Source organism: Polynucleobacter sp. P1-05-14 (assembly GCF_018881675.1).
In the GTDB taxonomy this organism is placed as follows: Bacteria; Pseudomonadota; Gammaproteobacteria; order Burkholderiales; family Burkholderiaceae; genus Polynucleobacter.
The window spans coordinates 168,004-225,049 of the sequence record NZ_JACVPV010000001.1; the positions used below are offsets into that span (position 1 = coordinate 168,004).

Sequence of the window (57,046 nt, forward strand, 5' to 3'; positions counted from 1 at the left end):
TGCGATGAGCTACACCATTCGATTTCCAGTGCACAAGTTGGAACTCGCCCATAGCCACGGGGCGATCCAATAGATCATCATAATTTTGTGCCAGATAAAAACCAAACCCACGCTCATCTGTCTTCGCTGCCCTTAAGGTAGTTTGAACCGTCCAGTGGTCAGCAAAGGCAAGTTCCGGCGGGGTGATGGCGAGTGAGCAAGGTAAATGCGCTTGCCCTTTGACGGCTAGACATAGGCTGGTGGCGTTAAAGAAGGCGCGTTCGGTATCGAGATACGCTGCACGTACTGAAGTATCAAAAGCATAAACAGTGCTGAGCACCTCTATCGGGCCATTACATGGCGGTAAGCGCCAATGGTCATTATCAATCCGTTCGAGCGCTATTTTTCTCTTGGCACCCTCTACTGAAAACGCTTCAATTGATTCGACATGTTTACTGAAATCACGAATTAAATAACTACCTGGAATCCAGGCTGCCATTTGTAGCACCTGGCCTTCGGGGTCGGGATTAGCAATATGCAGCTTGACGCGAAAATGATGGCCGTGGAGGTCTGCCGGCCAGACCGTATATTGAATCGCAGGTAAGTCGGCATGGTTCATGATATTTATTTCAGAGAGCTAAATTTCTTTTCGATATCGTTAATTTGCACTGCGCCAGGGAAACGGCTGCCATCAGTAAAGAATAAAGTCGGCGTGCCCGTGATTCCATAGGTCTTTGCGAAAGCCATATTCTTATCTAGTGGTGTGCTGCACTCTCCCTTACCGCTAGGCGCGATGCCATTCACCATCCAATCTATATATGTTTTATAGGGATCAGAAGAGCACCAAATTTGCTTTGCTTTTTGGGTGGAGTCTGGCGACAGAATAGGTATTAAGTAGGTATAGATCGTGATGTTATCTAGTTGTTGCAATGACTTCTCTAGGCGTTTGCAATAGCCACAGTTTGGGTCGGAGAAGACTGCCAGCTGGCGACTGCCATTGCCGCGAACATTTTTAATCGCATTGGCAGGTGTTAAATCACTCCATTTAATACGGTTTAGGTCTGTCTGCCTTTGCTCGGTAATATTTTTACCTGATGCGAGCTCAATGATCTCACCTTGAATTAGGTACTTCCCAGAGGTGTCGGTATAAAAAATATCGTTACCGACCAATACTTCATAAAGTCCAGAAACTGGGGCTGGCGAAACACTTTTTACTTTGGCATTGGCGCCCAACTTCTTTTGGATCTCAGCCCTTAATTGCTGTTCTTGTTGTGCGTGAAGTGGGCTAGTGCAGAGCAGAGCGGCGCCAATAAATGCAATCGCAGATAACAATTTATTCAAAATCAATTTCTCCTAAAGCGCGTTCAATTAAGCGCTGTTTTATAAAGTGGCTTTTGTTCACGAGACCTAAACCCCAGTTGCGGAGCTGGCGTTCAGTGCTACTGCTTGCAGAAAATAATTTCTTAAGTTTATCGGTCACCCATAAGAGTGCGCTAGTGTCGCCTTGGCGTTGTCGTTCATAGCGCCGAAGCAATACTAAGTCACTAGGCGAACGGAAGGATTCACGCTTGCCCAAAATATTCAGCAATACCGCAACATCTCGCAGCCCTAGATTCAGGCCTTGCCCAGCCAGCGGATGCATGACATGGGCAGCATCACCAATGAGTATGACCTTAGGAGAGGAATCTGGCCCAATAAATCGTTTGGCTCGAATCTTTCTTAAGGGGAAGGCTGCAGGTACTGAGTTCAGGGTCAATTCACCCAATTGTTTAGCAATTGCACCATTAGCAATGGAAGAGAATTGATCCAGCCATTGCACTTGGTCTAGCTTTAATAAATCCGCTGCATGTTCTGGGGAGGTGGACCAAACCATTGAAACTTGTTTTCCTGGCAAGGGCAGCATGGCCACGATATCGCCGCCTGGTAAAAACCACTGAAAGGCAGTTTCTAAATGGGGATAGTCACACAGCCAATTGGCAACTACTGCACTTTGTGAATAACTTTCTTCACTCGCGCTAATACCCAATTGATTGCGTATTGGTGAGTTGGCGCCATCAGCTGCAATCACGAGTTGCGCACGAATGCGCCCACCGTTTTTTAAATGCAGAATACTTCCATCAGCATCTACCTGAATTCTTTCCACAACATCATTGATGCGCTCTAACTTATTCTGAAAGCGCGAAGCTTGATCGATGGTGTGCTCAATTAAATTGGCCTCTCCAATCCAAGCAAGTTGTGGAGTGCCCGCTTCAAATGCAGAAAGATGGAGATGGTCACTCTTTTCGCCTCGATCACCGTAGATGCGCATATCTCGGACTGCTTGCAGGCGGCTGTGATCAATTGCATCCCAAATGTGCAAATGAGCCAGTAATTTTTGGGTGCTAGGCGAAAAAGCGTAGATTCTTTGGCCCCATTGAGTGCCTTGCGGGCTTGCAACGTTTTGTCCTAAATCGGGGGCAATTTCAATGGTTTGTAACCCAAGCTGGGCTAGACCTAGGGCGCAAGCCTTACCAGTAATGCCTCCGCCAACCACGACAATGTCTACTGTGCGGATTTGGGCGTGGGATTTAGATGCGTTATTTGGGTGAACTTCTGACATAACTCGATGATATCGAAACCAGCCCCTTTACAATAACGGTATGTCTTTGAAATGTGGCATCGTCGGCCTGCCTAACGTCGGCAAATCTACCCTCTTTAATGCGCTTACCAAGGCTGGGATCGCAGCGGAAAACTATCCTTTCTGCACGATTGAGCCTAATGTGGGCGTTGTTGAGGTTCCTGACCCCCGCCTAGCCGCCTTGGCTGAGATCGTAAAGCCTGAGCGCATTCTGCCTGCAGCAGTCGAATTTGTCGATATTGCTGGTTTGGTAGCTGGCGCCTCAAAAGGCGAAGGTCTTGGCAATCAGTTTTTAGCGAATATTCGTGAAACTGATGCTATTACCCATGTCGTCCGGTGTTTCGAGGATCCCAACGTTATCCACGTCGCCGGGAAAATTGATCCCATTGCTGATATTGGTGTGATTGACACCGAATTGGCTTTATCGGACCTGGCAACAGTTGAGAAAACCCTGAATCGCTCAAGCAAGGCCGCTAAGTCTGGCAACGATAAAGAGGCTGCTGCTTTGGTTGCCGTTCTGACTAAAGTTCAGACTCATCTAGATTCTGCTCTGCCAGTGCGCAGTTTGAATCTCAATGATGATGAAAAATTATTGATTAAACCGTTGTGTTTGATTACCGCTAAGCCCGCGATGTATGTTGCGAACGTCAAAGAAGATGGCTTCTCAAATAATCCACATCTCGAGGCCGTGAAGCAACATGCCGCAAAAGAAAACGCTCCAGTCGTTGCGGTATGCGCTGCGATTGAAGCAGAGATCGCCGATTTAGAAGAGGCCGACAAGATTGAATTTTTGGCTGACTTAGGAATGGAAGAGCCAGGCTTAGATCGAGTGATTCGTGCGGGTTATTCATTGCTTGGTTTACAAACCTATTTCACGGCTGGAGTTAAAGAGGTTCGCGCTTGGACTATCCATGTTGGTGATACAGCACCTCAAGCGGCCGGCGTGATTCATACAGACTTTGAGCGTGGCTTTATTCGTGCTCAGACAATCTCCTACGAAGATTTTGTGCAGTTCAAAGGAGAGTCTGGTGCCAAGGAGGCCGGTAAGATGCGCGCGGAAGGTAAAGAGTATGTTGTTAAAGATGGAGATGTATTGAACTTCTTGTTTAACGTCTAAGGCATTCTTATTTGTCCAATAAAAAAGCCCTTTTCAGGGCTTTTTTATTGTGTAGTGGGGCTAAGTGATTAAGAGGCTTTTGCTGCCTTCTCTAAACATTTAGAAATTTCTTCATAGCGCTTTAGAGCAATCTTGGTGGGCAATACTTCTTTTTTACGACCATCAGCATTAGCAGCCATTTTGATATAGCCCAAGGCGCTGAGATTTTTGAGGCGACCATGCAAGGTAGCTTGTGAGCCTAGGTCTGAGATGGAGATCAAATCACCAACCAAAATTGCTTGCTTGGCATGGGCGCAAGAAACAATCTTATCGAGCAAACTCTCTTCGATGCAATCCAGCTTCTTGCCTGGGTTGATTCGATCAAGAGCATCAATCAAGTTGAGGAACTTGATGTAGGGTGACGGTTTAGTAGATGACATATTTTATATTTATTTATATTAGCTTTTGGGCTAATACTAGTGTATTCCCTTGGTCTGATTTTAGCAATTGATGCGCATCAATAAAAATTAATCCATACTAATAACAATGTCTAAATTATTCGCAATTTCTTCAGAGTGGTTTATTGGATGCGCCATTAGTGCGTTGGCGTACACATTTCTTTTTTATTTCAACAACTGGTTAACAAGTGATATCACTTTTAGCTTAGGGGTAAGTTGGATTTATCTGCCTGCTGGCCTCCGCCTATTTCTGACTTTGATTTTTGGTTTACCTGGCGCCATCGGAATTACTGTAGCCTCATTTTTAATTAGCTATTACGGCGATTTCCCGCATGATTTAACGCTGTGTATTGGTGTTGGATTAATTTCGGGGTTTGCGCCTTATTTGGCTAGATTTTTTGTTTTTAGCAATCTTCGCCTCGAGTCAGACCTAAGTAATCTCAATTTCCCCAAACTCATTGCTTGTATTTTGACTTATGCCTTGCTTTCCGCAGGCTTACATCAGTGGTGGTTCGCTACGATGACCCTGGAAGATACGGGTAGCGTGAATCACTTTGTAGTGATGTTTATAGGCGATGTGCTGGGTTCACTGCTGCTGATCTCTTTGATCAAATACTGCCTAGATCTACTGCGTAAGACTAGGAAAACAGCTCACTAAGGGCTGCCCCTGGATCTGTGGCGCGCATAAATGCCTCCCCAACCAAGAATGCATTGATTTGATTGTTGCGCATGAGCTCTACATCAGCGCGACTCAAGATGCCAGACTCTGTTACTAAGGTTTTGTTATCCGGAACCATGGACATTAGAGAGAGGGTGGTTTGCAGTGTTACCTCAAAGGTCTTGAGGTTTCGATTGTTAATGCCAAGTAAAGGTGTTCTGAGTTCTAGTCCTTGCTCTAATTCTAGGGCATTGTGAACTTCGACCAAAACATCTAGGCCTAATTCATGGGCGCAAGCCTCGAGCTCTTTCATTTGATTTAATTCTAGACAAGCCACGATTAGCAGGATTGCGTCGGCGCCAATCCCACGAGCTTCATAGACTTGATACGGATCAATGGTGAAATCTTTACGCAAAACAGGAATATTGCAGGCGGCACGAGCTTGCTGCAGATAGGCATTGCAACCTTGGAAATAATCCACATCAGTGAGTACTGATAAACAGGCTGCACCATGCTTTTCATAGGACTGGGCAATGTCCGCTGGTATGAAGTTTTCACGCAAGATACCTTTACTTGGACTGGCTTTTTTAATTTCAGTAATAACGCCTGCCTTGCCGGCAGAAAGCTTGTTCTTAATAGCTGAAATAAAGCCTCTTGGCTTTAAAAGGGCATCATCATTATTGGCTTCAGCTTGCTCACGTTGATTGGCAAGCGACATTTTCTGCAGACAGTTAGCCACTTCAATCTTTTTGGTGGCAACAATTTTATCGAGGATATCACTCATGAATAATCAATTATTGAGATTGGGTTGCTACAACAAAAGCATCTAACTTTTGACGTGCAGCTCCAGTTGTAATAGCTACTTCAGCTAGGGCAATACCGCTAGCAATGTCTTTTGCTACTCCGGCTACATATAGTGTGGCGCCGGCATTAAGGCAGACGATATCGCTTGCAGGCCCGGGTTTGCCATCAAGTACATCTAAGACTGTCTGCTTGGACTCTTCAGCATTAGCCACTTTAAAGCTGTTGGTGGGTGCGGTATTTAAACCAAAATCTTTTGGATGAATTTCATATTCACGCACTACGCCATCTTTAAGTTCGCCAACTAAAGTTGGACCCTCTAAGGAAATTTCATCTAGGCCGTCTCGCCCATACACAACGAGAGCGTGCTCCATTCCCAGGGCTTGTAATACGCGTGCCTGAATACCAACTAGGTCAGCATGAAATACACCCATCAAAATTCGCTTGGCATCAGCGGGGTTGGTGAGTGGGCCAAGGATGTTGAAGATAGTCCGGACGCCGAGCTTCTTGCGAATAGGCACAACATTTTTCATTGCTGGATGATGGTTAGGGGCAAACATAAAGCCTGCGCCTACCGTTGAGATGCACGTGGCGACTTGCTCGGCGGAAAGAGCTAGATTTACGCCGAGCGCTTCTAATACATCTGCGCTACCTGATTTGCTGCTCACGCTACGATTACCATGCTTAGCGATCTTTGCTCCTGCACCGGCAGCCACAAACATCGCTGCAGTTGAGATATTGAAGGTGTGAGCGCCATCACCGCCTGTGCCCACCACATCCACCAAGTGCTTGCGGTCATCCACCTTTACTGAGGTAGCAAACTCTCGCATCACTTGTGCGGCAGCAGCGATCTCACCAACGGTTTCTTTTTTAGTGCGTAAGGCAACCAATAATCCTGCCACTAACTCTGGCGCCATTTCACCGCTCATAATGAGTCGCATCATGGCTGTCATTTCATCATGAAAGAGTTCGCGATGTTCAATGCAGCGTTGGAGGGCTTCTTGCGGGGTAATTGACATGGCGCTGTTGACAGACTGTTTATTTGTTTTGTAAAAAATTCTTGAGTAAGGCGTGGCCGTGCTCAGAGAGAATAGACTCTGGGTGAAATTGCACACCCTCAACCGCGAGCTCTTTATGGCGTACACCCATGATCTCACCATCAGATGAAGTGGCAGTCACTTCTAGCATTGCAGGTAGAGAGCTTTTCTCAATAGCCAGTGAGTGATAGCGAGTGACCTTAAATGGATCTGGCAAATTCTTAAATACACCCACACCTGTGTGATGAATGCTGTCGGTCTTGCCATGCATGACTTTTTGGGCGCGAATGACTTTGCCGCCGAATGCTTCGCCGATAGCTTGGTGCCCCAAGCAAACCCCTAGGATCGGAATTTGACCTGCGTAACGCTTGATGGTTGCGACTGAAATACCTGCCTCAGAGGGGCTGCATGGCCCAGGTGAGATACAAATACGCGCGGGATTCAGTCTAGCAATCTCTTCCACCGCAATTTCATCATTGCGGAATACTTTCACCTCTTCACCAAGTTCTGCAAAGTATTGAACGAGGTTGTAAGTAAAAGAATCGTAGTTATCAATCATTAGGAGCATCAAGTCCTCCTTGTACTAAATCTGCTGCCGTCAATACCGCGCGAGCCTTAGCTTCCGTTTCTTTCCATTCAGCAGTCGGATCAGAATCAGCCACTACCCCAGCACCGGCCTGGGAGTGGAGTATGCCGTCACGGATCACGCCGGTACGAATCGCAATGGCCACGTCCATATCACCTGAGAAAGACAGGTAACCTACTGCACCACCATAAACACCACGCTTCACAATTTCCATCTCATCGATGATTTCCATCGCTCGAATTTTTGGCGCGCCTGATAGGGTGCCAGCCGGGAAGGTCGCTCGCAATACATCCATATTGCTCATATTGTCCAAAAGATGGCCCTCCACTGAACTCACGATGTGCTGAACGTGGGAGTACTTCTCAATAGACATGGAGTCAGTAACTTTGACTGAGCCGGTTTTGGCAATGCGGCCCACGTCATTACGGGCTAAATCAATCAACATCACATGCTCAGCAATTTCCTTGGGATCAGCCAAGAGTTCTTTGGCTAAACGCTCGTCTTCTTCTGGATTGGCTCCGCGAGGACGGGTGCCGGCTAGTGGCCTGATAGTCACAATCTTTTCGGCAGCCCGTTTTTCTTGGCGTACCAAAATCTCAGGAGATGAGCCAACAATTTGCATATCGCCAAAGTCATAGAAGTACATGTATGGCGATGGGTTGAGCGAACGCAAAGCTCTGTAGAGAGCTAATGGTGAGTCCGTAAATGGCTTGCTAATACGCTGACCGATGACTACCTGCATACAATCGCCAGCCAAAATATATTCTTTAGTTTTGAGCACTGCCTTTTCAAAATCTGCTGCTTTGAATTTACGAATGAGTTCAGTTTTAGTGCTTGGTAAAGATGCCGACATATTTGCTGGCTTACTAAGACAGGCGAGTAATTCTTTTAAGCGATCTTGTGCTTTTTCAAAAGCATTAGCAATGCTCGGATCTGCATAAACAATCAAATAAATTTTGCCAGCAACGTTATCAATCACTGCCAACTCTTCAGTCAACATGAGCTGAATATCAGGTACACCTAATTCATCTGCTAGTTGATGTTTGGCTAAACGTGACTCGATATAGCGAACGGTGTCATAACCAAAGTAGCCGGCAAGACCACCGCAAAAGCGGGGCATGTCAGCTTGTAAAGCCACCTTAAAACGCTTGAAATAAGCATCCACAAAATCGAGTGGATTATCAGTATTTGTCTCAACTACTTTTCCATCAGTCACTACTTCGTTGACTGGTATTGAAGGGGTGCCAACAGTTCTGACAATGGTCCTGGCAGGCAGGCCAATAAAGGAGAAGCGGCCGAAACGCTCGCCACCTAAAACAGACTCCAATAAGTAGGTATTGGTATTGCCAAACGCTTGAGTCAGCTTGACGTAGAGTGATAGCGGAGTCTCTAGATCTGCCAGAACTTCTTTGACCAGGGGAATACGATTGAAACCCTGCTTTGCTAGGGCGTTAAATTCTTCAAGCTGCATTACGCTTTTCCTGACTTTCCTAATTCAGTGCGCATTGCTTGAATTACTTTTGCATAATTTTCTTGTGCGTAAATTGCAGAACCTGCAACAAAAGTATCTGCGCCTGCTCGCGCTACTTCTGCAATGTTATCGACTTTGATTCCACCATCTACCTCAAGACGAATATGTCTACCAGTTTCAGCCTGGTAGCGATCGAGGCGTGTGCGTACTTGAGCAATTTTATTAAGGGTGCTCGGAATAAATGACTGGCCACCAAAGCCTGGGTTGACTGACATCAGCAAAACCAGATCGAGTAATTCCAGAGTGTGATCGAGATGATCCAGTGGTGTAGCTGGATTCAAAACGAGACCCGTTTGGCATCCTTGATCGCGAATCAAGTTCAATGTGCGGTTGACATGAGGACTTGCTTCGGGATGAAAGCTAATTAAATTGGCACCTGCTTTGGCAAAGTCAGGGACGATACGATCTACCGGCTCGATCATTAAATGCACATCGATCACCGCAGGTTTGCCATCGTTATTTGCATAAGGACGAATCGCCTCACAAACCAACGGGCCAATGGTGAGGTTGGGCACATAGTGGTTATCCATCACATCAAAGTGAATCCAGTCAGCGCCTGCCACTAAAACATCCTGAACTTCCTTGCCAAGGCAGGCAAAGTCAGCCGACAAAATGGATGGGGCAATAACAAATTGACTATTTGAGGATGATTTTTGGCTTTCCATCCCTAGATTCTAGCTTGCAGTTGGCCTTAGGATGGAGCAGAATTCGTCCATGAATCCCCACGAAATGAGCATTACCGTCAAAGCCCAGTACCTTCCTGAGCAATCTGACCCCGATAACCGCCAATTTGCCTTTGCTTATACGGTAACTATCCGCAATGCGGGGACTGCCAGTATTCAGGTAATTGCCCGACATTGGTTCATTACGGATGGGGATAACGATGTCCAGGAGGTCCGAGGCCTCGGCGTTGTTGGGCAGCAACCGCTATTACGCTCTGGAGAGCATTTTGAGTACACCAGCTGGGCAACTTTGCCCACTCCGGCCGGAACGATGCGCGGGGAGTATTTCTGCGTGACTGAGGATGCCCAGTTCTTTCAGGCCCCTATCCCAGAGTTTGCCCTGGTAATGCCACGTACCCTGCATTAACGTAGGGTAGCGGGAATACTATTTTTTGCCCTTGCCCGTCCAAAGGACAATAAATAACAAAAGTCCTAAGGCCACGGCGCCTTCGAAAGCAAACAGTAGCATTGGGTATTCATCGAGTAAATTGGCAATCATGATTTCTAAATTTAAATTAGTTCCGTTAAGTGTATTCGCTATTCTCATGACTAGCTTGATTGCTGGATGCTCTACGCCTCCCACTCGGGGTACGGGATATCGTTCAAGTGGTTCCGGCGCTTCGCCATCAAGCTATAAATCTTCGATTGCAAGCTTTAGTGCTGTCTCTTGGCAGGCTTTACCTGGATGGCAAGATGACGATTTATCTCAAGCCTGGCCTGCATGGTTAAAAAGTTGTGAAGCCTTGCACAAAAAAAGTGGTGATGTGAACTGGCGTTCAGTGTGTACCCAGGCTGGTAATGTATCTAGCCGTGATACACAGGTTATTCGTACATATTTTGAAAATAATTTTCAAGCTTATGAAATTCGCAATAGCTCCGGTAGTGACACGGGCTTAATCACGGGCTATTACGAGCCGTTAATGAATGGCTCACAAACTCGTACGAGTACTTATAACGTGCCGCTCTACGGCTACCCTAATGCTTGGCGCAAATCAAAACCTACCCCAGGCCCAAGCCGTGCCGAGCTAATGAGTTCTGGTGTCTTGCAGGGTTCTGAAATTGCCTGGGTGCAAGATCCAGTAGCGGCAGCATTTATGCAAATTCAAGGCTCTGGAAAAATTCGTCTTGAGGATGGACGCATCCTGCGTCTGAGTTTTGCGGGCACTAATGATCAGCCTTTTAAATCCTTTGCTCAGTGGTTGCTTGATCGTAAAGAAATCACACGCAGTGAGGCAACGATGCAAGGCATTTCACAATGGGCCAAAAGAAATCCCGGCCAAGTAAATGAAATGCTGAACGCCAATCCCCGTTTTGTTTTCTTTAAAGAGTTACCTAGCAATGTCTCTGCTGATTTAGGCCCTAATGGTGCTCTCGGTGTTCCGCTCACAGCTGAGCGCAGTATTGCAGTAGATTTACAAGCCTTGCCACTGGGCGCGCCTGTCTTTTTAGCGGCCACCAAACCATTAAGTAGTCAGCCTTTGCAAAAGCTGGTGATGGCGCAGGATACGGGCAAAGCAATTGTGGGTGGCGTCAGAGCGGACTACTATTGGGGATCTGGAGATACTGCTGGAGAGATGGCAGGTCGTATGAAACAAAATGGCAGGATGTGGTTGTTGTTGCCACGTTAATTAATACTTTTCACCGAAAGAAATTCATGAGCTACAAAACTATTTTGACTGAAGTGGATGGTAAGGTTGCCACTATTACTTTGAATCGCCCAGAAGTGTTAAATGCTTTGAACGACCTGCTCATGGAGGAGCTTGGCGCTGCATTATTAGCATTTGACGCGGACGACAATATTGGTTGCATGATCGTTACTGGCAGTGAAAAGGCATTTGCTGCTGGGGCGGACATTGCTTCAATGGCTAAGTATGGTTTGAAGGATGTTTATCGCGGTGATTTCATTACCCGCAATTGGGAAGAGATCAAAAAAGTACGTAAGCCTGTAATTGCTGCTGTCTCTGGCTATGCGCTTGGCGGCGGCTGTGAGTTGGCCATGATGTGCGACACGATCATGGCAGCGGATAACGCGAAGTTTGCACAGCCTGAGGTGAAGTTAGGCATCATTCCTGGGGCTGGAGGCACACAACGTTTGCCTCGCGCGGTATCCAAAGCAAAAGCGATGGATCTAGCTTTGACGGGGCGCATGATGGATGCCGCTGAAGCTGAGCGCTCTGGTTTGGTTGCAAGGATCTTCCCACAAGCAGATTTGCTGAAAGAAGTTAAAGCAATTGCCAAAGGAATTGCAGATATGCCTTTGTTAACCACAATGATGGTGAAAGAAAGTATCAATACTGCTTATGAAACCACTTTGTCTGAAGGTATTCATTTTGAGCGCCGCCTCTTTCATGCTTGCTTTGGAACGAATGATCAGAAAGAAGGTATGGCTGCATTCATGGAAAAACGCCCAGCCAAATTTACCAACTCTTAATTCAATAGCCGAAGAGAAAGTTTGAAAGAACTCAGTTTTTTTCTAGGAAGCGTTGAGCTAGTTTGACCCAATAGCTCACGCCGACTGGAATCAAAGAGTCATTGAAGTCGTAAGAGGGATTGTGTAAGTGGCATGGGCCCATGCCATGACCTACCGAGCGATGATCGCCGTCTCCATTGCCTAAAAATACGTAACAGCCCGGCTTTTCTAGCAACATAAACGCGAAGTCTTCCGCGCCCATCGTAGGATCGATTGAGGCATTCACATTCTGCTTGCCAACCAGTTCACTCATGACTTCGGTTGCAAATGCCACTTCGTTGGCGTGATTGATGAGGGGCGGGTAATTTCTAGAAAACGCAATTTCTGCTTGGCAATCAAACGCGCCTGCAACGCTATGAGCAATTTCTCGTAAACGTTGCTCGATTAAATCTAAGACCTCTAAAGTGAATGTACGTACCGTACCACCAATGAAGGCGCTATCCGGAATGACATTACTTGTTTCGCCAGCATGAAATTGCGTAATCGATAAAACAGCAGCATCTACAGGACGCTTATTGCGTGTAATGATGCTCTGTAATGCAAGCACTACTTGGGCGCCTGTCAATACTGGATCTGCGCTATTGTGGGGTAGGGCGGCGTGACCACCTTTGCCGGTGATGGTAATTTCAAAAGTATTGCTTGAAGCCATCATTGGGCCGGAGGTCACTCCAAAGTGACCTTCTGCCAAGCCGGGCCAATTATGTAATCCAAATACTGCGTCGCATAGAAACTCTTTGAAAAGTCCATCCTTAATCATTTCATTCGCACCAGCGCCACCTTCTTCTGCTGGCTGGAAAATAAAAATCACCGTGCCTTTGAAGTCGCGGTGATTTGATAAATACTGTGCAGCACCAAGCAACATTGCGGTATGACCATCATGTCCACAAGCATGCATTTTTCCGGGGTTTGTTGAAGCATGAGCAAAGTTGTTGTGCTCTTGCAATGGAAGCGCATCCATATCAGCGCGCAAACCAATCATTTTTCCGGGACCTAAGTCACCATCTAAACGACCTACGACACCCGTTTTCCCCATGCCGCGATAGACTGTAATTCCCCAGCTAGAAAGCGCTTCTGCAACTAGATCAGCAGTGCGATTTTCTTCGAAACGCAATTCAGGATGCGCATGAATATTGCGTCGAATTTCTTGAATAGCTTCCGCGGAGTCAATAATTTCTGGGGATAAATGCATCCCTTCATCTTATCCGAAAGTCTTTGGATATGCCTTTTGGGCTAAATTACCGCAAATTAATTGCTGGGTAGTTGAATGTGCTTTGCAGCAAAACCCAAGGCTTCAATTGAATATGGGCTGTTATCGGCCTTTTTGAGTTCTTCTGGAAGTACTGGAATAAGGCCTAAAAATGGGGTGTCTATTCTGGCTTGCAGAGTCTGAATATTTTCTTCAAGCAAAGGCATTTCTGTGGATAGGGCATTAGCTACCCATCCTGCAATATTTAAGTTGCGCGCTTTGATTACCTCATAGGTCAGGAGGGCGTGATTGATGCAACCTAATTTCATACCGACCACCAAGATGATGGGTAATTTAATTTCATGGGCAAAAGTCGCCAAATCTTCCCGGTCATTTAGGGGGATAAGTAAACCACCGGCACCTTCAACCACAACGCAATCTGCTTGATTTTGAACATTCCGAAAACTCTGCAAGATCAGACTCATTTCAAGTTTCAGACCTTGTTGCGCGGCTACCAAATGGGGAGCCGCTGGCTGCTCTAATACATAAGGACACAAACTCAATTCAGTGGAGTTAAGGTTTGAGGCGATGCGCAGTGTTTCTAAATCTTCATTCAGAGTGTGGCCTTGTGCATCTTGATAAGTTCCAGCAACGACTGGTTTAAAGCCAAGCACATTCATTTCCTGTTCGCGCAATTTCAGAATGAGAGCGCCACTCACCAAGGTTTTTCCAACTTCGGTGTCTGTACCGGCGACAAAGAAGCCTGTGGCCTTACTCATGAGAACCCTCTTGAATGACTATTTGCTCAATGACCTTTAAGGTATCAATTAGTTGACGCACATCTGCTTCGCTATGGTTAGCAGAGAACGTAATGCGTAATCTTGCACTGCCATTGGGTACGGTAGGAGGACGAATAGCAGGAATCCAATAACCTGCCTCATCTAGTAACTTAGCGGCGAGCAGGGCATTGGCATTACTGCCCAAAATGACGGGCTGAATGGCAGTACAAGAAGACACCTTTTCCCATTGAGTAAATTGCATTTCATCTTGCCAGATGCGAATGAGTTTATTGAGTTGAGTGCGGCGATTGCTGCCCTCGTCCCCTTTAATGATATTCAAGCTTTTTGAGAGTGTATGTGCTATCGCAGGTGGCGTTGCAGTGCTGTAAATGAAAGGGCGACCCTTCTGAATGAGCCACTCAATAAAAGTGGCTTGTGCACAAACAAAGGCGCCGCTGACGCCTGCAGCTTTTCCAAGGGTGCCAATATAAATAATGCGCTCAGAGCAAATATTCTCTTGCTCCAAAATCCCATGACCGTGTTTGCCCAATACTCCGAAACCATGAGCATCATCCACAAGTAACAGCGCATCGTATTGCTCAGCAAGTTTTAATAATTCTTTTACTGGAGCGAGGTCACCATCCATGCTAAAGACGCCATCGGTAACAATGATCTTTAGTGGATGTTGATCTGTTTTCAGTAATTCATTTAATGAGTCAAGTTGCGTATGATCAAATAGCGCGACATTTGCTTGAGTCTGAGCAGCTGCTAAACGAATGCCATCAATTAAAGAAGCATGGTTTAGCTTGGCTGAATAAATGCTAGTAGATTTTTGCGGCGCAAGTCTCGCTAGACCTGTGATGGCGGTAAGGTTGGCGAGATAGCCGGTACTAAAAAATAGGGCGCGCGCATTCGGAATGTGTTGCTTTTGAAAAGAGGCTAATTGGTTTTCAAGTAGCTCATGAGCCCTGCTGTGGCCGCTAATGAGGTGGGAGGCGCCACTGCCTACCCCATACTTCTGAGCGCCTTCAGCAAGTGCATGAATTAATTCAGGATGGTTTGCTAGTCCTAGATAGTCATTACTACAAAACGCTTTCAGCTCGCGTCCATCAACCCAAGCTTTGGTATCGCATGGAGATTCTGTTGCTCTGAGTTTGCGTTTGAGTAATTGCGACTCAAGTTTTGCAATTTGCTCTTGCGCTAACTCTAAGGCCTGATATGTTTTCGTCATACCAAGGTTTTCTCAAGAGCAGCTTGCACAGCATTACCTAGTTGCGTAGTTTCTAGTGGAGACAAAATATACGGTGGCATGACGTACACAGTATTACTGATTGGCCTAATCAATACACCCTCGCTTAAACAGTTTGAGAACATGGTTCGCGCAAACATCTTAGGAATTTTAAGAAATTCATGCCTAATATCAAATGCCAAGATCATTCCTTGTTGGCGCCAATGCTCAATACGTGAATCCGTTTTTGCCCACGCAAACGCATTTGCTAGATCTTTTGAGCGCTCAATATTTTTTTCTAATACTTTGTCAGTTTCGAAAATCTCTAGACAAGCTAGTGCAGCAGCACAGGCTAGTGGGTTGCCGGTATAAGAATGAGAATGCAAAAATCCTTGCTGGATTTGATCACCATAAAAAGCTTGGTAAATCATGTCAGTGGTAAGGCAAAGGGATAGCGGAAGATAGCCACCGCTAATACCCTTGGAGAGAGTTAGGAAGTCTGGCCAGATACCAGCATGCTCGCAGGCAAAGAACTTGCCACTCCGCCCGCAGCCCACTGCAATCTCATCTGCAATCAAATGCACTTCATAGCGATCACATAAATCCCTGACTAAACGAAGATATTTAGGAGAATGCATGGCCATTTGCCCTGCGCACTGTACTAATGGTTCGACAATGATGGCGGCAATATTGCCATGTTCTTTTACAAATAATTCTTCGAGTTGTTTTGCTGCATGTCTTGCTACATCTTCTGTGCTCTCACCAGCTTTTGCTTTGCGTGCATCAGGTGATGCAATCGTGAATACATCTTGCAAGAGCGATCCATAGGCTTCCCGAAAAATAGCAACATCCGTCACTGCTAATGCACCAAGTGTTTCTCCGTGATAGCCATTCTCTAAGCAAACAAATTTTTTCTTCTGTGGTTTGCCATTGAGTTGCCAGTAGTGGTGACTCATCTTGAGCGCTATTTCTACTGCAGACGCACCATCGGAAGCATAGAAGACGTGGCCTAAATGGTGATTGGTGAGTGCGGACAGTTTTTCAGATAACTCTACTACGGGCGCATGCGTAAATCCGGCGAGCATCACATGCTCAATTTTTTCGAGTTGCGCGGTAATGGCTTGATTGATGCGTGGGTTGGAGTGACCAAATAAATTGGTCCACCAAGAACTAACGGAGTCGAGTAAGGCTTTTCCGTTTTCGTCATAGAGCCAAGCACCCTTACCTTTTGTAATGGCAACCAGCGGAAAGGACTCATGCTGTTTCATCTGAGTGCATGGGTGCCAAACGGCTGCAAGGCTGCGATCAACGAGAGGGGCTTGATTTAAATCAGAAATAACCTTCATGTTTGATATTTGACCACTAGTTTTTCCAAATTCAGACCTGTATCTGTTATGTTTATGTCTTGAATCCCCTCATTTTCTGGAATTTACCCATGCAGGACACTCAAACCGTTGAAAAACCCTTAACCCAATTCAAATCTAAAGCGGATTTGCATCAGGGCGTAAATGCAGGGGGCGAGGCATCTGGCGAGTGGTCAGTGGCTCAAATTGAAGCCTTATTTGCACTCCCTTTAAATGAGCTGATGCTGAGGGCTCAAGAGACTCATAAAGCCTATTTCCCAGAAGGTGATGTTGAATTAGCTACTTTGCTGTCAATTAAGACGGGCGGCTGTCCTGAGGATTGTGGTTATTGCCCGCAAGCTGCTCGTTATGACACCGATGTTAAGGCTGAGAAGTTAATGGGCTTAGAGGAGGTCTTAGAGGCTGCCAAAGCTGCTAAAGCCGCTGGGTCTAACCGTTTCTGTATGGGTGCCGCTTGGCGCGAACCCAAAGACCGCGATATTGAAAAAGTGACTGCCATGATTAAGGGCATAAAAGCCTTGGGTCTGGAGACCTGTGCCACCTTAGGCATGTTGGAGGCAGATCAAGCCCAGGCACTGCAAGAGGCTGGCCTAGACTTTTATAACCATAACTTAGATACCAGCGAAGATTTTTATCGTTCAGTGATCTCAACCAGAGGCTACCAAGACCGTTTGGATACGATATCCAATGTCCGTGCCGCCGGCATGTCGGTTTGTTGTGGTGGTATTGTCGGTATGGGCGAGTCTAGACAGCAGCGCGCCGCATTTTTGGCCCGTTTGGCAAATTTGAGCCCCTACCCAGAATCCGTTCCTATCAATCATCTAGTGCCGGTAGCCGGTACACCCTTAGCTGAGCAAAAGCCTTTAGACCCACTGGAGTTTGTGAGAACGATTGCGGTTGCTAGGATCACGATGCCTAAAGCCCGCGTACGTTTATCTGCTGGTCGTCAGGAGCTTGGTAGGGCGGTTCAGGCTATGTGCTTTATGGCTGGAGCTAACTCTATTTTCTATGGTGAGCAACTACTCACTACCGGTAATCCCGAGGCAGAACAAGACCGTGAGCTCTTGGCAGAGTTGGGTTTAAAGACCAAACAAAGCTGCAAAGCAGAGGTTTTGGTTTAGTTTTCCACGCGCATGTCCCCGATAGATCGCCTCATACTGGAGTTTGATACCGCCCTTCGGTCGGTGGTCGGTGGTGCTCATGCCCATAGACCCACGCCAGGATCTGATTTTGGGGGTAATTCCGGTTTGGATGCTAACGAGCGCAAACATGCAGCAGGACTCATGCGAGTCAATCATGTGGGTGAAGTTTGTGCGCAAGCGCTGTATCAATCGCAAAAATTAGTTGCTCGAAATTCAGAAATTCAGGAGATGTTGGATCACTCCGGACAAGAGGAGATGGATCACCTCGCTTGGTGTGAAACTCGTCTTCAAGAGCTCGGATCACACACCAGTTATCTCAATCCACTTTGGTATGCGGGATCCTTTGCAATTGGCTTGGCAGCAGGCTTAGCGGGCGATAAGTGGAGTTTAGGTTTTGTTGCTGAAACAGAAAAACAAGTCGAGAATCACTTGGAAAGTCATCTCGAAAAATTACCAAAAGAAGATCAGCGATCTCGTGCAATTGTGGATCAAATGCGCGTTGATGAAATTGCTCACGGACAAGCCGCAAAAAATGCTGGCGGTGCAAATTTGCCAGAACCCATTCAAAAAATAATGCAGGCGATGTCCAAGATAATGACCACTACTGCTTATAAAATTTGAGACAGAAATCTGATTTAATTTTCAAAATCAATTTCTGATTAATTGTTGGTGGATTTCTTAAGCATTACTGTTTTTAAATACAGTATATTTAGCCATTATCTAGCTCAATAGCTAAGATCTATTCTTAAGTATATTTTCCAAGCCGTTGTTTCAAGTAGCTATTTTATTATCACCATTTTCTCAACACATGACGCTAAGTGTTTGTAAACACTAGAGAAATTCCTAAAAAAACTCCTAAAAACACTTGACCCTCTTGGTGTGATCCTCTAAAGTGGGAGGAAGTGTGAAAAAGTGGGGTAAATGGTGTTTCAAGGTGCGTCAGCTCTCAATTTAGATGCAAAAGGCCGCATGTCTGTGCCGGCTAAGCATCGTGATGCCTTGTTGGTACAGGGTGAGGGCCGAATCACGCTTACAAAACACCCCGACGGCTGCCTACTTCTCTTCCCGCGTCCAGAGTGGGAAACCTTTAGAGCAAGAGTTGCACAACTTCCGATGGATGCCCATTGGTGGCGCCGTATTTTTTTAGGTAACGCTGCGGAAATAGATTTGGATGGTGCTGGTCGTGTACTGGTAAGTCCAGAGTTGCGCGCTGCTGCCGGAATCGAAAAAGAAGTGATTTTGCTCGGCATGGGAAGTCACTTGGAGTTGTGGGACGCGGCTACATACGCTGCAAAAGAACAGGCTGCGATTGCGCAAGGCATGCCTGAAGCACTCAAGCAATTTAATTTTTGATGACAGGGTGCCATGAACATAACTCATCGCCCAGTATTACTGGCCGAGGCGGTGACAGCGCTAGTTGGCGGTCCGCTGATTCAAAATCAAAGTGCAGCAAACAAAATTTTGGTAATCGATGGAACCTTCGGGCGCGGCGGTCATACACAAGCTTTGCTCAAGGAGTTGAATCCTTCGGCACGTATGATTTCTTTCGACAAAGATTTGGATGCGATTGCAGTGGCGCAAAAAATCAACGATCCACGTTTAAAGATTGTGCACGACAGTTTTGCACACATGGATCAGTATGCAGAGGTGGAATCAGTCGATGGAATTTTGTTGGACTTGGGAATCAGTTCGCCCCAAGTGGACGAAGCGCATCGGGGATTTTCTTTTCGTCGAGAAGGACCACTCGATATGCGCATGAACACCGATCATGGTTTAACCGCAGCAGAGTGGTTGGAGCAGGCGTCACCAGAGGAAATCACTCACGTGATTAAGGCTTACGGAGAAGAACGCTTTGCATTTCAGATCGCAAAAGCCATTGTGGCTAAGCGAGAAGAGGGCCTTTCCCCTAAAACGACTACTCAGTTGGCAAGCCTAGTTGCAAGCGTAGTGCGCACGCGCGAAGCTGGCCAAGATCCCGCAACAAGAACCTTTCAAGCATTGCGTATTTTTATTAATCGCGAGTTAGAAGATTTGGAGCTCGGTTTGAAGGCGGCCCTGAGGTTATTAAAGCCCGGCGCAAGACTTGCAGTGATTAGTTTTCATTCGTTAGAAGATCGTATCGTGAAGCAGTTTATGCAAGCGCATGCAAAAGTCGAAGTACCCCGTGGGTTACCGGTACGCGAAAAAGACTTGCCACAAAGCGCCCTCGAAATTATTGGTCGAGTTAAGCCAAGCGATGCTGAGATATCTGAGAATCCTCGTGCCCGCTCTGCAATTATGCGTGTGGCTGAAAAGCGCATGGGAGTATCCGCATGAATCGCGCTACTTTGACTCTGCTCGCATTGCTATTAATTTGCGCGCTATCTCTGGTTGCGGCTCAGCAGCGTGCGCGAAAATTATTCATCCTTCAAGAGCGCGCGCAGATAGAAGAGCGTAAGTTAAATCAAGACTGGTTGCGTTTAGAGTATGAGCAGCGGAATTTATCGAAGTCTGCACGTATTCGCGACGTTGCTCGCAATCAATTACATATGTCTCCGATTTCTCCTGAGCGCACCTTGTATTTGAAGGAGGCAAAATGAGACCGGTTGGCTTCTCCACTACGCCAAATTTAGTTTTACGCCTGCCAATGTGGCGGTCTCGTTTGATGCTATTCCTTTTGTTCTTTGTATTCATGATGTTACTGCTACGCGCATTTTGGATTCAGGGTCCAGGAAATGCGTTCTATGAAGCTAAAGGCGTGCGTGGAACTCAGCGCGAATTGGAGCTCCCCGCTAGTCGCGGAAAAATTTTGGATCGTAACGGCCAAGTGATTGCAACGAGCTTGGAAGCCAAGTCGGTCATTGCCTATAACGACACCGTTCCTGATGATTTGGCCGCAGACAAAGTGCAGAAATTGGCAAGTCTTTTGCAAATGAGCGAATCTGATCTGCGTAAAAAGTTGAAAGAAGAGCGCAAGCAGGTTTTCTTAAAGCGTCAAGTAGATCCAGTTGTAGCGCAGCAAATTAAACAGCTAGAGATCCCTGGCATTGGTTTAAATAATGAATATCGTCGCTTCTACCCAGAAGGTGAGGCGATGGCACACGTGGTTGGCTTTACAAATGTGAATGACAAAGGTCAAGAAGGGATGGAGCTTTCTCGTGAGAATGAGCTTGCTGGTCACCCTGGTCAAAGACGAGTAGTAGTTGATCGCTTGGGTCGCGTTGTTGAGGATGTTGCGATCTTACAGTTGCCACAAAATGGAAAAGACTTAAACCTATCCATTGATAGCAAGATACAGTTCTTGGCCTATAACGCCGTTAAAGATGCTGTAGAGCAACATCACGCTAAAGCAGGCGGTGCAGTAGTGCTTGATACCCAAACTGGTGAGATTTTGGCCTTGGCAAATTACCCAAGCTACAACCCAAATGATCGAAGGTACTTAACTGGCGAGCAATTGCGTAATCGCGTATTGACTGACACCTTTGAGCCTGGCTCAACTATCAAGCCGTTAACAATTTCAATTGCTTTAGAAAAAGGCGCTATCAGGCCAGATACCAATATGGTGATTGGTGCGAGTTATTTAGTTGGACCAAAGCCAATTACCGATACGCATCCCTATGGGAATCTAACGGTTGCACAAATTATTCAAAAATCTAGCAACATTGGTACTGCAAAGATTGCCATGAATAATCTTTCTGCCGAAGAAATGTGGGATTTATATACCGCAGTTGGCTTTGGCCAAGCGCCAAAAATTGGTTTCCCTGGTGCTGTTGCGGGCACGGTACATCCTTTCAAAAAATGGATGCCTACTGATCAAGCCCGTATTGCTTTTGGCTATGGTATTTCTGCGTCACTCTTTCAGGTGGCGCGCGCATATACAGTTTTTGCACGTGATGGTGAATTAGTTCCCCTGACGATTGAGCGTAGTCCTGAGTTCAAGCCAGGCGTTAAAGTGCTTTCACCAAAAACGGCTATTGAAATGCGCAACATGATGGAGGCGGTTACTGAGCCGGGGGGAACTGCAGTCAAAGCGCAGGCTGAAGGTTATCGCGTTGGCGGAAAAACAGGCACTGCCCATAAATTAGTTGGCAAAGGATATGGCAATTCTTATCGCGCTTACTTTGCTGGACTTGCCCCCATTAGTGCTCCACGTATTGTGGTTGCGGTAATGATTGATGAGCCTACTGGTGGAAGTCACTACGGTGGTGATGTTGCGGCACCCGTATTCTCGACAATTGTTGGAGAGACGCTCCGTTCATTGAATGTCTTGCCAGACAACAAAGTTAAGCAAATGGTGTTGGAAGATAAAGCCCCAGAGGAAATTCGGCCAGCAGCTGCACACGCTCAACATGTGGTTTTGAAGCGATGAGGGTGGATTTGAAAATAGACACCAATCATTTGATTGACCACTTACATACTTTAGCGAACTCCTCCGCAAAAGTATGTGCGGACAGTCGCCAGATTCAGTCTGGCGATATCTTTTTTGCCTACCCTGTAGGTCACGGCAACGCCTTGTGTGATGGTCGTCAATTTATTGAAGCGGCATTAGAGAGTGGTGCAGCCGCAGTGGTCTTCGATCCAGCGGGTACGGATCAGCAGTATTTAAATCATCCACAATGTTTTGCGGTTGAACATCTTGCTACAAAAGCAGGTGAGCTTTGTGCGCAATGGTATGGTCATCCGAGCAAAGAATTAAAAATCATTGGTGTCACTGGCACCAATGGCAAAACTAGCATCACGCAATGGTTAGCCCAGGCTTTAGATGCTAGCAGTCATCACACTGCAGTTTTGGGCACCTTAGGTACCGGGTTCCCTGGCGCATTGGTGCAAACTGGCTATACCACTCCAGATGCACCTAAATTACAAACGCAGTTAGCAGAGTTGCGCAGCGCTGGAGCTAAACAAGTCGCGATGGAAGTATCTTCGCATGCTTTGCATCAAGAGAGAGTCGCTGGAACAAATATTCACTGTGCAGTATTTACGAATCTGACGCAGGATCATTTGGATTACCACGGCAGCATGGCTGATTACGCCGAGGCAAAGGCTAAGTTATTTCAGCAAACCGGCCTTGAGCACGCAGTGATTAACTTGGATGATGCTTTTGGTCGTGAGCTTGCCATGAACTTGTTGGCAAAAGAGAGTTTGAAGGTCTGGGCATATGCATTGTCTCAATCCGCGTTCCAAGGATTTGAAAAATTCGGTGACCGTTTATCTCGTATTTATGCAAAAGATATTCTACTGAGTGGAGCGGGTTACAACGCAAGCTTCATTTTTGATGGAGTGGGAAGCGCTCAATTGCATATTCCTTTGCTAGGTGAATTTAATTTAAGTAATGCGCTTGCGGTGTGGACGGCATTACTTTCACAGGGCATGAGCTTGGAAGTAGCCGCTCAAAAAGTGAGCCAATTAAATCCAGTGCGTGGTCGTATGGAGTTAATTCCTTTGGGTAAATCTCAAAAGAAAGAGGGCTTGTTAGCAGTTGTGGATTACGCGCATACCCCAGATGCTTTAGAGAAAACCTTACAAGCATTACGACCTATTGCTGAGCAGCGCGGTGGAAAAATTTGGTGTGTCTTTGGTTGTGGCGGTGATCGCGATGCTGGTAAGCGTTCGCTAATGGGCGCTGTCGCAGAGCGTAATGCCGACCATATTCTGATTACAAGTGACAATCCTCGCTCTGAAGATCCACAGGCTATCATGCAGATGGTTCGCAGTGGTATTAGCAAGGATGCGCAGAACGTTCAAATTATTGCTGATCGTGCGGCCGCCATCATGGCCGCAATTCGTCATTCGGATGCCCACGATATTGTTCTGGTTGCCGGTAAGGGTCATGAAACTACTCAAGAAATCAATGGCAAGAAATTTGATTTTTCTGATCAAGAGCATATTCGCTTAGCCGCTGGAGGTGGAGTCTGATGTCTATCATGACCACCCTTGCACAAGCACAGGTAATGTTGCCTGGAAGTAAATTACTGAATATTTCTGCGCAAGCTGCCCAGGAAATCTCTGTTTCTCGAGTGGGTACTGATAGTCGCCAGATCGATCGTAACGAATTATTTGTCGCTTTAGTTGGCGAGCGCTTTGATGCGCATGACTTTTTATCCGATGTGGCTAAGGCAGGGGCTAGTGCTGCCCTTATTAGTGCGCAAGATAAATGCCCGCCTGATTTACCTGCTATTTGCGTTTCAAACACGCGTGTTGGTTTGGGAAATTTAGCAAAAGCATGGCGGACAAATCACCCCATTCCTTTGGCGTTGGTTACTGGCAGCAATGGTAAGACCACCGTAAAAGAGATGATCGCCTCTATTTTTAAAGCCGCAGTGGGCGAACAAAATACTTTGGTTACTAAAGGAAATCTGAATAACGATATTGGTTTGCCGTTAACGCTGTTAAAATTGCGTGCAACAGATCGCCTTGCTGTAGTTGAGCTCGGCATGAATCATCCTGGTGAAACAGCGCAGTTAGCAGCCATTGCGCAGGCAAATATTGCATTAATTAATAATGCCCAGCGCGAGCATCAAGAGTTCATGGCTACGGTTGCGGCGGTAGCAGAAGAGCATTCAGATGCTATTCGTGCTTTGCCAACTGATGGTATTGCTGTATTCCCAGCAGACTCAGAATTTTCAAGTGTTTGGCGCCAGGCTGCTGCAGGTCGAAAAGTGATTGATTTTGTTTTGTTGTCTGCTCAGTCTAAGGTTGCGGCTGCTGTGACCGGAAGTTTGCTAAGCAATGGGCATGTACAGATTAAAACTGAACGAGGGGCTATCGAAGTTCAATTAAATACTTTGGGCAGTCACAATGTTCGCAATGCCTTGGCTGCGAGTGCGGTTGGTATCGCGGCAGGTGTAAGTCTTGAAAAGATTAAGCAGGGTCTTGAAGCATTCTCGCCAGTAAATGGGCGTATGCAGGCAAAAGTGATTGATTCAAATAACACTTTAATTGACGATAGCTATAACGCTAACCCGGATTCCGTAAGAGCCGCTATCGATGCTTTAAAGCAATCGGGTAATTTATCTTGGTTGATTTTGGGTGATATGGGCGAGGTTGGCAATCAGGGTCCCGAATTCCATCGTGAAGTTGGTGCCTATGCTGCTGAGCAAGGAATCTCAAAACTATTTGCTTTGGGGGAGCAATGCCAATTTGCTCTTCAGGGATTTAATGAAGTTGTTGGTAATAGTGCAGCTGTATCTAATGCAACTCATTTTGCCGATATAGATAGTCTCATTATGCAATTAAGAGATGCTTTGCATGCCCAGTCTAGCGGTAGCAATCAACACTTAAATATTTTGGTTAAAGGTTCACGGTTTATGCGCATGGAGCGTGTAGTGCAGGCCTTGTTAGAGGAGGCTAAAACATGCTCTTAATGTTGGCGCAATGGTTGCAAGATGATTTCGGATTCTTCCGAGTATTTAACTACATCACTTTCAGAGCCGTGATGGCAACGGTGACTGCATTATTGATTGGTTTAGCTGCAGGACCTTGGGTGATTCGTAAATTAAGCGCCCTGAAAATGGGTCAAGCAGTCCGCGCAGATGGACCACAAACCCATTTAGTGAAATCGGGCACTCCAACTATGGGTGGTGTTTTGATTTTGATCGGTATCTTTATCTCATGCATGTTGTGGGCCGATCTCAGCAATCGATTTATTTGGATTGTGATGATTGTGACTTTTGGTTTTGGTTTAGTTGGTTGGGTAGATGACTATCGCAAAGTGGTCTACAAAGATCCTAAAGGCATGGCTTCAAGAGAGAAGTTCTTCTGGCAAACACTAATTGGCTTATTTGCCGCTATCTATCTTGCATTCTCCGTTTCTGAAGTAAATAACCTAAAAGTATTGCAATTATTTTATGAATGGTTAAGAGGTGGATTTGCTTTAGATCTGCCTGCAAAAACCAACTTGCTGCTGCCCTTCCTGAAAGAAGTGAGTTATCCGTTGGGTGTGATGGGCTTCATTATTTTGAGCTATTTAGTAATCGTAGGCAGCAGTAATGCAGTGAACTTGACTGATGGCCTCGATGGTCTTGTCATCATGCCGGTGATCTTGGTAGGTGCTGCTTTGGGTGCTTTTGCTTATGTGATGGGTAATGCGATTTATGCAAAGTATCTCCTCTTCCCTTACATACCGGGCGCTGGTGAGCTCATGATTTTCTGCGGAGCTATGGGCGGTGCTGGCTTAGCCTTCCTTTGGTTTAACACACACCCAGCGCAAGTATTTATGGGTGATGTGGGCGCACTTGCTTTGGGCGGAGCCCTTGGCACCATCGCTGTGATTGTTCGTCAAGAAATTGTGTTGTTTGTGATGGGCGGCATCTTTGTTGCTGAAACTGTTTCGGTAATGATGCAAGTATTTTGGTTCAAGCTCACTAAAAAACATTTTGGAGAGGGTCGTCGCATTTTCCGAATGGCGCCATTGCATCATCATTTTGAATTGGGTGGTTGGAAGGAAACGCAAGTGGTTGTGCGTTTCTGGATCATTACCATCCTTCTAGTCTTAATTGGCTTATCTAGCTTGAAGTTACGGTGATCCAAAAGTAAATATGCTGATTTTAGAAAATACCTTTGCAAATGCAGCCTTCATGAGTGATGAGGGTTACCAGGCTCCAAGCCGATTCCTTATTCTGGGATTGGGTGAGTCTGGCGTAGCTATGGCGAAGTGGTGCCTACGAAATGGTGCGGAAGTCCGCTTAGCGGATACGCGCGAGCAATCCTCTTTTACTGAGCGTCAAAACGCCTGGCTGGAAGAGCTTCAGATTGCGGGTCTCAAAGATATTTGTTTTGGCCCTTTAGATGAGAGCTTGCTCAATAATATTGATGTGATTGGTATTAGCCCAGGACTTTCTCCGGTGCAAGACCCAACCTATGCTTTCTTGGTTAAGGCTGAGCAGGCTGAAATCGATGTGTGGAGTGAGATTGAATTTTTTGCTCGCGCAATTTCTGCTTTAAGTCGTATGTCACAAGCGCAAGAGTTGAGTTATGCGGCTGCAGTACTGGCTGTGACTGGCACCAACGGTAAAACAACTACCACCGCATTAACCGGACAACTCTGTGAGCGCGCCGGCAAGAAGGTTGCTGTGGCAGGAAACATTAGTCCTGCAGCATTAGACAAGCTCATGAGCTGCTTGGATATTGCTGATCAAATCGTAGACATGCCAGACGTTTGGGTCTTGGAGTTATCCAGCTTTCAGTTGGTCTATACCCATACTTTGAATGCTACGGCAGCAACGGTGTTGAATATTACTCAAGACCACTTAGATTGGCATGGCGATATGCAAGCGTACGCGCAAGCTAAGTCACGGATATTTGGTATTGATACAGTTTGTATTTTGAATCGCGATGATTCCCTTGTAATGGGGCTACTGTCTGAAGAGCAAAAAGCAGAGAGAGCCATTGTGACCTTTGGCTCAAATCGCCCAGATGAGCAAGGCGCTTTTGGAATTGAGCATGATTTACGTGCTGGTGGAATTGATTGGCTGGTATGGGCTGAAGTAGATGAAGATGTTGAGCCTAAGCCTAAGCGTCGTCGTAAATCCGCAGTTGTTGAAGAGGATGAGCCGTTACGCCTCAAGCGCCTTATCCCAGCTGACGCCTTAAGAATACGTGGCCGTCACAATGCATTAAATGCGCTAGCAGCCCTAGCCTTAGCGCGTGCTGCTAACTTACCTATGAACGCACTTTTACATGGCTTACGTGATTACCATGGTGAGCCACATCGCGTACAAAGTATTGCAATTGTGAAAGACGTTGAATATGTAGATGACAGCAAGGGCACTAATGTAGGTGCAACTGTTGCGGCATTGAATGGCTTAGGTAGCAACGAGTCTGGCAAGCGCATTTGGTTGATTGCTGGTGGCGACGGAAAAGGTCAGGATTTCAGTCCATTACGTGAACCTGCGTTACGTTTTGTGAAGGGTGTTTTCCTAATCGGCAAAGATGGCGCTGCAATTGGTGAGGCTCTTGGCTCTGGAATTCAAAGTACGAATTGTGGCGATTTAATTTCTGCAGTTCAGGCTGCTGCCTCAAAAGCAGTATCAGGAGACTTGGTATTGCTCTCACCAGCTTGCGCAAGCTTAGACCAATTCCGTGACTATGTTGAACGTGCCCAAGTATTTGCTGCAGAGGTTGAAGAGTTGAGTATGCGCTTTGAAGGGGTCCAGGTATGAATTTAAAAGAAAAATTCTTCCCCGAAAATCGGCTTGGACTCAATCGCTTCTGGAATTTTTCAAGAGGTGGAATTGATAACTTCCGCACTGGCTTGCGTGATGCTGTTTCAGGCGTAGAGCAAACCCGTTCGCGCATGATGGAGTATGACCAGTTACTTGTGTGGGCGGTCTTATCCTTGACCTTGATTGGCTTAGTCATGGTGTACTCGGCTTCCATTACTTTGGCCGATGGACCGAAGTATGCAAATTACAGTAGTAACTTCTTTCTCATTCGTCACGTGATTTCTTTGGTGATTGCGATTGGTGTCGGCATCTGGGCTTTTAAGATTCCCACTAAGGTATGGGATCGTTATTCACCAGTCATTTTTGGATTTACTGTTTTATTGCTGATCGCCGTCCTCATTCCTGGTGTGGGTAAAGGTGTGAATGGTGCGAAGCGTTGGATTCCTTTGGGGTTAATGAACTTCCAGCCATCCGAGTTGATGAAATTTGCTGCTGTGATATTTGCAGCAAGCTATACCGTTCAACGTCAGGAATATCTCCATTCCTTTGTAAAGGGCATGCTACCAATGGGTATTGCAGTTGCCCTGGTGGGTGGTCTATTGATGGCTGAGCCAGATATGGGCGCATTCGTAGTGGTTGCCTTGATTGCATTCGGCATTCTCTTTTTGGGCGGTATCAATGCTAAATTATTTGGCGGCTTGATCCTAGTTGGTTTGATGAGTGGCGCAACCATGATTGCGCTCTCTCCATTTCGTCGTGGACGCATGCTGGCCTTTATGGATCCATGGCAAGTAGATAACGCTGCCAATAAAGGCTATCAGTTAACCCATTCATTGATGGCATTTGGTCGGGGCGAATGGTTTGGTACAGGACTTGGCGGTAGCGTAGAAAAATTGCATTATTTACCAGAAGCGCATACCGATTTCATTATGGCTGTGATTGGCGAAGAGTTGGGATTTGTTGGTGTGGTGGTAGTGATTTTCTTGTTTTATTGGATCATACGTCGTGCCTTCTTAATTGGCCGCACTGCTTTGCAGTTGGATCGTAGCTTTGCTGGACTTGCTGCTAAAGGTGTTGCTATTTGGATTGGTTGGCAAGCCTTCATCAATATGGGCGTGAACCTTGGGTTGTTACCAACGAAAGGCTTGACTTTGCCATTGGTAAGTTATGGCGGTTCTGGCATTTTGATGAACGCAGTTGCCATTGCAATGTTGCTGCGTATTGATTTTGAAAATCGCATCCTCATGCGTGGAGGGAAGCTTTGACTAAACCCTCAATCTTGGTGATGGCTGGTGGTACTGGTGGACATATCTTTCCAGGCCTCGCTGTCGCTGAATATTTGCGGGTATGCGGCTGGAAGGTCTCTTGGTTGGGTAATCAAGCGGGCATGGAGTATCGCCTCGTGAAGTCTTGTGATTTCCCATTTGAGGCGGTCGAGTTCGGCGGTCTACGTGGCAAGGGATTAAAGGCAAAGTTGATGCTACCTATTAATCTTATGCGCGCTTGCTATCAAAGTTGGAAGATTATGCGTCGCCTAAAACCGAATGTGGTTTTAGGTATGGGTGGTTATATTACTTTCCCTGGTGGTTTAATCACGAAAGTTCTGAAACGTCCATTGGTTTTGCATGAAGCGAATTCAGTAGCTGGTAGTGCTAATCGTGCGTTGAGCAAAATTGCAATGCGGACTCTCACTGGGTTCCCCAACACAATGGATCATGCAGAGTGGGTAGGCAACCCGATTCGGGAAGAGTTTGATCACATGCTGGCGCCTGCAGCACGTTATGACCAGCGCCAAGGGCCTTTATCTATCTTGGTAGTAGGTGGTAGCTTGGGTGCTGCTGCCCTTAATGAAAGTATTCCGGCTGCGCTGGCATTAATTCCAGCAGAGTCACGTCCCAAAGTGATTCATCAGGCGGGCGATAAGCATTTAGTAGATCTACAGCAGCGATATGCTGGCTTAGGTGTAACGGCAGATATTCGCCCCTTTATTAATGACATGCCAACCGCGTATTCACAGGCCGATGTAGTGATTTGCCGTTCAGGTGCCATGACAGTTTCTGAAATAGCAGCTTGTGGTGTTGCATCTTGCCTTATTCCATTCCCATTTGCAATCGATGATCACCAAACTGCGAATGCAAAATTCTTATCAAATGCTAACGCAGCAGTTTTATTGCCGCAGACGTTACTGAATCCACAAGATTTAGCAATGATGATTCAGAACTTTAATCGCACAGAATTAAAAGAGATGGCATTACGTGCGCATGCTTTAGCAAAGCCACATGCTACCCAGCGTGTAGCTGAGGTATGCGCAGATTATGCGGGGGTGGGAATATGAAAAATATCGTTCAGCAAATTCACTTCATCGGTATCGGTGGTGCTGGCATGAGCGGTATTGCTGAGGTGCTATTGAACCTGGGTTACCAAGTTTCAGGGTCAGACTTAGCGGATAGCGCAGTCACTAAGCGTCTGAGAGAATTAGGTGCAATTATTCATATTGGGCATGATCCTAAAAATATTGGTACGGCAGAGGCAGTAGTCATTTCCACCGCTGTTGCAGGCAATAATCCAGAAGTTTTGGCTGCACGCGCGGCGAAGGTACCAGTGATTCAGCGCGCAGTCATGTTAGGTGAGTTGATGCGCCTGAAACAGGGTATTGCAATTGCTGGCACACACGGCAAAACAACTACTACCAGCTTGGTTGCATCCGTTTTAGCTGAAGGTGGTCTAGATCCCACATTTGTGATCGGCGGCAAACTCAATTCTGCAGGTGCCAATGCGCGCTTGGGGCGTGGAGATTTTATTGTGGTTGAGGCGGACGAATCAGATGCCTCCTTCTTGCAATTATTTCCAGCTATGGAAGTGGTAACCAATATTGATGCTGATCATATGGATACTTATCAGCACGATATGGCTAGATTGAAACAGGCATTTGTTCAATTCATTCAGCGCATGCCTTTTTATGGTGTAGCAGTACTTTGTATTGATGATGCTAATGTGCGCGACATTATTCCGTTTGTATCTCAGCCAGTACTTCGCTATGGTTTATCAGGGGATGCAGATATTCGCGCAAGTAATGTTCGTGCGGATGGTACACAGATGCACTTCACGGTTGACCGTCGTACTGTGCGTAGGCATGGCAATAAACCAGGCCCACTAAATATCACCCTGAATTTACCAGGCTTGCATAACGTCTGCAATGCCTTGGCTGCTATTGGTATAGCAACAGAGTTGGGTGTGGGTGATGAAGCAATTATGAAAGCCCTGTCTGAGTTTGGTGGTGTTGGTCGTCGCTTCCAGCGCTATGGAGAGATTCCTTTGGCATCTGGCGGTAGCTTTACCTTGATCGATGATTACGGCCATCACCCAGTGGAAATGGCTGCAACCTTAGCTGCAGCGAGAGGTGCTTACCCAGATCGTCGCTTGGTCTTAGCATTCCAGCCGCACCGCTTTACTAGAACGCGTGATTGCTTCGGTGAGTTTGTTCAAGTCCTCAAAAATTTTGACGCTTTGGTGCTGACTGATGTGTATCCAGCGGGCGAAGCAAAAATTCTAGGGGCTGATAGTAAGAGTTTAATAAAGGCCGCAATTGCTGAAGACAAGAATTCTAAAGTTTTATTGGATTCAAGTGCAGTTGCTTATGCTGCAAACGTGGCAGAGATGCCAGAAAAATTAAGTCAGGTTTTAAAAGATGGGGATGTATTAATTACGATGGGTGCGGGATCAATTTCTGCTTTGCCACATACGCTGTCGGAGGCAAAGAATGTCTAAGGTAGGTGCTAATTTGATTTCCTGGGGTGATCGCGTTAAGTCCAGCTTGGCTGGCCTAGATCTTAAGTCGTTAGGACGTGTTGGTGTTTTGCTTGGCGGGAAATCAGGCGAACGAGAGATTTCTCTTATGTCAGGTAATGGCGTATTAGAGGCTTTGCGCGCAAAAGGGGTTGATGCCCATGCTTTTGATACGGGTTTGCGTTGCCCTACCGAAATAGTAAAAGAAAACTTCGATCGTGTATTCATTTCCTTGCATGGCCGCTTTGGTGAAGACGGAACCATCCAAGGATTGCTGGAGTTGTTAGGGTTACCTTATACGGGTAGTGGTGTTTTGGCCTCTGCTCTAGCAATCGACAAAATTGTCACTAAGCAAGTCTGGATTAGTAATGGACTTGCTACTCCTGAGTATGTAGAGTTAACTGCTGATAGCAATTGGAATGCAGTCGTGAAGCACCTGGGCTTGCCTTTGATTGTGAAGCCAGCAAATGAAGGATCTTCTTTGGGTTTAACGAAAGTAAAGTCCGCAGAAGAGTTGCCCGCTGCTTACAGGCTTGCAGCTGGATTAGACAAAAAAGTGATTGCAGAGACTTGCATCATTGGTGATGAATTAACTTGCCCAATAGTTGGTCAGGGTAATACGGCTGAAGCATTACCGGTGATCAAAATTATTCCGCCTCAAGCAAATTACGATTTTCATAATAAGTATTTTTCTGATGAAACTCAGTACTTATGCCCTACCGGACTGGCACCTGAAGTCAATGCCGCCGTCCAGGAATTAGCTTTGGCCGCATATAAAGCTTTGGGTTGTCGTACATGGGGCCGTGCTGACGTAATGCTAGATCAAAAGACCGGTAAGCCTTACTTGTTGGAAATGAATACTTCTCCTGGTATGACTTCCCACTCTTTGGTGCCAATGGCTGCCAAAGCTGCTGGTATCGAGTATGCAGATTTAGTGCTTTGGTTACTCAGTCAAACGTTGCATCAAAAAGAGGATGCTGCTGCATGAGCAACTTCATGGATCGCTTCGGTGAAATTTTCTCTATGTTGATGTCTCCGCTTTGGAATCATGCGGAGCGCATGGAGAAGCTGAGTCGTTTCTTGCTGCGCTGCTTTGTGGTAATGCTCGTCATTGGTATTTTGGTTTGGCTAAGTCAGCGACCAGTTTTCGCTTTGAAGCAGATTCAGATTGAGCCAGTTACTGGCCAAATATTGAAACACATCAACAAGCCTATTGTTAAGCAACAAGTTTTAGCAATAGTGCAGGGTAATTTTTTCAGTGTTCGTTTGGAAGATGTGAAGCGAGGCTTTGAAAGTATGCCTTGGGTACGACACGCCAATGTCCGCCGTGTTTGGCCAAATGGTTTAGTGGTGAGTATTGAAGAGCAGAAGCCTTTTGGTACCTGGGGTGGCGCTGAGAGTCGTATCCTAATGAATACCCATGGCGAGCTCTTTACTGGACGCGTTACTGAGGTGAGTGAGGATGTGCGTTTAGTTGACTTTTCTGGCCCTGAAGATGCGAGCAAAGAAGTGATGAGTCTTTATGAAAAAGCCAACAACTGGTTTAAACCATGGGGTTCAGAAGTCACTAGCCTTGCTCTGACTGAGCGCTACGCATGGCACGTCAAGCTCTCAAACGGAATGAAAGTAGAGTTTGGCCGCGATGAGGAAAGCTCCGATAAAAATTTAACGGAAGAACGTGTGGCGCGTTTATTTAAATATTGGCCACAAGTACAAGAGAAGTGGGCGAATCGAGTAGATGCAGTCGATTTGCGATATGCAAATGGTTTTGCGGTTCATCTTGCTTCTGCAAGCTTGAAAAAGAATGAAGTAGATGGCAAAAAAAGTGAGCTGAAGCAATGAGGAATGGTAATGAGTAAAGACAATCGCGATATTTTGGTTGGTTTAGATATTGGAACTTCCAAGGTGGTTGCCCTGGTTGCTGAATTAGCTCCGGATGGTCAATTCAACGTAGTGGGTGTTGGTCAAACTGCATCGAAGGGACTAAAGAAGGGTGTTGTAGTCAATATTGAGGCAACCGTTCAGTCGATTCAGAAGGCGCTTGAAGAGGCTGAGGTAATGGCCGATCGCCAGATTGTCCAAGTATTTACAGGTATCGCGGGTAACCACATTGTGAGCTTTAACTCCAGCGGTATGGTTGCAATACGCGACAAAGAGGTTGGTTCTGGTGATGTTGAGCGCGTATTGGAGACGGCTAAAGCAATCAACATTCCAACAGATCAACAGATTTTGCACATCCTGGTTCAAGAATTCATTATTGATGGCCAAGAAGATGTACGCGAGCCAATTGGTATGAGCGGTCTTCGCTTAGAGGTGAAGGTACATATTGTTACTGGCGCCGTAAGCGCAGCACAAAATATTGTGAAGTGTGTGCGTCGTTGTGGCCTCGAAGTGAATGACCTCATCTTGCAGCCTTTGGCATCTAGCTTGGCGGTATTAACCGAAGATGAGAAAGAGCTTGGTGTGGTATTGGTTGATATTGGCGGTGGTACAACCGATATTGCAATTTATTGCCAGGGTTCGATTCGTCACACAGCAGTGATTCCTATTGCGGGCGATCAGATCACTAATGACATTGCGATGGCATTACGTACACCAACAATTGATGCGGAAGATTTGAAGATTGCACACGGCATTGCTCGTCAAGAGATGGCTGATCCAACCGCAATGATTGATGTTCCTGGTGTGGGTGATCGTGAGCCACGCCCGATGTCTAAGCAAGCATTAGCTGCAGTCATTGAGCCGCGTGTTGAAGAGTTATTTACGTTGGTAAGAGGGGTAGTGCGTGACTCCGGTTACGAAGATATGGTTTCTTCGGGAATTGTTTTAACAGGTGGCACCGCATTAATGCCGGGCATGGTGGAGTTGGCAGAACAAGTCTTCCTAAGGCCTGCCCGTATTGGTACCCCTGAATACCGTGGCCATCTCCATGAAGTCTTACGTAGTCCCAGATATGCCACCAGCATAGGTTTGCTGATGGAAGGCCAAGCGCAGTTATTACGCGGTCGTCGTGTTTCTCAATCAGGCGCGTTGCAAGGTGTTATATCGCGCATGAAAGAATGGTTTGCAGGAAATTTTTAAGTTTTTTTCGTCGTCGTCAATGTAGTACATATTTACCTAGGAGGGTATATGGAATTTGAAATGTTAGATCAAGAAACAGCTGGCAAGACCATTATTAAAGTGGTTGGAGTCGGTGGCGCTGGTGGCAATGCTGTCCAGCACATGATCCGTCGCGGTGTTAACGGCGTAGAGTTCATTTGCATGAACACCGATGCTGGCGCTTTACAGCGTTCTGAGGCATCTGTGAATTTGCAACTGGGTTCTAGCGGATTAGGCGCTGGTGCCAAACCAGAAATCGGCGCAGCTTCTGCTGAAGAAGCACGTGCTCGCATTGCCGATACATTACAAGGCGCCCACATGGTGTTCATCACTGCTGGTATGGGTGGCGGCACAGGAACTGGAGCGGCCCCAATCGTGGCTCAAGTAGCTAAAGAAATGGGCATTTTGACGGTTGGTGTCATTAGTAAGCCCTTTGACTTTGAGGGTGTAAAGCGCTTGAAGGTTGCTGAAAATGGTGCAGCAGAGCTTGAGTCATATGTAGATTCATTGATTGTTGTGCTTAATGAAAAACTCTTTGAAGTGATGGGTGAAGATGCTGAGTTCGATAAGGCATTTGCTTGTGCCGATGATGTGTTACATAACGCAGTATCTGGCATTGCAGAAATCATCAATGTTCAGGGCTTGATCAACGTTGACTTTGAAGACGTTAAAACAGTAATGGGTGAGCAAGGTAAAGCCATGATGGGAACGGCAACTGTTTCTGGCATGGACCGTGCACGCTTAGCTGCTGAAGCTGCGGTGGCATCACCATTGCTTGAAGGTGTTGATCTGTCAGGTGCACGTGGCGTATTGGTAAACATTACAGCTAGCCGTTCATTGAAGTTATCTGAGACTCGCGAAGTCATGGCAGCGATTCGTGGTTATGCCGCTGATGATGCAACCGTAATCTTTGGTACCGTTTATGATGAAAGCCTAGGCGATGCCTTACGTGTAACTGTGGTTGCTACTGGTTTGAATAATCCTCAAGCACGTAAAAACAACCAACCTGAAGTGGTTTGGAGACAAGCTACTGGTACTCATGATGCAATGCCAACGATGGCAGACCTCAATAGCTTTGCTCCTGCTAGCGCATCAGCAGCAATGAGCAAGATCAGTGTGGATTCTGCTTTAAGTACTAGCGCAGGTTTGGCTCTCACTGGAACAGGTAGTGCTCCAGCAATGGCAACTCAATCGGCAAGTACTGGTGTTGACTATAGCCAATATGACTTGCCACGGGTTTTTCGTAGCTCTCGTGAGGCGACTCCTGCGCCTACATTAGGTGCGGATAGTTCTCCTCAGGCTAAATCTATGTTGGACAAAGGGGCTGATTACTATGAAATCCCAGCCTTTTTACGTAAACAAGCAGATTAATTAACTGCTTAATACAATAGGTAATTGCGAAATGCCAGCGCGGCGCCCCTCCGGACGACGAATCCCGCGCTTGCGTTGGCATGCTTACTAACAATTATTTATTGGAGATGTCATGATTGCTGTTGGACAAAAATTACCGAACGCTACTCTTTATGAATTTATGAATGAAGAGACCGAAGGCTGCTCCTTAGGGCCAAATGCTTTTGAAGTTGAAAAGCTAGTAGCTGGCAAAAAGATTGTGTTGTTTGCATTGCCTGGTGCATTTACACCAACTTGCTCTGCTAAGCACGTGCCCGGTTATGTTGAGCACTACGATGCGATTAGAGCTAAAGGCGTTGACGAGATTTGGTGTGTTTCTGTAAATGACCCATTTGTGATGGGCGCATGGGGACGCGATCAAAAGGTTGGCAAAAAGATTCGCATGTTGGGTGATGGCAGTGCTGAGTTCACCAAAAAGCTTGGTTTAGAGTTAGATCTAACTGCTCGTGGTTTTGGTGTTCGCTCAGATCGTTATGCCATGATTATTGAAGATGGTGTTGTAAAGTCTCTTGACCGCGAAGCTCCAGGTAAGTTTGAAGTGAGTGATGCCGCTTCCATCTTGAAAAAGCTGTAATTCAAACTCTAATATAACTAATACCCCCTGAATTTAAAATCCAAATATGATGAAGCAACGCACCATTGCCACTCCGGTTAAGACCGTGGGGATTGGCTTGCACTCTGGTCGCAAGGTGACGATTTCTATCAAGCCTGCACCAGTAAATTCAGGGGTTCAGTTTGTTCGGGTGGATACACCTGAACAGTCAGTGGTTCCTGCAACCGCTTTAGCTGTATGTGACACAAGATTGGCTTCTGTTATTCAGAAGGATGGTGTGCGTGTATCTACCGTGGAACATTTACTTTCAGCCTGTGCAGGTCTTGGCCTCGATAATTTATTGATAGAGCTTGACGGTGAAGAGGTGCCTATCATGGATGGTAGTGCCGCTTCATTCTTATTCTTAATTGAATCTGCTGGCATTGCAGAGCAAGATGCGCCACGTCAATTTGTAGTGATTAAAAAACCAGTAGAGGTTCGCGAGGGCGATAAGCTTGCTCGCTTAGAACCATTCTTTGGGTTTAAGTTAGATTTTACGATTGACTTCAAGCATCCGGCGGTAGATAAAACAGGGCAACGCTTTGCGGTTGATTTTGCAGAACAAGCTTACCGTAGTGAAATTGGTCGTGCACGTACTTTTGGATTTGCGCACGAAGTAGAAGCATTGCGAGAAATGGGATTAGCGCGTGGCGGTAGTTTAGATAACGCAATTGTTTTAGATGAGCACCGCATTTTGAATAACGAAGAACTTCGTTATGAGGATGAATTTGTGCGGCACAAAATTTTAGATGCGATTGGTGATCTGTATCTCATCGGACACCCTATTGTGGGAGCTTATATTGCCGAAAAATCAGGCCACGCTCTCAATAACGCACTTTTGCGGAAGCTTTTGGAAGACCCTAGCTCTTATGAAATCAGCTCCTTTGCTGAAAATAAGGCTCCAGGCGCTTATTCCCAGGAAAGCCAGCCCCTCTTTTTCTAAGGGGCCCGAAGTAGTTTTCGTCTACTTTGGTTTATTTTTCAACAGCTTCTCGATGGAGGAGCGTAAACCAGAGTCAGGCCCTAACTTCTCTAATAGGGACTCCCAGGATTTTTTGGCAACCTCATTTAGCCCTTTTGGCTTTTCACGCTGATCTTGGCGAGGTTTAACTTCCCAAGCGGGTGGAGCGGGTTTTACTCGCACCTTTATTGCCTTGCAGGATAAGCCAGATTTACCTAACTCATTGATTAGACTAGGTAATATTTGCTGTAAGCGACTGGCGATGCTCGCACTGCTGACCAGTAAAAATAGCTCATCCTGTGAGCCAGAGCGCCAACCAGCTTCAATTTTTGGGCTCAGATGGTTTAAATCAAGCTTCGTTAGGGCTGAGTTAATAATTGTCTTGAGTTTGGCTAGATCTTCGGTTTTAGCCAAAATTCCCCCAAGACCATCGGATTCACGTAGGTAATCCATCCAGTCGTGAGCTGAGGGCTTGCGGGATGATTTGGGGCTAAAGTTCATAAAAAATGGGCTTGCGGGTGATAAACTCAAGGACTTAATTTTCTTCAATATCCCATGGTAATCGGTCTTCTTAAAACCCTGGTCGGCAGTCGTAACGACCGCCTCTTAAAACAGTATCGCAAAGTCGTTGCTAAGGTCGCCACTTTTGAGGCGAGCCTGCAATCTTTGAATGACTCTGCACTTGCTGCAAAAACTGCAGAATTCAAGTCACGCCTTGCCGCTGGAGAGTCCTTAGATGATATTGCTGCAGAAGCATTTGCGGTAGTTCGTGAGGCTAGTACACGCGTCATGAAGATGCGCCACTTTGATGCGCAGATTCTGGGTGGTCTAGCCTTGCATCAAGGCAAGATTGCCGAGATGGGTACAGGCGAAGGCAAAACCTTAACAGCCACTCTTCCGGTCTATTTGAATGCTTTAACTGGTAAAGGTGTTCATGTTGTTACGGTGAATGATTATTTAGCGCAGCGTGATGCTGAATGGATGTCTAAGTTGTATAACTTCTTGGGTATGAAGGTAGGTGTGAATCTATCTCAAATGGATCACACCACTAAGCAAGAAGCTTATGCCGCTGATATTACTTACGGCACTAATAATGAATTTGGCTTCGATTACTTACGCGACAACATGGTTCAGGATTTGGATCAGCGCGTTCAACGCGGTTTGGCTTATGCGATCGTTGACGAAGTCGACTCCATTCTGATTGATGAAGCTCGTACCCCATTAATCATTTCTGGTCAGGCTGAAGATCACACCGATCTTTATGTCAAGATTAATGCTCTGCCATCTCATTTAGAGCGTCAAATTGGCGAAGAGAAGGCTGATGGCACAGGTGTCGAGAAACCAGGCGACTACTGGGTAGACGAGAAGTCTCAGCAGGTTTATTTGACCGAACAAGGTCATGACAAGGCTGAGTCTATATTGGTTCAATTGGGCGCGCTCAATGATGGCGAATCTCTCTATGCGCCACAAAATATTACTTTGATGCATCACGTGTACGCTGCTCTGCGCGCACACACTCTCTATCACCGCGATCAACAATACGTTGTTCAGAGCGGCGAAGTCATCATCGTGGATGAATTTACTGGCCGTTTAATGCAAGGTCGTCGTTGGTCTGATGGATTGCATCAAGCTGTTGAAGCCAAAGAAGGGGTGCAGATTCAGAATGAGAATCAAACTCTAGCGACAATTACTTTCCAAAATTATTTCCGCATGTATGGCAAGCTAGCCGGTATGACCGGTACTGCCGATACTGAGGCGTATGAATTTAAAGAAATCTACAACTTGGAAACAGTTGTGATTCCGCCAAATCGCATTAGCCAAAGAAAAGATAAGCAAGATCAGATCTACAAGTCATCTCGCGAACGCTATGACGCGGTGATTAAAGATATCGAAGATTGTTTTGAACGTGGCCAGCCAGTATTAGTTGGTACCACTTCGATTGAAAACTCTGAGTTGATTGCGAATCTATTGGATCAACGCAAATTACCGCATCAAGTTTTAAATGCAAAACAGCATGCTCGCGAAGCAGAAATTATTGCTCAAGCTGGTCGGCCAAAAATGATCACAATTGCTACTAATATGGCTGGCCGTGGTACTGATATCGTGCTTGGCGGCAACGTTGGCAAACAGTCTTCATTGATTGAGGCTGATAGCGCTATAGCTGATGCTGATAAAGCAGCCAAAATTAAGCAGCTGCAGGATGAGTGGCAAAGTATTCACAATCAAGTTCTAGTTGCTGGTGGTTTGCATATCATTGGTACCGAGCGACACGAGAGTCGTCGTATCGATAACCAGTTAAGAGGTCGATCAGGCCGCCAGGGTGATCCTGGCTCTTCCCGCTTCTACCTTTCATTGGATGATCCGCTGCTACGTATCTTTGCAGGCGATCGTTTACGTTCAGTGATGGAGCGTCTCAAGATGCCTGATGGCGAGCCGATTGAAGCGGGTATGGTGACGCGCTCTATTGAGTCTGCTCAACGCAAGGTTGAGGGTCGCAACTTTGATATTCGTAAGCAATTGCTGGAATATGACAACGTTGCTAATGATCAGCGTAAAGAAACTTACCGCCTCAGAAATGAAGTGCTTGAGAGTGCTGATATTGGCGAGTTAATTGCTAATTTGCGCGAAGATGTTTTACGTTCCGTTTGCTCGGTTTATGTTCCTCTGGAGTCTATGGAAGAGCAGTGGGACCTAGTTGGGCTGGAAAACGTTTTAGCCAGTGAGTGGGGCCTCACAATTGACCTCAGAAATTGGGTTGAAGGTGCCGAGACTGTAGATGATGCAGAAATCGTTGACCGTGTATTGCAGTCCGCTAAAGAAGCTTACGATGCAAAGGTCGAACTCTCTGGTCGTGAATCTTTTGCAGGCTTTGAGCGCTCCGTTCTCTTGTATAGCTTGGATAGCCACTGGCGTGAGCACTTGGCTGCTTTGGATCATTTGCGGCAGGGTATTCATTTGCGCGGTTACGCGCAGAAAGATCCTAAGCAAGAGTACCGCCGTGAAGCATTTGAGCTGTATGGTGAATTGCTCAATGTCATCAAAAATGACGTTGTGAAAAACATCATGACGGTTCAGATTCGTAGTGCCAATGAATTAGATCAGGCATCCGAGTCGATGAATGACGATTTGGCTAAGCTTTCTGATGTCCAGTATCAGCATGCCGATCCCGAGAAAGAGGTTGCTGGATCAACAGGTGATCGTGGTGCCGCTATTGATATTCAGCCTGCACCTCTGCGCACAGGTCCAAAGGTGGGTCGCAATGATCCTTGTACGTGCGGTAGCGGTAAGAAGTACAAGAACTGCCACGGCGCCTTAGCTTAGATTTTTAATCTTCACACGACAGTGCTTCAGTGGCTCAGATTTATCTGGGCCATTTTTCTTGGTGGAATCCCTAATCATTTAATACCCCTAGAGACCCTGAGATCTGTCATGATTTGTAGGCAGAAAACATTTGCTTTGTCTGCAAAATCTCAAATTTAACTAAGGGGGCGTTATGGCCGTGTCTTTTACTCTCAATGGTAAAGCCGTTAATTTCGATGGGGATCCTGAAACACCGATTCTCTGGGTTTTACGAGACCATTTAGATGTCACGAGTCCAAAGTATGGCTGTGGCGCAGGACTTTGTGGTGCATGCACCGTTCACTTGGAGGGTGCCGCCATCCGTTCTTGCTCTACCCCAGTATCTGTTGCGGGCGGTAAGTCAGTTACTACTCTCGAGGGCTTAACGGCAAAAGTTGGGAAAGCACTTCAAGACGCTTGGATCGAGTTCGATGTGCCTCAGTGTGGATATTGTCAGACTGGCCAAATGATGTCTGCAGCCGATTTATTGGCAAAGAAAAAACAGCCTAGTAGTGAGGATATTAAAAATGCCATGAGCGGAAATATTTGTCGCTGCGGTACCTATTCCCGTATCGAAAAAGCAGTCAAACGCGCTGCAGATAAATTGGCATAAAGGGTAAAGATCATATGAAAAATCAATCTTTAAAAAGCAACAGCCGTCGTCAATTTATTCAGCAAAGTGCTGCGCTTGGCGGTGCCTTTGTTGTCGGGATGCATCTGCCGATGACAAGTGAGGCTGCTTTAGGGGATGTTGCAAAGCCTGCCTTAGCAAACGCTTGGGTGCAAATTACTCCCAATAATCAAATTACCCTCATTTGTGCTCGCTCTGAGATGGGTCAGGACGTATATACCTCTTTGCCAGCCTTGCTAGCTGAGGAATTAAACTTACCTCTCTCAATGATTCAGGTGCAGATTGCCGGAGTTGCTCCTGTTTATATTAATGCGATGTTGGGTGGCCAAATTACTGGAGGCTCAACTTCAGTTCGTGAGGCCTTCGATAAATTAAGAACTGCTGGAGCTGCAACTCGTACAGTCTTAATTCAGGCCGCAGCCCAACGTTGGAACGTTTCTGCTGCCGACTGTAAAGCTATGAATGGCAAGGTAACCCATTCAGGTGGCAAGTCAGCTACCTATGGTGAATTGGCTGCAGATGCAGCTAAGCTACCCCTTCCAGAAAAACCAACCCTAAAGTCGCCTGCGAATTTTATGGTGATTGGCAAAGAAACAATGCGTCGCTTGGATACGCCAAGTAAAGTTGCTGGTAAAGCAGTTTATGGAATTGACGTCAAGATTCCGGGTATGGCAATTGCATCCTTAGCGCAATGCCCTGTTATTGGAGGTACGCCTACATCCTTTGATGCTTCCGCTGCAATGAAGGTAACTGGAGTGATTAAAGTTGTCCAGATTTCGGATGGCGTTGCAGTATTGGCTAAAGATTTTTATACAGCGCGTAAGGGTAGGGATGCCCTGAAAATTACCTGGAATGAAGGCTCTAATGCGAACCTGAGCAATGCTGTTGTTCGTAAATCCTTAGAAGAAGGTTTATCTAAAAAAGGTGCTGTGATTAAAACAGTGGGTGATGCTAACGCTACCGTTGTAAATGGCAAGCCGTTGAGTGCCCAATACTTTTTGCCATACTTAGCCCACTCCACTATGGAGCCTGTGAACTGCTCTGCTGATGTATCTAATGGCAAGTGCAGAATTATTGGCCCAATTCAGTTTCAGCAAGGTGGGCAGGCGGTAGCTGCAGCTGCTGCTGGGGTTAAGCCAGAAGATGTCACGATTGAAACCACCTTCCTGGGTGGTGGGTTTGGCCGCAAGTTGGAGCTGGACTTTATTCGTCAAGCCGCTGAAATTTCTAAGGCGGCTGGCATGCCAGTCAAGATGCTCTGGACTAAGGAAGATGACATTACTCATGACTTCTATCGTCCTATGAGTGTTCATAAGGTGGATGGAATCTTGGGCGCCAATGGTCAGTTGGCTTCCTTGAAAGCCAAAATGGTTTCTCAGTCAGTGACAGCACGAGCCTTTCCTGGTTTTGTGAAAGATGGTTTTGATCCATTCATGGTGGAAGGCTCGAACAATATTACCTATGAGATTCCCAATCTAGAAATTACTAACGTGATTACGGATACCGGACTTCGAGTAGGTTATTGGCGCTCAGTAAGTAATGCTCTCAATGCATTTGCAATTGAGAGTTTTGTGGATGAAGCTGCTAAAGCTGCTGGTAAAGACCCTGTTGCATATCGGATGGCATCTTTAAGTAAGCACCCACGAGCAAAGGCTGTTCTTGAGTTGGCGGTGAAAAAGTCTGGATATGTTCCTGGCAGCAAGCGTTTTGGTGTTGCACAGATGGAGTGTTATGACACTTATTCTGCTTGCATACTTGAATTGGATCCTGCTGCTAAGGAGACCAAGGTTAAGAAAATTACGTTCGTTTCTGATTGTGGAATTACGGTACATCCTGATCAAGCAAGGGCGCAGCTCACTGGTGGCGTGATTTACGGCTTGAGTGCAGCCTTGAGCAATGAAATCACGATTGAGAATGGCCGAGTCCAGCAGAATAACTTCAACAACTATCCTAGCTTGCGACAAAATCAAGTGCCAGTAGTTGAGGTGCATTTGGTGCCAAGTCAGGAGAAGCCGGGTGGTTTGGGTGAGGTTGGAGTGCCTTTAGTGGCCCCAGCCCTAGTAAATGCAATCGCCGCAGCAACTGGCAAGCGGATTCGGGAGTTGCCAATCAAGGCATAGTATCTGTAATGGGGTTTAACCAATAAAGCGCGCCCAGAAGGTGCGCTTTATTTTTAAGCCTCATCTACAATTATCAGACTATGACTGTTAACTTACCCCTCCCCCAAAAAGCCGAATTAAAGCCTATTAAAGGTTTTGAGATGGGCATCGCCGAAGCTGGTATTAAGAAGGCAAATCGTAAAGATTTATTGGTGATGACTTTAGCTCCTGGTTCCCAGGTCGCTGGCGTTTTTACTCTAAATCGCTTTTGCGCTGCTCCAGTGCAAGTTTGTCGCGAGCATTTGGCGCAAGAGGGTCGTAATGGTGAAATCCGAGCCCTCGTGGTGAATACCGGCAATGCTAATGCTGGGACTGGTGAATCTGGTATGAAGCACGCCTTAGAAACCTGCGCAGCTTTGGCTAAGGATCTGAAGATTCATCCAGGGCAGATTCTGCCATTCTCAACTGGGGTCATTCTTGAGCCGCTCCCGATTGAGAAAATTATTAGCGCTTTGCCAAAGGCAGTGGCAAACCTTAGCGAGGACAATTGGTTTGATGCGGCTGAAGCCATCATGACTACGGATACTCAGCCTAAAGCTACTTCAGCAACTGTGCAAACACCTGCAGGATTGGTGACCATTACCGGTATCTGTAAGGGCGCTGGCATGATTCATCCCAATATGGCAACCATGTTGGGATTTATTGCTACTGATGCTGGATTTGCGTCTGGCCTCTTGAGTGGTCTTACTCGTGAGATAGCGGACCTTTCATTTAATGCGATCACCATTGATGGTGATACATCCACTAATGATTCTTTCATCATTATGGCGACGGGTCAGTCGTCAGTGCAAATTCAATCAGCGAACGAACCTAGTTATGCGATCTTGCGAGATGCATTAATTGCATTAGCTAGAAAGCTAGCGCAAATGATTGTGCGCGATGGCGAAGGGGCAACTAAATTTATGACGATCGAAGTGCTTGGTGGAAAGACTCCTGAGGAGTGCCGCTTGGTTGCTAAGGCAGTTGCCCATTCCCCATTAGTAAAAACCGCTTTCTTCGCAAGCGACCCTAATTTAGGTCGCATCCTGGCAGCGATTGGCTACGCAGGCGTCACCGATTTAGATGTGGGTCGCGTACAAATGTGGCTGGGCGATGTTTGGGTTGCTAAAAATGGTGGGCGCAATCCTGATTATCTGGAAGCTGATGGTCAGAGGGTCATGCAGGCCCCAGAGATCACCGTCAAGATTGACTTGGGTCGCGGCAGCGCTACACAAACCATATGGACTTGTGACTTATCGCATGACTATGTATCCATTAATGCAGATTACCGCTCATAAAAGACCATCCGCAATATGAATGAAAAATTAGACCGTCTTTTAGACCATCTTGATACTTTTTTACCGAAGCCCCTGACTGAGGAACAGTGGAAATCTTCTACTGCATATAGATGGCGTCGACGTGATAGTATTTTTGGCAGCATTGGGTTTTTGCAGCCCGTCAAGTACGTTGCAGATATTACTTTTGAGGATTTACAAAATATCGATCGTCAGCGTGATGCCATCCGCGATAACACCAAAAACTTTATTCAGAAAAAGCCAGCTAATAATATTTTGTTGACTGGTGCCAGGGGAACTGGAAAGTCCTCGCTGATCAAAGCGAGCTTGCATGAGTTTGCGATCCAAGGCTTGCGCCTGGTTGAGGTTGAGAAGGAGCATTTGGCCGATTTAGCTGACATTACTGAGCTTTTGGCTGAGCGTCCAGAGCGCTTTATTATTTTTTGCGATGACCTCTCGTTTGAGGATGGTGAATCTGGCTATAAGGCTATGAAATCAGCTTTAGACGGCTCTGTCTCCGCGCAAGTCGACAATATTTTGATTTATGCCACCTCTAATCGTCGCCATTTATTACCTGAGTATATGAAGGATAACGAGACCTACGTTCATAACGATGATGGTGAAATTCATCCTGGTGAAGTGGTCGAAGAAAAAATTTCTTTATCAGAGCGCTTTGGTCTTTGGTTATCTTTTTATCCACCAAAACAAGATGAGTATTTGGCGATCGTGACGCATTGGTTGCAGCATTTTGGTTTAAGTGCTGCGCAAATTGAAGTGGCGCGTTCAGAAGCTTTGGTCTGGGCATTGGAGCGTGGCTCACGCTCTGGTCGTGTTGCTTGGCAATTTGCTAAGCATTGGGCAGGTTCAAAATCTTAAGATTTTTTGATGAGTGAAATCAATCGTCCAGTTACTGAAGTGGCAGCAGGAATCTTGCTGGATTCTGAAGGGCGCTATCTTTTAGGGCAGAGACCTGAAGGCAAACCCTACGCTGGTTACTGGGAGGTTCCGGGTGGGAAAATCGAAAAAGGGGAAACTGTTTTCGAGGCGCTAAAGCGTGAACTTCAAGAAGAGCTCGGCATTGATATTCAATCTAGTGAAGAGCTTACCGTTCTGGAGCATGATTACCCCCATGCCTATGTTCGCTTACATGTGAGCATTATTCGCGATTGGAGAGGAGTTCCCAAAGGTTGTGAGAATCAAGCCTTATCGTGGGAGTTACTTGCTGCCGAAAAGCCTAGTGTTGAACCCTTATTACCGGCCGCCTGGCCCATGCTGGAAAGGCTAAGAGCCCTTTTGACTTAAAACTGGCAGAGGGTGAGTTTGAATGGCACGTCAGCATTTACTAACTGTGCTTTTTTATCGCGTTCGGACTTTAAGAAGCGAACTGAGAGTAAATATTTATTTGCGCTAATTTCAGAAAACAAAGCATCGTCTTCTACGGCAATGCGCATTAACTGATACACCTTGCCCGATGGAGCTTGCTGAAAAGATCCATTGTGTGCGACCACATCTTTAGCCTCACCTGATTGACGTAACAGTCGTAAAAATAATTGGCATGCCTCATGCCATGGCAAGAGTGGCCCAACATATTTTTCAAGCAATTCACGCCGCTCAGATGATGGACTATTTTTCCAGGCATGATAACTAGGCAAATCAATTGGACTGGTGCCACCTGGAATATTTAATCTGGTGCGAATCGCATTTAACCATTCACTTTCTGTAATCACAGAGTTGGGTCTGCCTGTTGATTGATTAATACTGCTAGCAACGGAATCAATTTCTGAGAGAGTTTGTGTCAGCGCCTCTTGATCAACCTTTTGTGACGACTTCAATCCATTAAGTGCATATTTTTGACGCTCAAATTCTTTGAGTAGTAAAGACTTGATGTCACCGCGTGCACCGATGTCACCAAGATCAAACAAAACAGAGATGGCATTGTGGTGCAACTCTGGGTCATCAGAGCGGACAAAGTGGTTAAAGCGGGCGAACAAATACTCCAGTCGAAGCATGCTTCGAACTAATTCGTTAAAGGGGTATTCGTAAACAATCACAAGCCCATATTCTATGACGAACTGGTGCGATCTTTCTGAATCTGTAAGATTTTTTCGTTCAACTTTAAAACTTCAGTTTTTAAGTTCTCAGGAGAGCCCTGATTCTCAATGACCATATCCGCCCTGGCAATACGCTCTTCTCTGCTGGCTTGAGCCTTCAGAATTCTCTCTACCTCGTTTTTGGGTAATTTGCTGCGCTGCATCACTCGTTCAATTTGAGTTTCCTCTGGGCAGTCCACTACGACGAGGTAATCCAGAAGGAGTGCCCAATTACCTGATTCAATCAACAGGGGCACTACAAAAACAAGGTAAGGAACCTTTTTTTCTATCAGCCGTTTGGTTTGCCGAATGGATTCTTCCCTTATGAGGGGGTGGGTGATTGCTTCTAAAGATTGCCTAGCTACCGGCTCGGAAAATACTAGACTACGCATCTTGACTCTATCTAAAGCCCCGCTTGAGTCAATAAACTCAGAGCCAAACTGCTTTTGAATGAAGGGGATAGCCACTCCATTTGGGGCGGTGATCTGATGGGCGATGAGATCAGTGTCGACAATGCCCGCACCCAGTTGAGCGAGCTGATCGCTCACGGCAGTTTTTCCTGAGCCAATACCTCCAGTAAGACCTACAAAGGGTACATGCCCTTTTAGGATGTCTAGACCGGCTTGCTCAGAAGAAGAGTTTGTAGGGTTTGTGGCCATAACAACTCAATGATGCCAGCAATAGCCAGGAAAGGGCCAAACGGAAAAGCTGAGCGATGATTTTGTTTATTCCATTGCAGCCAAATAATGCCGCCAATCAGTCCGGTCAGGGAAGCCATTAGCAAAATACTGGGTAATGCAAACCAGCCAAGCCAAGCGCCCAAGGCTGCCAATAGTTTGGCATCACCCATTCCAACCCCATCTTGCTTTTTGACTATCCGATAAAGAAGATTGAGGAGCCAAAGACAGGTGTAGCCTAGGATCGCTCCAATGATTGCGTCTTGAAAAGAAATGAAGCGTTGATTTGAAAGGCTATTAAACAAGAGGCCCAGCAAGATGAGCGGTAAGGTGATGACATCAGGCAAACGAAAGGTGCGCAAATCGTAATACGCTAAGTACACCAAGATCGCTATCAGGCATATTCGGATCCAGTCGAGCAAGACAAAATTACCCATTAAACAATCTGTCCTAGGTTAAAGATGGGGAGATATAAGATTATGACCAGACTTCCAATAATGAGTCCAACGATAATGATTAACAAGGGCTCCAAGCTTTGGCTTAGGGTATTTAAGCGATTGCTTAATTGAGAGCCCAATATCGATGCGCGCTTTTGTAGCATTTCAGCGAGCGCACCACTTTCAGACCCTATTCGTAAGAGCTGCAATGTTTCCTGATCAAATAGCAGTCGTTTGGGATCTGCTTTTGTTATGGCATCTCCGAGTGACCAGCCACGGGTGAGGTGTTTGAATATATCAGCGCTGAAATCATGGCTGAGCCAGTGGTTGGATGATTGTGCGGTAACCCTCAATGCATCTGGAAGGGGTAATCCAGACTTTAGGAGATGACCTAATGTCCGGCACCAGTAGGTCAGGGTGGCCAATCTCAGGAGCTGGCCAATGATGGGTATAGAGAAGCTCAGTCGATCACAATATTTTTGAATTTTGGGAATCCTAGACCAAGCAAGGCTAAAGAGCGCAGCAAAGCCAAAGAGGGCTATCACTATTTCAAGGTAAAACGCTTCAAACCATGAGGATGCTTGAATTAACACTTTAGTCGGGGCTGGCAACTCGGCTTGAAAATGAGCAAAAACATCCTTAAAGACGGGCACAACCCAAATCATCATCACTATCACTAGAAGGCAAGAGCTAGTAAGAGTGATGGCGGGATAACTCATTGCCTGTTGAATTTTTCGACGCAATTCAATTTGGGCTTCAAGTTGCTGGCAAATGGTTTTTAGCGCCAGATGAAAGTCGCCAGTACGCTCACTGACGCGTATGAGATTAATAAATTCCATAGAAAATAGATTTTCTTGGGCGCGCAAGCATTGAGAAAAACTTTCACCTTTTTTGAGCTGGGTGTGAATGTTAGTCACCCAATGAATCCAGGCCTTTGGGGCGGTTGAATAAATGAGTTCAATCGCATTGAGGAGCGGTAGGCCTGCCTCTAGCAATGTTACTAGTTGCTCGGCAAAATGAAGTTGGTTCTGCTTGCTTAATGTCATGTGCCCACTTCTGCATTTAGGGCTGCTTGATTAATAAGGCCTGATTGCATATGAATTAATCCGGCATCTCGCATGCTAAGGTATGAAGTAGACGAGTTAAACAAATGGGTTTTGCTTAGTACTTCATGAACCCCAATGCGCCCAAGGTAGCCACTGCCTTTGCAGAATGAACATGGCACGTTATTTTTGATCTTAAATCCAAGACATTGAGCGCAGGTTTTACGAACGAGACGCTGTGAGCTGACGCTTAAGAGACAGGACTCCAGAGATTGTTGATCTACTCCTAGATGGCCAAGTCTAGGAACTGCTCCACAAGCATTGCGGGTATGCAAGGTGCTGAGAACAAGATGCCCAGTTTGAGCCGCCTGAATAGCAAGCTGAGCTGTAGCGGCATCACGGATTTCTCCAATCATGATGACATCCGGATCTTGTCGAAGAAGGGCGCGAATGATCGTTGCAAAATCCAACCCTGCCCGCGGGTGATAGGCCACCTGGTTGACTCCAGCAAGACGAATTTCAATGGGATCTTCTATTGAGCAAAGATTGCGATGATTTTGATTGAGCTGACGCAGGCAGCTATAGAGCGTTCGAGTCTTGCCGCTCCCAGTCGGCCCAGTCACTAAAATCAGCCCGTTGGATTGAGCAAGGGCTTGTTGAAATATCTCGAGTTGTTCCGAGAGCAGGCCAATGTCTTGAAGATCAAGCTCCTCTACGCAACTGGGCAGTATGCGAACAACCGCCTTCTCTCCATGAAGAGTTGGCAAGATTGAAACCCGGCAATCAATATTGGGCTTAGAAAAGTTATGGCCAATGCAAAGCCGTCCATCTTGCGGCAGGCGTTTTTCTGCAATATCTAAGCGCGCCAGAACTTTGATGCGTGTGATGAGGCGGTCATGAAATTCAATCGGGTAATGCGACTGTATTTGTAGCAGGCCATCGACCCGAATACGAATGAGTGTGGCTTGGACTCCAGCCTCTATATGAATATCACTCGCTCGAGCATCTAGGGCATATGTAGCGATTTCATACCAAGTGCGAATGATCAGTGAGTCATCAGCGTTAACGCTCAATCTTGTTCTGGAGTCCGAATGGCGGGACGATAAAGCTTCACTGTTTTAACACTATGCTCGTCAAATTGAACAATTTCCATGACGATGCCAGCAATGCGAATGCTGACATCATGATCGGGGATGGCCTCGAGTTTTTCGAGAATGAGTCCATTTAAGGTGCGCGGACCATTTAAAGGGAGGCTAAGGTTGAGTAAGCGATTCAGATCTCGTAGTGAGGCACCACCTGTTGCTAGATAGGTTCCATTGGGGAGCCAATGAGGATCAGTTGAGAGGTTGGAGAAAGAGGTCGTGAATTCCCCAATAAGTTCTTCGACGATATCTTCAAAAGTGACTAGTCCCAGAACTTCGCCATATTCATTTACAACCAAACTTAAGCGTTGTTGGTTATCTTGGAAAAATTGCATTTGCTGCAATACAGGGGTGCTACTCGGGATGAAGTAAGGCTCATTTAATAACACCTTAAAGTCTTCATGCTCAAGGTCGGTGTCACCTAGCAGAGTCAAGGCCTTTTTGACAGAAAGGATTCCGACAATACGTTCAGAGTCACCATCACAAACGGGTAATTTATTGTGATAGCAAGTCTCCAATTGTTGGACTACTTCATTAATAGGTCTTGAGAGATCCAAAACTTCAATCTTGGACCTGGGTGTCATCACATCATCAACAGTAATGTTTTCTAAATTGAATAAGTTGAGCAGGATGTTGCGATGATGATTGGAGACAAAACGATTTGACTCCAAAACGAGGCTGCGTAACTCTTCTTTACTCATAGCCCTGCTATCAGAAGAGGATTGCAGGCCAGATACTTTCATAAGACCAGAAACAAAGTTATTGATAAACCAAAGCAGCGGTTTCAATACAAAAGTCAGGGGCAAAATAAACCAGCCAACATTGGAGGCAATCTTTTCTGGAAAAGCGGCACCAATGACCTTCGGGGTAATCTCGCTAAAAATAATGATGAGTAGGGCAACAACTAAAGTAGCAATTGAGAGTACGAGACCACTATCACCAAAAATATGCAGAGCAATCCCCGTAACCAGAATAGGAAGAACGGTATTGATCAGGTTGTTCGAAATCAGCAGCACCGATAATAAGGAGTCAATACGCTTTAGGAGTCTGTCAGCTAGCGCTGCACCTGCATTGCCACCATTGGCCATTGCACGTAGACGGTGACGATTGGAGGACAGCATGCTGGTTTCTGCCATCGAGAAAAAGCCAGAGAGTGCAAGTAAAAATAGGACTAGAGCAACTTGGCCATAAAGCGGCCAATCGTCAAAAAAGGTGTCCATGAGGTCTGCCTGAAAAAAGTAAGGATGAGTCAATATAGCAAAGTGGCATTTCTCAAGCTATAGCCATGGAATAAATATCTGTCATCCCTCTTGTTTATTTATGTGAGAATCACTTGATATGGCTTCCATACCAACCCCTTTGAGCTCAAATGGCGCTAACTACTGTGTTATTGCGGCGCCTTTTGGATGTCTGGGCATTTCGACGGAAATGGTGGAGGGTAGCCTAATGCTTTCTAGAATGGATTATTTGCCAGCCAATACGGTTTTAATCGCTCCACAGAATCAGCTGGCTAAAGAGGTTGCGCGGCAGTGCATGGCTTACTTTCAGGATCCTCATTGGCAATTTGACTTACCCATAAAACCCGCGGGTACTGAGCACCAAAGAAAAGTGTGGACTAGTATCCAAGACATACCTGCTGGAAAAACAAGAACCTATGGTGATGTAGCTAAAAAGATCAAGAGTGGGGCGCGTGCAGTAGGCACAGCGTGCGGTGCCAATCCCTACCCCTTAATTGCACCATGCCATCGAGTCGTGTCAGCCCAAGGTATTGGTGGCTTTATGAAAGAAAACTCCCCAGGTCTGTATCGCCAAATTAAGCTCTGGCTTTTAAAGCATGAAGGCGCTTTGTAGGTTTGCTTATTTAGCGAGTGATCTGCTACTAAGGTTGAAAAAAATCTTCATCACCATATCGCTTTTAACGGCCCACTTTGTAAAGCCGTAGAAACTCATGACAGTGTTTCTAGAAAGTTTTACTTCATCTTTACTGTCGAATTCTTTACGATCTGCAACCTTTGACAGAGTCATTACCGCCAAACCAAAAGCCAAAAAGCAGAATCGTCTCATACCCTGTTCCTGTTTAGGAATCAACAGAATGTAATGCAGAGATTCCCGGAGCTTTTCATAGGCAAGCCTGAGAAGTGCTTCATGACTAACATTGATTGGCTTCCAGGAGACCCCGCGGGCCTTATCCTCTGGTGAGTCTTTAAGAATATTGGTCATTTGTAGTGCTTGACCAAATGCAATTGCCAAATTTTCATGCCCCGCCATTTTTTCTTTGAGGGCCTGGGAATGGTTGCTAAAGATGGTTGTTAGCAGTTCGCCAACTACCCCTGCCACGACATAGCAATATTGTTCAAACTCAGCAAGATCTTGAAGGCCGGCTTGGTTTTGTCTTCCATGGAAGCACGACATTCCTTCAGACATGATGGAAACGCAACGACTGACTGCTGCTTGATCCTGGGTAGAGCAGGTATGCAAAATTCGCAGAACAGTGGGTGTATGAGAAATTAAATCCAACTCATCTTGATTGCTGTAATTTTTTAATGCGTTGAGGCAGGGTGCAACAAATGCCTCAACTGGAGCCCTCTCAAGCACTGCATCCAAAAACAGCGCCGAAAGAGCTTGCTTGCTCTGTGGGCTTAAATCTGCGGCATCCTCAATAGTGTCAACAATGCGGCATAGCAAATAGGTGTTGCCGACTACCTTTTCGATACTTGGTGGTAGAAGTGGGATGGTAAGGGCAAAAGTACGCGAGACAGATCCCAAAATATCCTTTTGGTAGGCCAGATCGGCTGATGGACTCAATGTCGGGGATTGTTCGGGTGTTCTCACTCTTGAATTATGTCAGACCAATGCTCAACGTGGAGTGATCCAAATGGGTACTTTTTGCTAACTACCAAAAGTGACATAGCCATATAATTTCATCAAATTTCACAAGGAGTATTTGGGCGTGCTAATTTGGTTTGTCATTATTTACTGGGTTATCTCGGTCGGCATTGGCTTATGGGCAGCCCTAAGAGTCAAAAATACTGCTGACTTTGCTGCGGCTGGCCATAGCCTACCTTTGCCCATTGTTACCGCCACTGTATTTGCAACCTGGTTTGGCTCTGAAACCGTTTTAGGAATTCCGGCCACTTTTTTAAAAGAAGGATTGGGGGGAGTGGTTGCAGATCCCTTTGGTTCCTCTCTTTGTTTAATTTTGGTGGGACTGTTTTTTGCTCGCCATCTTTATAACCGTCGCATGCTCACCATCGGTGATTTTTTTCGCGAGAAGTATGGCCGCACAGTTGAGGTTTTAGTCACTCTTTGTATTGTTGTTTCTTACTTGGGTTGGGTTGCTGCACAAATTAAAGCTCTAGGATTGGTATTTAATGTTGTCTCTGAAGGAAGCTTTTCTCAGACGGGCGGCATGATGATTGGTGCTGCTAGTGTATTGATTTACACCTTATTTGGCGGGATGTGGTCGGTTGCTATTACGGACTTCATTCAGATGATCATTATTGTGGTCGGCATGCTCTATATCGGTGGTGAGATGACCTCGCAGACTGGCGGTATTGGTGTGGTGATTGAGCATGCAGCCGCCGGTGGCCAATTTAGTAACTTCTGGCCAGATATGAATTTAGCTTCGATCTTGGGCTTCGTTGCTGCCTTATGCACCATGATGTTGGGATCTATTCCGCAGCAAGATGTCTTTCAGCGAATTACCTCATCTAAGAATGTGAACATTGCTGTCCAAGCAGCTTTGCTAGGCGGAGTGCTCTATTTTATTTTTGCATTTGTACCCATGTATTTGGCTTACTCGGCAACCTTGATTAGTCCGGATTTGGTCAAGGAATACCTCACCACTGATCCACAGATGATCTTGCCTAAGTTGATTCTGAACCACGCACCTCTTATTGCCCAGGTGATGTTCTTTGGTGCACTCCTCTCAGCCATTAAGAGTTGTGCCAGCGCTACCTTATTAGCGCCATCGGTAACGTTTGCTGAAAATATTGTGCGAGGTTTTTTCAAACATTTATCTGATCATGATTTGTTAAAGGTCATGCGGATTACGGTTTTATGTTTTGCTGTAGTGGTCACTTTCTTTGCGGTGAACTCGGAGCTGTCTATTTTTAAGATGGTGGAGAGTGCCTATAAAGTGACTCTAGTTGCCGCATTTGTGCCATTAGCGTTTGGGGTTTATTGGCCTAGAGCGAACTCCTTGGGCGGATTATTGGCCGTCGTTGGAGGCTTAACGATTTGGATCAGTTGTGAGACTTTGGCTCCGAATGCCATATTGCCGCCCCAATTAGCCGGTCTATTTGCTAGCATCGCAGGCATGATTTTAGGTAGCCTCGTACCGAAAGACTCATTAAAGGCTGTTTAGAGCATGATCTGCTTAAAAATGATGCAACTAAGAATATATTGCACCGCAAAATGATCTCCTCTAATATGACAGTAATACAAAATTTTTTATTCTTATGGAGTTCCTATGAAAATCTGTGTGATCGGCGGGGGTGGCGCTATTGGCGGTTACTTAGCTGTCATGTTGGCGCGAGCGGGCAATGAGGTAACGGTTGTTGCGCGCGGTGCTACTTTGGCCGCAATTAAAGAGCGTGGCCTAGCTTTAATTATGGATGACCAACCAGAGCCTTTGGTTGCCCAAGTTAAAGCGGTGGAAAAAATTGGTGATGCCGAGACTCCTGATGTTGTGATTCTTGCGGTGAAGGCTCATCAAGTAGAGCCGATCATTGATGATTTGGCGGCCATTATGGGTCCCGAAACTATTTTGATCCCAATGCAGAACGGAATTCCTTGGTGGTATTTCCAGAAGTTGAGCGGTGAATATCAAGATCATTCAGTGGAAACAGTGGATGCTGGTGGTATCGCTAAGAATGCCATTAACCCAAATAACATTATTGGTTGCGTAGTCTATCCAGCAACCTTTACTCAAGCGCCTGGCGTGATTCGTCACGTTGAAGGTAATCGCTTTCCATTGGGTGAGTTGGATGGCACAACGACTGAGCGCATTCAGAAGATATCGGAGATGATGGGCGCAGCTGGATTTAAGTCTCCTATTCTGGATGACATTCGCTCTGAGATCTGGCTCAAACTATGGGGCAATATGACTTTCAATCCAATTAGCTCTTTGACGCATGGAACCTTGGAAGGCATCTGCCAATACCCATTGACCAAAGAGTTGGCTCGCAACATGATGGCCGAAGCGCAGACGATTGCCGAGAAGTTGGGTGTGACTTTCCGTGTGGATATAGAGCGTCGTATCGCTGGTGCTGAAAAAGTCGGTAAACACAAAACTTCCATGTTGCAAGACCTGGAAGCGGGTCGTAGCTTAGAGATTGATGCTTTATTGGGGTCAGTGATTGAGCTGGGCAAGATCACCCAAACCCCAACACCTTGCTTGAATACCGTATTTGCTTTGACTAAGTACTTGGATGAAAACGTCCAGGCCTCTAAAGGTAGCTTGGCATTGCCATCAGTATCAGGCTACTAAAAAAGTAAAGTTTCTTGAAACAAAAAACCCTTGCTACTGAACATAGCAAGGGTTTTTTTGTGGGGATAGAAATTATTCGAAGCGATTATCTAGTTGGCCAACCCCATCAATAATGATGCTGACATTGCTACCAGGTTTCATGGAGCCCACACCAACGGAAGTGCCACAGGCAATGATGTCTCCAGCTTCAAGCGGCACATCCTGGGAAATCAGACTCACTAATTTTGCGGGCGGGAAAATCATGTCCGCAATCGGATAGTTTTGACGCTCTTGATCATTGAGAATGGTTTTGATCGTTAGCTTACTCGGATCTACATCGGTAGTGATGTAAGGGCCGAATACGCCAAAGGTATTAAAACTCTTAGAGCGAGTCCACTGTGCATAACCAGGGTCGCGGTTCAGGATTTCAATCGCGGTAACATCATTAATGCAGGTATAGCCAAAGATGGCTTGAGCCGCTTCCGCCTCATCGACCTCATGACAGCGCTTGCCAATCACAATGCCAAGCTCTCCTTCATAAACAACTTTTCCAGAATAGGACTTGGGGGTACGAATCACTTGGTTGGCGGCTAAGAAGGAGTTATTTCCCTTTAGAAAGTACAAAGGCTCTGCAGGTACGGCATGCTCAAGCTTCGTTACCAGTGCATGGAAGTTGTCGACCATGGCAACCATCTTGGAAGGAGCGCATGGGATATCAATCGTTACATCAGCCAGCTTGAGTGTTTCGCCTGTGGCCTTGGGTCCTTTAAATAAGTCACCCTCATACACTGCGATTTGGTCGCCCTGTACTTGTCCTAAACCACTTTTTCCTTGATGCTGAAATCTAAGCCACTGAGCCATAATGAGTTCCTATGAGATTAAATATTTGATATGCAATATCTTACAGGGATGGATTGATGTCTAAGATTTCTGAACTCATATTTGCACCAGAACGGGATCAGCCGATTCGCTATATAGAGCGCACCCGCAGCTACTACTTGGGTTTAGGCTATGAGAATCCGTATGTATGGGCTCACTATATTGATGTACCATTTACTCCGCTGAAAAAACCACTTGCGCAATCTGTTTTGGGTCTCATTACTACGGCCGTTCCTCATGACTCCAGTAAAGGACATCAAG

56 protein-coding genes (2 of these 56 running past the window's edge) are annotated in these 57,046 nt (G+C 46.1%); 34 read left to right on the forward strand and 22 right to left on the reverse strand.

Translation table 11 applies throughout. The features are described from left to right. The 3 genes in view from ICN37_RS00950 to ICN37_RS00960 are tightly spaced (at most 5 nt apart) and all read right to left on the reverse strand, a layout consistent with a single transcriptional unit that may run on beyond the window. Window positions 1–598, reverse strand: partial view of a M61 family metallopeptidase gene (locus tag ICN37_RS00950; protein ID WP_216154344.1) — the 5' portion only. Its footprint begins 1,184 nt before the window's first position; only the first 598 of its 1,782 coding nucleotides appear in the window; the start codon lies at window positions 596–598; its stop codon lies off the left edge, out of view. A 5-nt stretch (window positions 599–603) separates the two neighbouring features. Next, window positions 604–1,320, reverse strand: a complete 717-nt coding sequence (locus ICN37_RS00955; protein ID WP_216154345.1) for a DsbC family protein — start codon at window positions 1,318–1,320, stop codon at window positions 604–606. Then, window positions 1,313–2,578: an FAD-dependent monooxygenase gene (locus tag ICN37_RS00960; protein ID WP_216154346.1), complete on the reverse strand. Its 1,266-nt coding sequence runs from the start codon at window positions 2,576–2,578 to the stop codon at window positions 1,313–1,315. The genes ICN37_RS00955 and ICN37_RS00960 overlap by 8 nt, the downstream gene beginning before the upstream one ends. 40 nt (window positions 2,579–2,618) lie before the next feature. Between ICN37_RS00960 and ychF the strand changes: the two genes are divergently transcribed. Beyond that, the gene (gene ychF / locus ICN37_RS00965; protein WP_216121513.1) at window positions 2,619–3,713 is read left to right on the forward strand and encodes a redox-regulated ATPase YchF; all 1,095 of its coding nucleotides are present in this window, start codon (window positions 2,619–2,621) and stop codon (window positions 3,711–3,713) included. Window positions 3,714–3,781: 68 nt separating this feature from the next. On the opposite strand, the gene ICN37_RS00970 is transcribed toward ychF, so the two are convergent. Continuing rightward, window positions 3,782–4,132, reverse strand: coding sequence for a hypothetical protein (locus ICN37_RS00970; protein ID WP_216154347.1), 351 nt, complete (start codon window positions 4,130–4,132; stop codon window positions 3,782–3,784). A 106-nt stretch (window positions 4,133–4,238) separates the two neighbouring features. On the opposite strand from ICN37_RS00970, the gene ICN37_RS00975 reads away from it, so the two are divergent. After that, on the forward strand, window positions 4,239–4,808 hold the full coding sequence (locus ICN37_RS00975; protein ID WP_215321341.1) for a hypothetical protein: 570 nt from the start codon (window positions 4,239–4,241) through the stop codon (window positions 4,806–4,808). Here ICN37_RS00975 and trpC read toward each other — a convergent pair. Genes trpC through rpe form a run of 5 tightly spaced genes read right to left on the reverse strand, consistent with a single transcriptional unit; the run spans window position 4,789 to window position 9,428 of the window. Beyond that, entirely contained in the window at window positions 4,789–5,592 is an 804-nt protein-coding gene (gene trpC, locus ICN37_RS00980; RefSeq protein WP_216154348.1) for an indole-3-glycerol phosphate synthase TrpC, read from the reverse strand. The genes ICN37_RS00975 and trpC overlap by 20 nt on opposite strands. Window positions 5,593–5,602: 10 nt before the next feature. Further along, window positions 5,603–6,628 carry an anthranilate phosphoribosyltransferase gene (gene trpD / locus ICN37_RS00985; RefSeq protein WP_216154349.1) on the reverse strand — a complete coding sequence of 342 codons (1,026 nt, stop codon included), beginning with the start codon at window positions 6,626–6,628 and terminating at the stop codon, window positions 5,603–5,605. A 19-nt stretch (window positions 6,629–6,647) separates the two neighbouring features. Further along, a complete protein-coding gene (locus ICN37_RS00990) occupies window positions 6,648–7,214 on the reverse strand; it encodes an aminodeoxychorismate/anthranilate synthase component II (RefSeq protein WP_215321344.1) in 567 nt (188 codons plus the stop codon). After that, on the reverse strand, window positions 7,198–8,703 hold the full coding sequence (gene trpE / locus ICN37_RS00995) for an anthranilate synthase component I (protein ID WP_216154350.1): 1,506 nt from the start codon (window positions 8,701–8,703) through the stop codon (window positions 7,198–7,200). The genes ICN37_RS00990 and trpE overlap by 17 nt, the downstream gene beginning before the upstream one ends. Then, a complete protein-coding gene (gene rpe, locus ICN37_RS01000; RefSeq protein WP_216154351.1) occupies window positions 8,703–9,428 on the reverse strand; it encodes a ribulose-phosphate 3-epimerase in 726 nt (241 codons plus the stop codon). Before rpe ends, trpE begins: the two co-directional genes overlap by 1 nt. Before the next feature lie 49 nt (window positions 9,429–9,477). On the opposite strand from rpe, the gene apaG reads away from it, so the two are divergent. The 3 genes from apaG to ICN37_RS01015 all read left to right on the forward strand — a co-directional run bounded on the left by apaG (window position 9,478) and on the right by ICN37_RS01015 (window position 11,916). Beyond that, window positions 9,478–9,852 carry a Co2+/Mg2+ efflux protein ApaG gene (gene apaG / locus ICN37_RS01005; RefSeq protein WP_215321347.1) on the forward strand — a complete coding sequence of 125 codons (375 nt, stop codon included), beginning with the start codon at window positions 9,478–9,480 and terminating at the stop codon, window positions 9,850–9,852. Between the two features lie 130 nt (window positions 9,853–9,982). Next, window positions 9,983–11,113, forward strand: coding sequence for a murein transglycosylase A (locus ICN37_RS01010; RefSeq protein WP_216154352.1), 1,131 nt, complete (start codon window positions 9,983–9,985; stop codon window positions 11,111–11,113). A gap of 26 nt (window positions 11,114–11,139) precedes the next feature. After that, complete coding sequence (locus ICN37_RS01015; protein ID WP_216154353.1) at window positions 11,140–11,916, forward strand: enoyl-CoA hydratase; 777 nt, start codon at window positions 11,140–11,142, stop codon at window positions 11,914–11,916. A 31-nt stretch (window positions 11,917–11,947) separates the two neighbouring features. Here ICN37_RS01015 and ICN37_RS01020 read toward each other — a convergent pair whose 3' ends face one another. The 4 genes from ICN37_RS01020 to bioA are packed head-to-tail and all read right to left on the reverse strand — an operon-like array spanning window position 11,948 to window position 16,494. Continuing rightward, on the reverse strand, window positions 11,948–13,144 hold the full coding sequence (locus ICN37_RS01020; RefSeq protein ID WP_216154354.1) for a M20 aminoacylase family protein: 1,197 nt from the start codon (window positions 13,142–13,144) through the stop codon (window positions 11,948–11,950). A gap of 56 nt (window positions 13,145–13,200) precedes the next feature. Next, a complete protein-coding gene (gene bioD, locus ICN37_RS01025) occupies window positions 13,201–13,920 on the reverse strand; it encodes a dethiobiotin synthase (protein WP_216154355.1) in 720 nt (239 codons plus the stop codon). Further along, entirely contained in the window at window positions 13,913–15,151 is a 1,239-nt protein-coding gene (gene bioF, locus ICN37_RS01030) for an 8-amino-7-oxononanoate synthase (protein WP_216154356.1), read from the reverse strand. Before bioF ends, bioD begins: the two co-directional genes overlap by 8 nt. Beyond that, window positions 15,148–16,494, reverse strand: a complete 1,347-nt coding sequence (gene bioA, locus ICN37_RS01035) for an adenosylmethionine--8-amino-7-oxononanoate transaminase (RefSeq protein WP_216154357.1) — start codon at window positions 16,492–16,494, stop codon at window positions 15,148–15,150. The genes bioF and bioA overlap by 4 nt, the downstream gene beginning before the upstream one ends. Window positions 16,495–16,583: 89 nt before the next feature. On the opposite strand from bioA, the gene bioB reads away from it, so the two are divergent. The 19 genes from bioB (at window position 16,584) to lpxC (ending at window position 37,626) form a co-directional block, all read left to right on the forward strand. Continuing rightward, on the forward strand, window positions 16,584–17,633 hold the full coding sequence (gene bioB, locus ICN37_RS01040; RefSeq protein ID WP_216154358.1) for a biotin synthase BioB: 1,050 nt from the start codon (window positions 16,584–16,586) through the stop codon (window positions 17,631–17,633). A 21-nt stretch (window positions 17,634–17,654) separates the two neighbouring features. Beyond that, entirely contained in the window at window positions 17,655–18,275 is a 621-nt protein-coding gene (coq7, locus tag ICN37_RS01045) for a 2-polyprenyl-3-methyl-6-methoxy-1,4-benzoquinone monooxygenase (protein WP_216154479.1), read from the forward strand. A gap of 303 nt (window positions 18,276–18,578) precedes the next feature. Then, window positions 18,579–19,007 carry a division/cell wall cluster transcriptional repressor MraZ gene (mraZ, locus tag ICN37_RS01050; protein ID WP_216121756.1) on the forward strand — a complete coding sequence of 143 codons (429 nt, stop codon included), beginning with the start codon at window positions 18,579–18,581 and terminating at the stop codon, window positions 19,005–19,007. Window positions 19,008–19,019: 12 nt separating this feature from the next. Further along, window positions 19,020–19,970, forward strand: coding sequence for a 16S rRNA (cytosine(1402)-N(4))-methyltransferase RsmH (gene rsmH, locus ICN37_RS01055; RefSeq protein ID WP_216154359.1), 951 nt, complete (start codon window positions 19,020–19,022; stop codon window positions 19,968–19,970). Further along, window positions 19,967–20,233 (forward strand): cell division protein FtsL, encoded by a 267-nt coding sequence (gene ftsL / locus ICN37_RS01060; protein WP_072583399.1) that lies wholly within the window; start codon window positions 19,967–19,969, stop codon window positions 20,231–20,233. The genes rsmH and ftsL overlap by 4 nt, the downstream gene beginning before the upstream one ends. Continuing rightward, complete coding sequence (locus tag ICN37_RS01065) at window positions 20,230–22,002, forward strand: penicillin-binding protein 2 (protein ID WP_215321356.1); 1,773 nt, start codon at window positions 20,230–20,232, stop codon at window positions 22,000–22,002. Before ftsL ends, ICN37_RS01065 begins: the two co-directional genes overlap by 4 nt. Continuing rightward, window positions 21,999–23,549, forward strand: coding sequence for a UDP-N-acetylmuramoyl-L-alanyl-D-glutamate--2,6-diaminopimelate ligase (locus tag ICN37_RS01070; RefSeq protein ID WP_216154360.1), 1,551 nt, complete (start codon window positions 21,999–22,001; stop codon window positions 23,547–23,549). The genes ICN37_RS01065 and ICN37_RS01070 overlap by 4 nt, the downstream gene beginning before the upstream one ends. Continuing rightward, a complete protein-coding gene (gene murF / locus ICN37_RS01075; RefSeq protein ID WP_215321358.1) occupies window positions 23,549–24,997 on the forward strand; it encodes a UDP-N-acetylmuramoyl-tripeptide--D-alanyl-D-alanine ligase in 1,449 nt (482 codons plus the stop codon). The genes ICN37_RS01070 and murF overlap by 1 nt, the downstream gene beginning before the upstream one ends. Then, complete coding sequence (gene mraY, locus ICN37_RS01080; protein WP_216154361.1) at window positions 24,988–26,157, forward strand: phospho-N-acetylmuramoyl-pentapeptide-transferase; 1,170 nt, start codon at window positions 24,988–24,990, stop codon at window positions 26,155–26,157. The genes murF and mraY overlap by 10 nt, the downstream gene beginning before the upstream one ends. A gap of 52 nt (window positions 26,158–26,209) precedes the next feature. Continuing rightward, complete coding sequence (gene murD / locus ICN37_RS01085; RefSeq protein WP_255538440.1) at window positions 26,210–27,793, forward strand: UDP-N-acetylmuramoyl-L-alanine--D-glutamate ligase; 1,584 nt, start codon at window positions 26,210–26,212, stop codon at window positions 27,791–27,793. Next, window positions 27,790–29,061 carry a putative lipid II flippase FtsW gene (gene ftsW, locus ICN37_RS01090; RefSeq protein ID WP_215321361.1) on the forward strand — a complete coding sequence of 424 codons (1,272 nt, stop codon included), beginning with the start codon at window positions 27,790–27,792 and terminating at the stop codon, window positions 29,059–29,061. Before murD ends, ftsW begins: the two co-directional genes overlap by 4 nt. A gap of 20 nt (window positions 29,062–29,081) precedes the next feature. Beyond that, window positions 29,082–30,131 (forward strand): undecaprenyldiphospho-muramoylpentapeptide beta-N-acetylglucosaminyltransferase, encoded by a 1,050-nt coding sequence (murG, locus tag ICN37_RS01095; RefSeq protein WP_216154480.1) that lies wholly within the window; start codon window positions 29,082–29,084, stop codon window positions 30,129–30,131. Next, a complete protein-coding gene (gene murC / locus ICN37_RS01100) occupies window positions 30,128–31,564 on the forward strand; it encodes a UDP-N-acetylmuramate--L-alanine ligase (RefSeq protein ID WP_216154363.1) in 1,437 nt (478 codons plus the stop codon). The genes murG and murC overlap by 4 nt, the downstream gene beginning before the upstream one ends. Beyond that, window positions 31,557–32,570 (forward strand): D-alanine--D-alanine ligase, encoded by a 1,014-nt coding sequence (locus ICN37_RS01105; protein WP_255533270.1) that lies wholly within the window; start codon window positions 31,557–31,559, stop codon window positions 32,568–32,570. The genes murC and ICN37_RS01105 overlap by 8 nt, the downstream gene beginning before the upstream one ends. Further along, on the forward strand, window positions 32,567–33,424 hold the full coding sequence (locus ICN37_RS01110; RefSeq protein WP_216154364.1) for a cell division protein FtsQ/DivIB: 858 nt from the start codon (window positions 32,567–32,569) through the stop codon (window positions 33,422–33,424). Before ICN37_RS01105 ends, ICN37_RS01110 begins: the two co-directional genes overlap by 4 nt. Window positions 33,425–33,433: 9 nt before the next feature. Further along, window positions 33,434–34,663: a cell division protein FtsA gene (gene ftsA / locus ICN37_RS01115; RefSeq protein ID WP_215321364.1), complete on the forward strand. Its 1,230-nt coding sequence runs from the start codon at window positions 33,434–33,436 to the stop codon at window positions 34,661–34,663. Window positions 34,664–34,711: 48 nt separating this feature from the next. Beyond that, window positions 34,712–36,052 carry a cell division protein FtsZ gene (gene ftsZ / locus ICN37_RS01120; protein WP_216154365.1) on the forward strand — a complete coding sequence of 447 codons (1,341 nt, stop codon included), beginning with the start codon at window positions 34,712–34,714 and terminating at the stop codon, window positions 36,050–36,052. A 112-nt stretch (window positions 36,053–36,164) separates the two neighbouring features. Further along, the gene (locus tag ICN37_RS01125) at window positions 36,165–36,665 is read left to right on the forward strand and encodes a peroxiredoxin (protein ID WP_216154366.1); all 501 of its coding nucleotides are present in this window, start codon (window positions 36,165–36,167) and stop codon (window positions 36,663–36,665) included. Window positions 36,666–36,711: 46 nt separating this feature from the next. After that, entirely contained in the window at window positions 36,712–37,626 is a 915-nt protein-coding gene (gene lpxC / locus ICN37_RS01130) for a UDP-3-O-acyl-N-acetylglucosamine deacetylase (protein WP_215321367.1), read from the forward strand. Between the two features lie 21 nt (window positions 37,627–37,647). On the opposite strand, the gene ICN37_RS01135 is transcribed toward lpxC, so the two are convergent. Further along, window positions 37,648–38,145 carry a hypothetical protein gene (locus ICN37_RS01135; protein WP_216154367.1) on the reverse strand — a complete coding sequence of 166 codons (498 nt, stop codon included), beginning with the start codon at window positions 38,143–38,145 and terminating at the stop codon, window positions 37,648–37,650. Between the two features lie 54 nt (window positions 38,146–38,199). On the opposite strand from ICN37_RS01135, the gene secA reads away from it, so the two are divergent. From secA to ICN37_RS01165, 6 genes are all read left to right on the forward strand, one after another. Beyond that, a complete protein-coding gene (gene secA, locus ICN37_RS01140) occupies window positions 38,200–40,965 on the forward strand; it encodes a preprotein translocase subunit SecA (RefSeq protein WP_216154368.1) in 2,766 nt (921 codons plus the stop codon). 172 nt (window positions 40,966–41,137) lie between these two features. Further along, window positions 41,138–41,596, forward strand: coding sequence for a (2Fe-2S)-binding protein (locus ICN37_RS01145; RefSeq protein ID WP_216154369.1), 459 nt, complete (start codon window positions 41,138–41,140; stop codon window positions 41,594–41,596). Between the two features lie 14 nt (window positions 41,597–41,610). Then, a complete protein-coding gene (locus ICN37_RS01150; protein WP_216154370.1) occupies window positions 41,611–43,734 on the forward strand; it encodes a xanthine dehydrogenase family protein molybdopterin-binding subunit in 2,124 nt (707 codons plus the stop codon). Window positions 43,735–43,814: 80 nt separating this feature from the next. Next, window positions 43,815–45,050, forward strand: a complete 1,236-nt coding sequence (gene argJ, locus ICN37_RS01155) for a bifunctional glutamate N-acetyltransferase/amino-acid acetyltransferase ArgJ (RefSeq protein WP_216154371.1) — start codon at window positions 43,815–43,817, stop codon at window positions 45,048–45,050. Window positions 45,051–45,065: 15 nt separating this feature from the next. Continuing rightward, the gene (locus ICN37_RS01160) at window positions 45,066–45,923 is read left to right on the forward strand and encodes an ATP-binding protein (RefSeq protein WP_216154372.1); all 858 of its coding nucleotides are present in this window, start codon (window positions 45,066–45,068) and stop codon (window positions 45,921–45,923) included. Window positions 45,924–45,932: 9 nt separating this feature from the next. Next, window positions 45,933–46,349, forward strand: coding sequence for an NUDIX domain-containing protein (locus tag ICN37_RS01165; protein ID WP_215321373.1), 417 nt, complete (start codon window positions 45,933–45,935; stop codon window positions 46,347–46,349). On the opposite strand, the gene zapD is transcribed toward ICN37_RS01165, so the two are convergent. The 6 genes from zapD to ICN37_RS01195 are packed head-to-tail and all read right to left on the reverse strand — an operon-like array spanning window position 46,346 to window position 51,656. Next, complete coding sequence (zapD, locus tag ICN37_RS01170; protein WP_215321374.1) at window positions 46,346–47,098, reverse strand: cell division protein ZapD; 753 nt, start codon at window positions 47,096–47,098, stop codon at window positions 46,346–46,348. The two genes, ICN37_RS01165 and zapD, sit on opposite strands and share 4 nt — an antisense overlap. Before the next feature lie 11 nt (window positions 47,099–47,109). Continuing rightward, window positions 47,110–47,796: a dephospho-CoA kinase gene (gene coaE, locus ICN37_RS01175; RefSeq protein WP_216154373.1), complete on the reverse strand. Its 687-nt coding sequence runs from the start codon at window positions 47,794–47,796 to the stop codon at window positions 47,110–47,112. Then, window positions 47,751–48,251, reverse strand: a complete 501-nt coding sequence (locus tag ICN37_RS01180; RefSeq protein ID WP_216154374.1) for an A24 family peptidase — start codon at window positions 48,249–48,251, stop codon at window positions 47,751–47,753. The genes coaE and ICN37_RS01180 overlap by 46 nt, the downstream gene beginning before the upstream one ends. Then, window positions 48,251–49,297: a type II secretion system F family protein gene (locus tag ICN37_RS01185; protein ID WP_216154375.1), complete on the reverse strand. Its 1,047-nt coding sequence runs from the start codon at window positions 49,295–49,297 to the stop codon at window positions 48,251–48,253. Before ICN37_RS01185 ends, ICN37_RS01180 begins: the two co-directional genes overlap by 1 nt. Continuing rightward, window positions 49,294–50,367, reverse strand: coding sequence for a GspE/PulE family protein (locus ICN37_RS01190; protein ID WP_216154376.1), 1,074 nt, complete (start codon window positions 50,365–50,367; stop codon window positions 49,294–49,296). The genes ICN37_RS01185 and ICN37_RS01190 overlap by 4 nt, the downstream gene beginning before the upstream one ends. Continuing rightward, window positions 50,364–51,656: an HlyC/CorC family transporter gene (locus ICN37_RS01195; RefSeq protein WP_215321379.1), complete on the reverse strand. Its 1,293-nt coding sequence runs from the start codon at window positions 51,654–51,656 to the stop codon at window positions 50,364–50,366. The genes ICN37_RS01190 and ICN37_RS01195 overlap by 4 nt, the downstream gene beginning before the upstream one ends. A 118-nt stretch (window positions 51,657–51,774) precedes the next feature. Between ICN37_RS01195 and ICN37_RS01200 the strand changes: the two genes are divergently transcribed. Continuing rightward, complete coding sequence (locus tag ICN37_RS01200) at window positions 51,775–52,287, forward strand: methylated-DNA--[protein]-cysteine S-methyltransferase (protein WP_216154377.1); 513 nt, start codon at window positions 51,775–51,777, stop codon at window positions 52,285–52,287. A 6-nt stretch (window positions 52,288–52,293) separates the two neighbouring features. Here the strand turns inward: ICN37_RS01200 and ICN37_RS01205 are convergent, their stop codons facing one another. Continuing rightward, window positions 52,294–53,268, reverse strand: coding sequence for a squalene/phytoene synthase family protein (locus ICN37_RS01205; protein ID WP_216154378.1), 975 nt, complete (start codon window positions 53,266–53,268; stop codon window positions 52,294–52,296). Between the two features lie 118 nt (window positions 53,269–53,386). Here ICN37_RS01205 and ICN37_RS01210 point away from each other — a divergent pair, with 118 nt between their 5' ends. Next, window positions 53,387–54,802 carry a sodium:solute symporter family protein gene (locus ICN37_RS01210; protein ID WP_216154379.1) on the forward strand — a complete coding sequence of 472 codons (1,416 nt, stop codon included), beginning with the start codon at window positions 53,387–53,389 and terminating at the stop codon, window positions 54,800–54,802. A 105-nt stretch (window positions 54,803–54,907) separates the two neighbouring features. Further along, window positions 54,908–55,927, forward strand: a complete 1,020-nt coding sequence (locus ICN37_RS01215; protein WP_215321383.1) for a 2-dehydropantoate 2-reductase — start codon at window positions 54,908–54,910, stop codon at window positions 55,925–55,927. Between the two features lie 72 nt (window positions 55,928–55,999). Here ICN37_RS01215 and ICN37_RS01220 read toward each other — a convergent pair whose 3' ends face one another. After that, window positions 56,000–56,767: a fumarylacetoacetate hydrolase family protein gene (locus ICN37_RS01220; RefSeq protein WP_216154380.1), complete on the reverse strand. Its 768-nt coding sequence runs from the start codon at window positions 56,765–56,767 to the stop codon at window positions 56,000–56,002. A gap of 56 nt (window positions 56,768–56,823) precedes the next feature. On the opposite strand from ICN37_RS01220, the gene ICN37_RS01225 reads away from it, so the two are divergent. After that, window positions 56,824–57,046, forward strand: the 5' portion of a protein-coding gene (locus ICN37_RS01225) for a hypothetical protein (protein WP_216154381.1). It continues 266 nt past the right edge of the window; only the first 223 of its 489 coding nucleotides appear in the window; its start codon is at window positions 56,824–56,826; its stop codon lies off the right edge, out of view.

Excerpts from the sequence above, each read along its gene's own strand:
- ICN37_RS00960 (WP_216154346.1), bottom strand. The coding sequence starts at position 2,578 with ATGTCAGAAGTTCACCCAAATAACGCATCTAAATCCCACGCCCAAATC.
- ychF (WP_216121513.1), top strand. The coding sequence starts at position 2,619 with ATGTCTTTGAAATGTGGCATCGTCGGCCTGCCTAACGTCGGCAAATCT.
- ICN37_RS00970 (WP_216154347.1), bottom strand. The coding sequence starts at position 4,132 with ATGTCATCTACTAAACCGTCACCCTACATCAAGTTCCTCAACTTGATT.
- ICN37_RS00975 (WP_215321341.1), top strand. The coding sequence starts at position 4,239 with ATGTCTAAATTATTCGCAATTTCTTCAGAGTGGTTTATTGGATGCGCC.
- trpC (WP_216154348.1), bottom strand. The coding sequence starts at position 5,592 with ATGAGTGATATCCTCGATAAAATTGTTGCCACCAAAAAGATTGAAGTG.
- trpD (WP_216154349.1), bottom strand. The coding sequence starts at position 6,628 with ATGTCAATTACCCCGCAAGAAGCCCTCCAACGCTGCATTGAACATCGC.
- ICN37_RS00990 (WP_215321344.1), bottom strand. The coding sequence starts at position 7,214 with ATGCTCCTAATGATTGATAACTACGATTCTTTTACTTACAACCTCGTT.
- trpE (WP_216154350.1), bottom strand. The coding sequence starts at position 8,703 with ATGCAGCTTGAAGAATTTAACGCCCTAGCAAAGCAGGGTTTCAATCGT.
- rpe (WP_216154351.1), bottom strand. The coding sequence starts at position 9,428 with ATGGAAAGCCAAAAATCATCCTCAAATAGTCAATTTGTTATTGCCCCA.
- apaG (WP_215321347.1), top strand. The coding sequence starts at position 9,478 with ATGAATCCCCACGAAATGAGCATTACCGTCAAAGCCCAGTACCTTCCT.
- ICN37_RS01010 (WP_216154352.1), top strand. The coding sequence starts at position 9,983 with ATGATTTCTAAATTTAAATTAGTTCCGTTAAGTGTATTCGCTATTCTC.
- ICN37_RS01015 (WP_216154353.1), top strand. The coding sequence starts at position 11,140 with ATGAGCTACAAAACTATTTTGACTGAAGTGGATGGTAAGGTTGCCACT.
- ICN37_RS01020 (WP_216154354.1), bottom strand. The coding sequence starts at position 13,144 with ATGCATTTATCCCCAGAAATTATTGACTCCGCGGAAGCTATTCAAGAA.
- bioD (WP_216154355.1), bottom strand. The coding sequence starts at position 13,920 with ATGAGTAAGGCCACAGGCTTCTTTGTCGCCGGTACAGACACCGAAGTT.
- bioF (WP_216154356.1), bottom strand. The coding sequence starts at position 15,151 with ATGACGAAAACATATCAGGCCTTAGAGTTAGCGCAAGAGCAAATTGCA.
- bioA (WP_216154357.1), bottom strand. The coding sequence starts at position 16,494 with ATGAAGGTTATTTCTGATTTAAATCAAGCCCCTCTCGTTGATCGCAGC.
- bioB (WP_216154358.1), top strand. The coding sequence starts at position 16,584 with ATGCAGGACACTCAAACCGTTGAAAAACCCTTAACCCAATTCAAATCT.
- rsmH (WP_216154359.1), top strand. The coding sequence starts at position 19,020 with ATGAACATAACTCATCGCCCAGTATTACTGGCCGAGGCGGTGACAGCG.
- ftsL (WP_072583399.1), top strand. The coding sequence starts at position 19,967 with ATGAATCGCGCTACTTTGACTCTGCTCGCATTGCTATTAATTTGCGCG.
- ICN37_RS01065 (WP_215321356.1), top strand. The coding sequence starts at position 20,230 with ATGAGACCGGTTGGCTTCTCCACTACGCCAAATTTAGTTTTACGCCTG.
- ICN37_RS01070 (WP_216154360.1), top strand. The coding sequence starts at position 21,999 with ATGAGGGTGGATTTGAAAATAGACACCAATCATTTGATTGACCACTTA.
- murF (WP_215321358.1), top strand. The coding sequence starts at position 23,549 with ATGTCTATCATGACCACCCTTGCACAAGCACAGGTAATGTTGCCTGGA.
- mraY (WP_216154361.1), top strand. The coding sequence starts at position 24,988 with ATGCTCTTAATGTTGGCGCAATGGTTGCAAGATGATTTCGGATTCTTC.
- murD (WP_255538440.1), top strand. The coding sequence starts at position 26,210 with ATGAGTGATGAGGGTTACCAGGCTCCAAGCCGATTCCTTATTCTGGGA.
- ftsW (WP_215321361.1), top strand. The coding sequence starts at position 27,790 with ATGAATTTAAAAGAAAAATTCTTCCCCGAAAATCGGCTTGGACTCAAT.
- murG (WP_216154480.1), top strand. The coding sequence starts at position 29,082 with ATGGCTGGTGGTACTGGTGGACATATCTTTCCAGGCCTCGCTGTCGCT.
- murC (WP_216154363.1), top strand. The coding sequence starts at position 30,128 with ATGAAAAATATCGTTCAGCAAATTCACTTCATCGGTATCGGTGGTGCT.
- ICN37_RS01105 (WP_255533270.1), top strand. The coding sequence starts at position 31,557 with ATGTCTAAGGTAGGTGCTAATTTGATTTCCTGGGGTGATCGCGTTAAG.
- ICN37_RS01110 (WP_216154364.1), top strand. The coding sequence starts at position 32,567 with ATGAGCAACTTCATGGATCGCTTCGGTGAAATTTTCTCTATGTTGATG.
- ftsA (WP_215321364.1), top strand. The coding sequence starts at position 33,434 with ATGAGTAAAGACAATCGCGATATTTTGGTTGGTTTAGATATTGGAACT.
- ftsZ (WP_216154365.1), top strand. The coding sequence starts at position 34,712 with ATGGAATTTGAAATGTTAGATCAAGAAACAGCTGGCAAGACCATTATT.
- ICN37_RS01125 (WP_216154366.1), top strand. The coding sequence starts at position 36,165 with ATGATTGCTGTTGGACAAAAATTACCGAACGCTACTCTTTATGAATTT.
- lpxC (WP_215321367.1), top strand. The coding sequence starts at position 36,712 with ATGATGAAGCAACGCACCATTGCCACTCCGGTTAAGACCGTGGGGATT.
- ICN37_RS01135 (WP_216154367.1), bottom strand. The coding sequence starts at position 38,145 with ATGAACTTTAGCCCCAAATCATCCCGCAAGCCCTCAGCTCACGACTGG.
- secA (WP_216154368.1), top strand. The coding sequence starts at position 38,200 with ATGGTAATCGGTCTTCTTAAAACCCTGGTCGGCAGTCGTAACGACCGC.
- ICN37_RS01145 (WP_216154369.1), top strand. The coding sequence starts at position 41,138 with ATGGCCGTGTCTTTTACTCTCAATGGTAAAGCCGTTAATTTCGATGGG.
- ICN37_RS01150 (WP_216154370.1), top strand. The coding sequence starts at position 41,611 with ATGAAAAATCAATCTTTAAAAAGCAACAGCCGTCGTCAATTTATTCAG.
- argJ (WP_216154371.1), top strand. The coding sequence starts at position 43,815 with ATGACTGTTAACTTACCCCTCCCCCAAAAAGCCGAATTAAAGCCTATT.
- ICN37_RS01160 (WP_216154372.1), top strand. The coding sequence starts at position 45,066 with ATGAATGAAAAATTAGACCGTCTTTTAGACCATCTTGATACTTTTTTA.
- ICN37_RS01165 (WP_215321373.1), top strand. The coding sequence starts at position 45,933 with ATGAGTGAAATCAATCGTCCAGTTACTGAAGTGGCAGCAGGAATCTTG.
- coaE (WP_216154373.1), bottom strand. The coding sequence starts at position 47,796 with ATGGCCACAAACCCTACAAACTCTTCTTCTGAGCAAGCCGGTCTAGAC.
- ICN37_RS01180 (WP_216154374.1), bottom strand. The coding sequence starts at position 48,251 with ATGGGTAATTTTGTCTTGCTCGACTGGATCCGAATATGCCTGATAGCG.
- ICN37_RS01185 (WP_216154375.1), bottom strand. The coding sequence starts at position 49,297 with ATGACATTAAGCAAGCAGAACCAACTTCATTTTGCCGAGCAACTAGTA.
- ICN37_RS01195 (WP_215321379.1), bottom strand. The coding sequence starts at position 51,656 with ATGGACACCTTTTTTGACGATTGGCCGCTTTATGGCCAAGTTGCTCTA.
- ICN37_RS01200 (WP_216154377.1), top strand. The coding sequence starts at position 51,775 with ATGGCTTCCATACCAACCCCTTTGAGCTCAAATGGCGCTAACTACTGT.
- ICN37_RS01215 (WP_215321383.1), top strand. The coding sequence starts at position 54,908 with ATGAAAATCTGTGTGATCGGCGGGGGTGGCGCTATTGGCGGTTACTTA.
- ICN37_RS01220 (WP_216154380.1), bottom strand. The coding sequence starts at position 56,767 with ATGGCTCAGTGGCTTAGATTTCAGCATCAAGGAAAAAGTGGTTTAGGA.